At 67.2% G+C, this 55,804-nt stretch carries 52 protein-coding genes and 2 pseudogenes (1 of these 54 running past the window's edge); 15 read left to right on the top strand and 39 right to left on the bottom strand.

The window, feature by feature from the left end; translation table 11 throughout:
* The 4 genes from RCF34_RS00530 to RCF34_RS00515 all read left to right on the top strand — a co-directional run.
* Positions 1–1,309, top strand: the 3' portion of a protein-coding gene (locus RCF34_RS00530; RefSeq protein ID WP_308706395.1) for an NAD-dependent succinate-semialdehyde dehydrogenase. 155 nt of this gene lie to the left of the window's left edge; 1,309 of the gene's 1,464 nt are visible here — the last part of the coding sequence; its start codon lies off the left edge, out of view; the stop codon is at positions 1,307–1,309.
* Positions 1,310–1,452: 143 nt separating this feature from the next.
* The gene (gene gabT, locus RCF34_RS00525; RefSeq protein WP_308706394.1) at positions 1,453–2,742 is read left to right on the top strand and encodes a 4-aminobutyrate--2-oxoglutarate transaminase; all 1,290 of its coding nucleotides are present in this window, start codon (positions 1,453–1,455) and stop codon (positions 2,740–2,742) included.
* Between the two features lie 55 nt (positions 2,743–2,797).
* Positions 2,798–3,487, top strand: a complete 690-nt coding sequence (locus RCF34_RS00520; RefSeq protein ID WP_308706393.1) for a hypothetical protein — start codon at positions 2,798–2,800, stop codon at positions 3,485–3,487.
* A gap of 29 nt (positions 3,488–3,516) precedes the next feature.
* Positions 3,517–4,008 carry an Lrp/AsnC family transcriptional regulator gene (locus RCF34_RS00515; RefSeq protein WP_007161776.1) on the top strand — a complete coding sequence of 164 codons (492 nt, stop codon included), beginning with the start codon at positions 3,517–3,519 and terminating at the stop codon, positions 4,006–4,008.
* Between the two features lie 52 nt (positions 4,009–4,060).
* On the opposite strand, the gene RCF34_RS00510 is transcribed toward RCF34_RS00515, so the two are convergent.
* A complete protein-coding gene (locus tag RCF34_RS00510) occupies positions 4,061–4,774 on the bottom strand; it encodes a cupin domain-containing protein (protein ID WP_308706392.1) in 714 nt (237 codons plus the stop codon).
* Between the two features lie 230 nt (positions 4,775–5,004).
* On the opposite strand from RCF34_RS00510, the gene RCF34_RS00505 reads away from it, so the two are divergent.
* Entirely contained in the window at positions 5,005–5,931 is a 927-nt protein-coding gene (locus RCF34_RS00505) for a glyoxylate/hydroxypyruvate reductase A (protein WP_308706391.1), read from the top strand.
* Between the two features lie 15 nt (positions 5,932–5,946).
* Here RCF34_RS00505 and argE read toward each other — a convergent pair whose 3' ends face one another.
* The 11 genes from argE to RCF34_RS00450 all read right to left on the bottom strand — a co-directional run bounded on the left by argE (position 5,947) and on the right by RCF34_RS00450 (position 19,475).
* Entirely contained in the window at positions 5,947–7,098 is a 1,152-nt protein-coding gene (gene argE, locus RCF34_RS00500) for an acetylornithine deacetylase (protein WP_308706390.1), read from the bottom strand.
* Positions 7,095–8,252 carry an FAD-binding oxidoreductase gene (locus tag RCF34_RS00495; protein WP_308706389.1) on the bottom strand — a complete coding sequence of 386 codons (1,158 nt, stop codon included), beginning with the start codon at positions 8,250–8,252 and terminating at the stop codon, positions 7,095–7,097. Before RCF34_RS00495 ends, argE begins: the two co-directional genes overlap by 4 nt.
* On the bottom strand, positions 8,249–9,664 hold the full coding sequence (locus tag RCF34_RS00490; RefSeq protein ID WP_308706388.1) for an FAD/NAD(P)-binding oxidoreductase: 1,416 nt from the start codon (positions 9,662–9,664) through the stop codon (positions 8,249–8,251). Before RCF34_RS00490 ends, RCF34_RS00495 begins: the two co-directional genes overlap by 4 nt.
* Positions 9,649–9,954 carry a (2Fe-2S)-binding protein gene (locus tag RCF34_RS00485; protein ID WP_308706387.1) on the bottom strand — a complete coding sequence of 102 codons (306 nt, stop codon included), beginning with the start codon at positions 9,952–9,954 and terminating at the stop codon, positions 9,649–9,651. The genes RCF34_RS00490 and RCF34_RS00485 overlap by 16 nt, the downstream gene beginning before the upstream one ends.
* Entirely contained in the window at positions 9,951–11,795 is a 1,845-nt protein-coding gene (locus RCF34_RS00480; protein WP_308706386.1) for an ABC transporter ATP-binding protein, read from the bottom strand. The genes RCF34_RS00485 and RCF34_RS00480 overlap by 4 nt, the downstream gene beginning before the upstream one ends.
* A 1-nt stretch (position 11,796) precedes the next feature.
* A complete protein-coding gene (locus tag RCF34_RS00475) occupies positions 11,797–12,699 on the bottom strand; it encodes an ABC transporter permease (protein WP_308706385.1) in 903 nt (300 codons plus the stop codon).
* Entirely contained in the window at positions 12,696–13,652 is a 957-nt protein-coding gene (locus tag RCF34_RS00470) for an ABC transporter permease (protein WP_308706384.1), read from the bottom strand. Before RCF34_RS00470 ends, RCF34_RS00475 begins: the two co-directional genes overlap by 4 nt.
* Before the next feature lie 71 nt (positions 13,653–13,723).
* Positions 13,724–15,361 carry an ABC transporter substrate-binding protein gene (locus RCF34_RS00465; protein WP_308706383.1) on the bottom strand — a complete coding sequence of 546 codons (1,638 nt, stop codon included), beginning with the start codon at positions 15,359–15,361 and terminating at the stop codon, positions 13,724–13,726.
* A gap of 442 nt (positions 15,362–15,803) precedes the next feature.
* On the bottom strand, positions 15,804–17,096 hold the full coding sequence (locus RCF34_RS00460; RefSeq protein WP_308706382.1) for an FAD-binding oxidoreductase: 1,293 nt from the start codon (positions 17,094–17,096) through the stop codon (positions 15,804–15,806).
* 27 nt (positions 17,097–17,123) lie between these two features.
* Positions 17,124–17,795: a haloacid dehalogenase type II gene (locus RCF34_RS00455; RefSeq protein ID WP_308706381.1), complete on the bottom strand. Its 672-nt coding sequence runs from the start codon at positions 17,793–17,795 to the stop codon at positions 17,124–17,126.
* Positions 17,796–17,999: 204 nt separating this feature from the next.
* Positions 18,000–19,475, bottom strand: a complete 1,476-nt coding sequence (locus RCF34_RS00450; protein WP_308706380.1) for an aldehyde dehydrogenase family protein — start codon at positions 19,473–19,475, stop codon at positions 18,000–18,002.
* Positions 19,476–19,659: 184 nt separating this feature from the next.
* Here RCF34_RS00450 and RCF34_RS00445 point away from each other — a divergent pair, with 184 nt between their 5' ends.
* Positions 19,660–20,502 carry a GNAT family N-acetyltransferase gene (locus RCF34_RS00445; protein ID WP_308706379.1) on the top strand — a complete coding sequence of 281 codons (843 nt, stop codon included), beginning with the start codon at positions 19,660–19,662 and terminating at the stop codon, positions 20,500–20,502.
* 21 nt (positions 20,503–20,523) lie between these two features.
* Here the strand turns inward: RCF34_RS00445 and RCF34_RS00440 are convergent, their stop codons facing one another.
* The 8 genes from RCF34_RS00440 to RCF34_RS00405 all read right to left on the bottom strand — a co-directional run bounded on the left by RCF34_RS00440 (position 20,524) and on the right by RCF34_RS00405 (position 27,710).
* Positions 20,524–21,303, bottom strand: a complete 780-nt coding sequence (locus tag RCF34_RS00440) for an ABC transporter permease (RefSeq protein ID WP_308706378.1) — start codon at positions 21,301–21,303, stop codon at positions 20,524–20,526.
* The gene (locus RCF34_RS00435; protein ID WP_308706377.1) at positions 21,300–22,121 is read right to left on the bottom strand and encodes an ABC transporter ATP-binding protein; all 822 of its coding nucleotides are present in this window, start codon (positions 22,119–22,121) and stop codon (positions 21,300–21,302) included. Before RCF34_RS00435 ends, RCF34_RS00440 begins: the two co-directional genes overlap by 4 nt.
* Positions 22,121–23,158 carry an ABC transporter substrate-binding protein gene (locus RCF34_RS00430; protein WP_308706376.1) on the bottom strand — a complete coding sequence of 346 codons (1,038 nt, stop codon included), beginning with the start codon at positions 23,156–23,158 and terminating at the stop codon, positions 22,121–22,123. The genes RCF34_RS00435 and RCF34_RS00430 overlap by 1 nt, the downstream gene beginning before the upstream one ends.
* 145 nt (positions 23,159–23,303) lie before the next feature.
* Complete coding sequence (locus tag RCF34_RS00425; protein WP_308707497.1) at positions 23,304–24,041, bottom strand: ABC transporter permease; 738 nt, start codon at positions 24,039–24,041, stop codon at positions 23,304–23,306.
* A gap of 20 nt (positions 24,042–24,061) precedes the next feature.
* The gene (locus tag RCF34_RS00420) at positions 24,062–25,261 is read right to left on the bottom strand and encodes an ABC transporter substrate-binding protein (RefSeq protein ID WP_308706375.1); all 1,200 of its coding nucleotides are present in this window, start codon (positions 25,259–25,261) and stop codon (positions 24,062–24,064) included.
* Positions 25,227–26,057 (bottom strand): ABC transporter ATP-binding protein, encoded by an 831-nt coding sequence (locus RCF34_RS00415; RefSeq protein ID WP_308706374.1) that lies wholly within the window; start codon positions 26,055–26,057, stop codon positions 25,227–25,229. Before RCF34_RS00415 ends, RCF34_RS00420 begins: the two co-directional genes overlap by 35 nt.
* Positions 26,054–27,157, bottom strand: a complete 1,104-nt coding sequence (locus tag RCF34_RS00410; protein ID WP_308706373.1) for an acyl-CoA dehydrogenase family protein — start codon at positions 27,155–27,157, stop codon at positions 26,054–26,056. Before RCF34_RS00410 ends, RCF34_RS00415 begins: the two co-directional genes overlap by 4 nt.
* A complete protein-coding gene (locus tag RCF34_RS00405) occupies positions 27,150–27,710 on the bottom strand; it encodes a carboxymuconolactone decarboxylase family protein (RefSeq protein WP_308706372.1) in 561 nt (186 codons plus the stop codon). Before RCF34_RS00405 ends, RCF34_RS00410 begins: the two co-directional genes overlap by 8 nt.
* A gap of 109 nt (positions 27,711–27,819) precedes the next feature.
* On the opposite strand from RCF34_RS00405, the gene RCF34_RS00400 reads away from it, so the two are divergent.
* Positions 27,820–28,734 (top strand): AraC family transcriptional regulator, encoded by a 915-nt coding sequence (locus RCF34_RS00400; RefSeq protein WP_308706371.1) that lies wholly within the window; start codon positions 27,820–27,822, stop codon positions 28,732–28,734.
* Positions 28,735–28,767: 33 nt separating this feature from the next.
* Here RCF34_RS00400 and RCF34_RS00395 read toward each other — a convergent pair whose 3' ends face one another.
* The 3 genes and pseudogenes from RCF34_RS00395 to RCF34_RS00385 form a co-directional block, all read right to left on the bottom strand.
* Positions 28,768–29,175: a hypothetical protein gene (locus RCF34_RS00395; RefSeq protein WP_308706370.1), complete on the bottom strand. Its 408-nt coding sequence runs from the start codon at positions 29,173–29,175 to the stop codon at positions 28,768–28,770.
* 66 nt (positions 29,176–29,241) lie between these two features.
* Positions 29,242–30,575, bottom strand: a pseudogene (locus RCF34_RS00390) (dicarboxylate/amino acid:cation symporter).
* 109 nt (positions 30,576–30,684) lie between these two features.
* Positions 30,685–31,743 (bottom strand): tartrate dehydrogenase, encoded by a 1,059-nt coding sequence (locus RCF34_RS00385; RefSeq protein ID WP_308706369.1) that lies wholly within the window; start codon positions 31,741–31,743, stop codon positions 30,685–30,687.
* 123 nt (positions 31,744–31,866) lie between these two features.
* Here RCF34_RS00385 and RCF34_RS00380 point away from each other — a divergent pair, with 123 nt between their 5' ends.
* A complete protein-coding gene (locus tag RCF34_RS00380; protein WP_308707496.1) occupies positions 31,867–32,790 on the top strand; it encodes a LysR family transcriptional regulator in 924 nt (307 codons plus the stop codon).
* A gap of 6 nt (positions 32,791–32,796) precedes the next feature.
* On the opposite strand, the gene RCF34_RS00375 is transcribed toward RCF34_RS00380, so the two are convergent.
* The 6 genes from RCF34_RS00375 to hmgA form a co-directional block, all read right to left on the bottom strand.
* Complete coding sequence (locus RCF34_RS00375) at positions 32,797–33,933, bottom strand: glycerate kinase (protein WP_308706368.1); 1,137 nt, start codon at positions 33,931–33,933, stop codon at positions 32,797–32,799.
* Positions 33,934–34,016: 83 nt separating this feature from the next.
* Complete coding sequence (locus RCF34_RS00370) at positions 34,017–35,111, bottom strand: sugar diacid recognition domain-containing protein (RefSeq protein WP_308706367.1); 1,095 nt, start codon at positions 35,109–35,111, stop codon at positions 34,017–34,019.
* Between the two features lie 93 nt (positions 35,112–35,204).
* Positions 35,205–36,284 carry a 4-hydroxyphenylpyruvate dioxygenase gene (gene hppD, locus RCF34_RS00365; RefSeq protein ID WP_308706366.1) on the bottom strand — a complete coding sequence of 360 codons (1,080 nt, stop codon included), beginning with the start codon at positions 36,282–36,284 and terminating at the stop codon, positions 35,205–35,207.
* Between the two features lie 137 nt (positions 36,285–36,421).
* Positions 36,422–37,060 carry a maleylacetoacetate isomerase gene (maiA, locus tag RCF34_RS00360; protein WP_308706365.1) on the bottom strand — a complete coding sequence of 213 codons (639 nt, stop codon included), beginning with the start codon at positions 37,058–37,060 and terminating at the stop codon, positions 36,422–36,424.
* Positions 37,061–37,184: 124 nt separating this feature from the next.
* Positions 37,185–38,483, bottom strand: coding sequence for a fumarylacetoacetase (gene fahA, locus RCF34_RS00355; RefSeq protein WP_308706364.1), 1,299 nt, complete (start codon positions 38,481–38,483; stop codon positions 37,185–37,187).
* Positions 38,480–39,772, bottom strand: a complete 1,293-nt coding sequence (hmgA, locus tag RCF34_RS00350) for a homogentisate 1,2-dioxygenase (protein WP_308706363.1) — start codon at positions 39,770–39,772, stop codon at positions 38,480–38,482. Before hmgA ends, fahA begins: the two co-directional genes overlap by 4 nt.
* Before the next feature lie 129 nt (positions 39,773–39,901).
* Here hmgA and RCF34_RS00345 point away from each other — a divergent pair, with 129 nt between their 5' ends.
* Both RCF34_RS00345 and RCF34_RS00340 read left to right on the top strand, forming a co-directional pair.
* Positions 39,902–40,675 (top strand): IclR family transcriptional regulator, encoded by a 774-nt coding sequence (locus RCF34_RS00345; RefSeq protein ID WP_308706362.1) that lies wholly within the window; start codon positions 39,902–39,904, stop codon positions 40,673–40,675.
* 267 nt (positions 40,676–40,942) lie between these two features.
* On the top strand, positions 40,943–41,881 hold the full coding sequence (locus tag RCF34_RS00340) for a GGDEF domain-containing protein (RefSeq protein ID WP_308706361.1): 939 nt from the start codon (positions 40,943–40,945) through the stop codon (positions 41,879–41,881).
* 13 nt (positions 41,882–41,894) lie between these two features.
* Here the strand turns inward: RCF34_RS00340 and RCF34_RS22885 are convergent, their stop codons facing one another.
* Positions 41,895–42,671, bottom strand: coding sequence for a methyl-accepting chemotaxis protein (locus tag RCF34_RS22885; protein WP_374941151.1), 777 nt, complete (start codon positions 42,669–42,671; stop codon positions 41,895–41,897).
* Positions 42,672–42,749: 78 nt separating this feature from the next.
* A pseudogene (locus RCF34_RS22880) lies at positions 42,750–43,565 on the bottom strand (MCP four helix bundle domain-containing protein); the annotation flags it as partial.
* 163 nt (positions 43,566–43,728) lie between these two features.
* On the opposite strand from RCF34_RS22880, the gene RCF34_RS00330 reads away from it, so the two are divergent.
* A complete protein-coding gene (locus RCF34_RS00330; protein ID WP_308706359.1) occupies positions 43,729–44,919 on the top strand; it encodes an MFS transporter in 1,191 nt (396 codons plus the stop codon).
* On the opposite strand, the gene RCF34_RS00325 is transcribed toward RCF34_RS00330, so the two are convergent.
* Together RCF34_RS00325 and RCF34_RS00320 are read right to left on the bottom strand one after the other, a co-directional pair.
* The gene (locus RCF34_RS00325) at positions 44,916–45,182 is read right to left on the bottom strand and encodes a hypothetical protein (RefSeq protein ID WP_308706358.1); all 267 of its coding nucleotides are present in this window, start codon (positions 45,180–45,182) and stop codon (positions 44,916–44,918) included. The genes RCF34_RS00330 and RCF34_RS00325 overlap by 4 nt on opposite strands.
* Before the next feature lie 50 nt (positions 45,183–45,232).
* A complete protein-coding gene (locus RCF34_RS00320; RefSeq protein ID WP_308706357.1) occupies positions 45,233–45,685 on the bottom strand; it encodes a MarR family transcriptional regulator in 453 nt (150 codons plus the stop codon).
* 179 nt (positions 45,686–45,864) lie between these two features.
* Between RCF34_RS00320 and RCF34_RS00315 the strand changes: the two genes are divergently transcribed.
* The gene (locus tag RCF34_RS00315) at positions 45,865–47,097 is read left to right on the top strand and encodes an MFS transporter (RefSeq protein WP_308706356.1); all 1,233 of its coding nucleotides are present in this window, start codon (positions 45,865–45,867) and stop codon (positions 47,095–47,097) included.
* Positions 47,098–47,186: 89 nt separating this feature from the next.
* Positions 47,187–47,843 (top strand): ion channel, encoded by a 657-nt coding sequence (locus tag RCF34_RS00310; protein ID WP_308706355.1) that lies wholly within the window; start codon positions 47,187–47,189, stop codon positions 47,841–47,843.
* Here the strand turns inward: RCF34_RS00310 and solA are convergent.
* The gene (gene solA, locus RCF34_RS00305) at positions 47,840–49,009 is read right to left on the bottom strand and encodes an N-methyl-L-tryptophan oxidase (RefSeq protein ID WP_308706354.1); all 1,170 of its coding nucleotides are present in this window, start codon (positions 49,007–49,009) and stop codon (positions 47,840–47,842) included. The genes RCF34_RS00310 and solA overlap by 4 nt on opposite strands.
* A 134-nt stretch (positions 49,010–49,143) precedes the next feature.
* Entirely contained in the window at positions 49,144–50,142 is a 999-nt protein-coding gene (locus RCF34_RS00300) for a fatty acid desaturase (RefSeq protein ID WP_308706353.1), read from the bottom strand.
* A 629-nt stretch (positions 50,143–50,771) separates the two neighbouring features.
* Here RCF34_RS00300 and RCF34_RS00295 point away from each other — a divergent pair.
* Together RCF34_RS00295 and RCF34_RS00290 are read left to right on the top strand one after the other, a co-directional pair.
* The gene (locus RCF34_RS00295; RefSeq protein ID WP_308706352.1) at positions 50,772–51,995 is read left to right on the top strand and encodes an acyl-CoA dehydrogenase family protein; all 1,224 of its coding nucleotides are present in this window, start codon (positions 50,772–50,774) and stop codon (positions 51,993–51,995) included.
* Between the two features lie 102 nt (positions 51,996–52,097).
* The gene (locus tag RCF34_RS00290; protein WP_308706351.1) at positions 52,098–52,232 is read left to right on the top strand and encodes a hypothetical protein; all 135 of its coding nucleotides are present in this window, start codon (positions 52,098–52,100) and stop codon (positions 52,230–52,232) included.
* Positions 52,233–52,277: 45 nt separating this feature from the next.
* Here RCF34_RS00290 and tauD read toward each other — a convergent pair whose 3' ends face one another.
* From tauD to tauA, 4 genes are all read right to left on the bottom strand, one after another.
* On the bottom strand, positions 52,278–53,129 hold the full coding sequence (tauD, locus tag RCF34_RS00285) for a taurine dioxygenase (protein WP_308706350.1): 852 nt from the start codon (positions 53,127–53,129) through the stop codon (positions 52,278–52,280).
* A gap of 10 nt (positions 53,130–53,139) precedes the next feature.
* Positions 53,140–53,955 (bottom strand): taurine ABC transporter permease TauC, encoded by an 816-nt coding sequence (gene tauC, locus RCF34_RS00280; RefSeq protein ID WP_308706349.1) that lies wholly within the window; start codon positions 53,953–53,955, stop codon positions 53,140–53,142.
* Entirely contained in the window at positions 53,945–54,733 is a 789-nt protein-coding gene (locus RCF34_RS00275; protein ID WP_308706348.1) for an ATP-binding cassette domain-containing protein, read from the bottom strand. The genes tauC and RCF34_RS00275 overlap by 11 nt, the downstream gene beginning before the upstream one ends.
* Before the next feature lie 63 nt (positions 54,734–54,796).
* Positions 54,797–55,783 carry a taurine ABC transporter substrate-binding protein gene (gene tauA, locus RCF34_RS00270; RefSeq protein WP_308706347.1) on the bottom strand — a complete coding sequence of 329 codons (987 nt, stop codon included), beginning with the start codon at positions 55,781–55,783 and terminating at the stop codon, positions 54,797–54,799.
* Positions 55,784–55,804: the final 21 nt, after the last annotated feature.

Genomic DNA, 55,804 nt, shown 5'->3' with positions numbered 1-55,804 from the left:
GGAAACCGCCCGAGCCATCGCTGCGGCGGAGTCGGCCTGGCCGGCCTGGCGCGAGCGTCCGGCAGCCGAGCGCGCGGCCCTGCTGGAGCGCTGGCACGCGCTGATTCTGGAGCATCAGGAAGACCTGGCCCTGCTGATGACCCTGGAACAGGGCAAGCCGCTGGCCGAGGCCCGTGGCGAGATCGCCTATGGCGCCAGCTTCGTCAAATGGTTCGCCGAGGAAGCCCGGCGCAGCTTTGGCGACATCCTGCCCGCCCCCGCCCGGGATCGCCGGGTGCTGGTACTGCGGCAACCGGTAGGGGTCGCGGCCGCCATCACCCCCTGGAATTTCCCCAACGCCATGATCACCCGCAAGGCCGCGCCGGCGCTCGCCGCCGGCTGCCCGGTGGTGATCAAGCCCTCGGATCTCACCCCGCTGTCCGCCCTGGCGCTGGCCGAACTGGCCGATCGCGCCGGCTTTCCGCCCGGGGTCTTCAACGTACTCACCGGGATGCCCGCCGGCATCGGCGGCGAGCTGACCGGCAATCCGGCGGTGCGCAAGCTGTCGTTCACCGGCTCCACGCGCATCGGTCAGCTGCTGCTGGCGCAGTGCGCGGCCACGGTGAAGCGCACCAGCATGGAACTGGGCGGCAACGCGCCCTTCATCGTCTTCGACGACGCCGACCTGGACCTGGCCGTCGCCGGGGTGCTGCAGAGCAAATTCCGCAACGCCGGCCAGACCTGCGTTTGTGCCAACCGCATCCTGGTGCAGGACGGCATCCACGACCGTTTCGCCGAGCGGCTGGCCGCCGAGGTGGCCAGGTTCAAGGTGGGCAATGGCCTGGAGACCGGCGTGACCCTCGGCCCCCTGATCAATCGCCTGGCGGTCGACAAGGTGGCGCGCCATGTCGACGACGCCCTGACCCAGGGCGCCAAGGCACTGTTCGGCGGCTTGCCCAGCGGCCGCAACCAGTTCGTCGCGCCCACGGTGCTCACCGGTGCCACGGCGGACATGCTGCTGGCCCGCGAGGAGACCTTCGGTCCGGTGGCGCCGCTGTTCCGCTTCCGCGACGAAGCCGAGGCGCTGGCGTTGGCCAATGCCACGCCCTATGGGCTGGGGGCCTACTACTACACCCAGGACCTGCGCCGCGCCTGGCGCGTCGGCGAGCAGCTGGAATTCGGCATGGTGGCCCTCAACACGGGCACCCTGTCGATGGAGGTCGCGCCCTTTGGCGGCGTGAAGCAATCCGGCCTGGGCCGCGAAGGCTCGCACCTGGGGCTGGACGAGTACCTCGAGGTCAAGGCCTGGCACCTCGGCGGGCTCGACTGAAACCCATAGGCGGCAGGCAACCGAAAATGCCGCCGCCCCTGACCAAAACAGCCGATCACGATGCCCGGGCCGGCAACTTCAGCGTTACCGACCCCGCGGCCTGCGTAGGCTGGAACTCTCGCCCCTGCCTGGAGTATCGCTGCATGAATTCCGCTGCCAAAGCCACCGACCGCCTGCTGGGTCTTCGCGAACAAGGCGTGCCCCGCGGCATCATCACCGCCCATCCCGTCGTGGTGGCCCGCGCCCAGGGCAGCGAAGTCTGGGACGTGGACGGTCGCCGCTACCTCGATTTCGTCGGCGGCATCGGCGTGCTCAACGTCGGTCACAACCACCCACGGGTGGTGGAGGCCGTACGCCGCCAGGTCGGCGAGATCTCCCACGCCAGCTTCCAGGTGATGGCCTACGAGCCCTACCTGGAGCTGGCCAGCCGTCTCAACACCCTCATCGGCGGCGGTGAAGCCTACAAGACGCTACTGCTGACCTCCGGTGCCGAAGCCGTGGAAAATGCCATCAAGATCGCCCGCGCTCACACCAAACGGCCCGGGGTGGTCGCCTTTCGCGGCGGCTTCCATGGCCGCACCCTGCTCGGCGTGACCCTCACCGGCTTCGCCCAGCCCTACAAGCAGAACTTCGGCCCCTTCCCCGGTGACATCTACCACGCGCCCTACCCCGACGCCTTCCGCGGCGTGGATACCCAGCAGGCCCTGGCCGGCTTGCGCGACGTCTTCGCCACCCAGATCGCACCCGACCAGGTGGCCGCCATTCTGATCGAACCGGTGCAGGGCGACGGCGGCTTCCGCCCGGCGCCGGTGGAATTCCTCCAGGCGCTGCGCGCCCTCTGCGACCAGCACGGCATCGCGCTGATCGCCGACGAGATCCAGACCGGCTTCGGCCGGACCGGCAGCCTCTTCGCCTTCCAGCAGACCGGCGTCCAGCCCGATCTGGTGACGGTGGCCAAGAGCCTGGCCGGCGGCCTGCCGCTCTCCGGGGTGGTCGGTCGCGCCGCCATCATGGACGCGCCCCTGCCCGGCGGCCTCGGCGGCACCTATGGCGGCAACGCCCTGGCCTGCGCCGCGGCCCTGGCGGTGCTGGACGTGTTCGCGGAGGAGGACCTAGTCGCCCGTGGCGTCGCCCTCGGCGAGCAGCTGCGCAGCGGTCTGCTCGAGCTGCAGCGGCGGCATCCACGCATCGGCGAGGTGCGCGGCCGCGGCTTCATGCTGGCGGTGGAAATGGTCGGCGCCGATGGCTACAGTCCGGACGCCGTCCTCGCCCAGCAGGTCATCGACGGCGCCCGCCAGGCGGGCCTGCTGGTGATCAAGTGCGGTGTCGAACGCAATGTCATCCGCTTCCTGGCGCCCCTGGTGACCACCGAGGCACAACTGGCCGAAGCCTTGCACATGTTCGGCCAGGCCCTCGCCCAGGCAGGTGCCTGAGGTCGAACGTAACGCCGCCCGGCCCCGCTGTGGCGGCGCCAAGGGGAAACCGACCATGAGAATCACGCGTTACCAGGCCCTAGGCTTTTCCTGCTACGGCACCCTCGTCGACCGCGAAGGGGGCATCCTCGAAGCCCTGCGCCCCCTTGTGGCGCAGGCGGGGCTGAGCACCCATCCCGACTGGCTGCTCGGCAGCTATCACCGCCTCGCCCGCGAGCTACGCCGGGCCGCGCCCAACGCCAGCCAGACCAGTCTGCACCTGCGTATCCACCAGCGTCTGGCGCAGGAGTTGCAGCAGGAAGCCGATCTGGATGCCAGCGTGGCCTTTGGAAACGCCACGACGTGCTGGCCGGTGTTCGAGGATGCGCCGGGCGCGCTGCAGTACCTGAGCAAGTTCTATCGATTGGTGTTGCTGGCCTCGCCCGATGACGGCGACGCCGCGGCGGTCACGGCACGCTTGCCCGAGGTGTTCGCCGCCGTGATCCCCAACCGCGGCGGCGATCTGCGCCTGGCGCTGGACAACACCTTGGAAGAACTGGGCCTGGCGCGCGGGGATCTGCTGCCGGTAAGAGGCAGCGAACCGGACGACCCCTGGAACCCCCTGGTGGATTTTCCGCTGTGTACCTTGCGCCGTGATCGCTCGCGGCCCTGGAACCTTTCGCGGCAGGCCCTGGATGGCACGCGGTGCGAGTACGCGAGTCTCGCCGACCTGGTGCATGCGCATCAGACCGCCCTGCGTGCCTAGCCTGCCGTTCACGACTGCGAGGAACGACGATGGACGCCGCAACAAAACTGGACCGCATCGACATCAACATCCTGGTGCAGCTGCAGAAGGATGGCCGGATGACCAATGTCAGCCTGGCCGAAGCCGTGGGCCTCTCACCCAGTCCCTGCCTGCAGCGGGTCAAGCGCCTGGAGGCGGCCGGCTACATCAGTGGCTACGAGGCGCACGTCAACCTCGCCAAGATCGCCAACTCGGTGACGGTGTTCACCGAGGTCACCCTTTCCGACCACAAGCGCGCCGACTTCGTGAAGTTCGAGTCCTTCATCCGTGGTGTCGACGAGATCCTCGAATGCCACCTCATCAGCGGCGGCTACGACTACCTGCTGCGCTTCATGTGCAGCAGCATCGGCCACTACCAGGAACTGATGGAATCCATCCTCGACCGCAACGTCGGCATCGAGAAGTACTTCAGCTACATCGTCATCAAGTCGCCGGTGGTCAAGAACGCCCTGCCGCTGCGCAGCCTGATCAAGGCGGGTTGACCACCCTCGCCTCTACGCTCCGCCAGCGCCTGGCTGCCGGAGCGCCCTCTTCTCAGCGCAAGATGCAATACAGCTTGCGCACCCGCTCCTGGCTGTCCCAGGCCATGGGCGTTTCCGCGGGCACCAGCACCGCCTCGCCCGCGTTGACCGTGCAGGACGCTTCACCCTCGACCGCGAGGGTCACGGCGCCGGCATAGAGCAGCATCAGCTCGCAATGGGGATTGCTCACCGCCTTGCGCCTGTAGCCCGTGCAATCCCACATGCCGATCCGCAGGGCGCCGCCGCCGCTTTCGAACAGGTCGCAGCCGGTGGCCGTGGGCTCAGGACTGAGCAAGACGCTGGCCGCCGGCGGCGGCGAGGGTTCGCGCGAGGCCGAGGGATCCAGCAGCACGGGTGCCTGGGGCATGGGGCCTTCGCTGGCCCGGCCGGGAAAGGCCATGAACAGGCGCCGCAGCTCGCCGCTGTGACGCCAGCGGCAACTCAGGCCACGCGGCAGGATGAAAGCATCGCCAGCCTTGAGCTGCAGGGCGCCACCCGCCCACTCCAGCTGCACCTCGCCCACTTCGAGAATGCTCACTTCCACCCAGGGAAAGTCATCCAGCTGGCAATCGGCGGAATGGGCGACGGCGCTGCCCATCACATAGCCCAGGCGGCTATCGTGCAGGTGCGGTTCGCGGCCGGCGGCCAGGGGATCATCGTGCAGGGGCTGGAGCGCCCGGGGCAGCTGGCGGTCACCGGGTGGCTGGCAGTAGTGCAGCAAGGGCATGGCGGATCCTCACGTCGAGAGGCGCGGCAGGTGCGCCGCGGACCAGGCCAGTATCGACCGCCAGGGCGCCTGGGTTATCGCGTTTGCGCCCCAGGCCGGCACAGAAGCTGCCGTTTTCCGCTTATGCGGCGCAGTTTCCACCGCACCGCCGATCATGGTGATGACGTGCGGGGTTTCGGGACAAACTACCGCCCCGATACGCCATCCTTGAGCTTTGCCGGAGACCTCCCATGACGCTGCTCTACAAGGCCGATCCCGAACGTGGCCAGGCCTGGCGACACCTGTTCCAGGAACGCGCGCCCGATATCGCCTTTCGCCAATGGCCGGACGTGGGCGATCCCGAAGAGATCCGCTACCTGGCTTGCTGGCAGCCGCCGGAGGACCTCGCCAGCCGTTTTCCCAATCTGGACGTGCTGTTCGCCACCTCGGCCGGGATCGATCAGTTCGACCTGAGCCTGCTGCCTGCCCACTTGCCTGTGGTGCGCATGCTCGATCCCGGTATCGTCGCGGGCATGGTGGAGTACGCGACGCTCATGGTCCTGGCCCTGCATCGCCAGCTGCCGCGCTACCTCGACCAACAAGGCGCGGGGCGCTGGCAGGAACATGCCCTGGTGACGGCGGAGAACAGACGCGTGGGGGTGCTTGGTCTCGGCCAGATCGGCCAGGCAGTGCTGGAGCGACTGAAGAGCTTTGGCTTCGCGCTGTCGGGCTGGTCGCGATCCCCCCGTGAACTGCCAGGGGTGCGCTGTCATGCCGGCCCCGATCAGCTGCCGGCGTTTCTCGCCGACTGCGAAATTCTCATCTGCTTGCTGCCGCTGACCCGGGAGACGCGTGGAATTCTCGATGGCGAACTGTTCGCCGCCCTACCTCGTGGTGCCAGCCTGATCAACCTGGGGCGTGGCGCCCAGCTGGTGGAGGCCGATCTGCTGGCGGCCTTGGACAGCGGTCGGTTGAGCCAGGCGATACTGGATGTGGTGGAACCCGAACCGCCCGCGGCCGACCATCCCTTCTGGCACCATCCGCGCATCTGGCTGACGCCCCACGTGGGCGCCATGACGGTGCCGGAAACGGCGTTCACCGTGCTGCTGGAGAATATCCGGCGCCATCAGCGCGGTGAGCCTATGCGGGGTCTGGTGGATCGCCAGCGGGGCTACTGAACAGACCGGGTGGCCTCAACCCAGGGCCACTCGCAACCGTCCCAGCAAGGCGTCACAGGCGGCGAGCTGGCTCAGCTCGACATACTCGTCCGGCTTGTGCGCCTGCTCGATGCTGCCGGGGCCGCAGACTACCACCGGGGTGTCCAGCCGACTGGCGAAGAGGCCGCCTTCGGTGCCGAAGGCCACCTTGAGCTGAGCGGTGCCCGGCTCGACCAGCGTCTGCAGGAAGCGCACGGCTTCGATGCTGGGGTGCGTATCCAGGCCCGGATAGGCGTTGACCGTCTCGATCTCGATGGCGGCCTTGGCTGAGGTTGGCCGTGCCTCCCTGACCAGGCTGTCCGCCGTCTCCTGCAGCGCGGCGACCAGGCTGGCGGGATCGTCCGCCGGCAGGTGTCGGATCTCGAAGTCCAGGGTGCAGAGGTTGGGCACGATGTTGAGTGCCTTGCCACCCTCGATCCGCCCGACATGCAGGGTGGTATAGGGAAGATCGTAGGCTGCGTCGTGCGCGCCCTCTTCCGCCAGGCGCCGCTGGCTGGCGCGCAGGGCGCCGACCAGGTCGCTGGCCAGGTGGATGGCGTTGACGTGCAGCGGCGCCAACGAGGAATGACCTTCCTGGGCATGGCAGTGGGCGCGTAACGCGGCCTTGCCTTTGTGACCGAGAGCGACCTGCAGGTCCGTGGGTTCGCCGACGATGCAAAGGAAGGGGCGCACCGGAGCCAGCTCCAGTACGTCCAGCAGACGGCGGACCCCGACGCAGCCGATCTCTTCGTCGTGGGACAAGGCCAGTTGCAACGGGCGTTTGAGCGGCGCCCCCCGGGCGGCGGCCAGCAAGGCCACCACCGCGCAGGCGACGAAGCCCTTCATGTCGCAGGCGCCGCGGCCATAGATCCGGCCGTCCTTGAGGGTCCCGTCGAACGGCGGCAGGGTCCAGGCCTGGCCGGCCACGGGCACCACGTCGGTATGCCCGGAGAGCAGCACGCCGGGCACGTCGCTCGGGCCGACGCTGGCGAAGAGATTGGCCTTGCGTCCGCTCTCGTCGAGCACCCGTCGGCAGGCGACGCCGGCGGCTTCCAGCAGACCCTGCACATGCTGGATCAGCGCCAGGTTGGAGTCGGCGGAGACGGTGGGAAAGCCGATCAGGGTGCGCAGCAGGTCCTGGCTGTTCATCCGGCGAGGCTCTCGCTGCGGGGCTGCGCGAAGCGGCCGATGGCGAAGGCCGCCAGCGGCGTCTCGGTACGGCCAGTGGCGATGAGTTCGGCCATGGTGTCACCCACGCCCGGACCGAGCTGGAAGCCGGCGCCGCAGAAGCCGAAGGCGTAGTAGAGGCCGTCCACCTGGCTGCTCGGCCCCATGATCGGCAGGTCGTCGGCGATATAGCCCTCCACCCCACTCCAGGTACGGATCACATTGACCCGGCCCAGGGCCGGCGCCAGGCGCCGCAGCTGGGTGAGCTGATTGAGCAGGCCGTTGGGCTCGGCGCGGGCCAGACGGGTGGCCAGGTCCGGTCGGGTGCGGAAGCAGCCGCCGAAGATCACGTTGCCGCGCGGGATCTGGCGGAAGTAGATGGTTTCGCTCACCAGCGGCGAAGAGACGCCTACCGCCTCCTTGAAGGCATAGGGCAAGGGCTCGGTGACGCCCATCTGCGGTCCGTGGGTCTCGATCGGCACCGGCTCGCCGAACTGGCTCGACAGCCGACTGCCCCAGGCTCCGGCGGTGATCAGCAGCCGCGGCGCCTGATAGCGACGGCCGTCGGCGGCCTGCACCAGGAAGTCGCCATCCGGCTTGATAACCTGGGTGATCTCCACCCCTTCCTGCAGGCTGACGCCCTCGCGTACCGCGGCGCGGGCAAAGGCCGGGGCGGCCAGGCGCGGATTGGCGTGGCCATCGTGGGGCGCGTAGGAGCCGGCCACCACCTCGGGGCCCAGGTAGGGAAACTTCTCGTGCAGGGCCGCACCTTCGAGCACCTGCAGGTCCAGGGCGGCGGTCTCCGGCGCCCGAGCGTACTCGTGCAGCATGGCGATGCGGCCGGGATCGTAGACCACCCGCAGATGGCCGCCGGGGATGAATTCCAGGTCATCACCGATCAACTCGGGCAGGCGACCCCAGAGGCCGCGGGAACGGTTGGACAGCGCCACCTGGGTCAGGTAGCGGCCCTGGCGGCGGACGTTACCGAAATTGGTGCCGCTGGCGAAGCGCCCGACCTGGTCGCGCTCCAGCAGGAGCACCGACAGGCCACGGCGGCGCAGGAAGAAGGCGCTCGCGCTGCCCATGATGCCGGCGCCGACGACGATGACGTCCGCGCGGTTGGCGGTCTGGTTCATGACGAAAGCTCCTCTTCGCTGGTGACGATGCCCAGCGGCAATGGGCGGACCGGTGCCTGGCCGCGCAGGCGGCCGACGGCCTCCGCCGGCACCCCGGATTCGGCGGCGACGATCTCGGCGCCGGCCTGGGCGCAATAGCGACCCTGGCAGCGACCCATGCCGACCCGGCTGAAGGCCTTGGCCCGGTTGGCTTCCTGGGCGCCCTTCTCGCGCACCACGGCGCGCAGTTCGCCGGCGGTGATGCCTTCGCAGCGGCAGACCACCGCGGTGTCCGGCAGGCTGGCCATCTGTTTCGCGGGCCAGGGAAAGGCCTCGGCCAGGCCCAGGCGGAAGCGCTCCTGGACCGTCAGCGCCTCGCGGCAGCGCTCGGCGAGGCCATTGGGCGGTGTGCGGCCGAGATCGGCCAGGACCGCGCAGGCGGCCAGTTGCCCGGCCAGCTCGGCCCCGTCGGCGCCCCGTACCCGGGCACCATCGCCCGCGGCATAGACCCCTGGCGTGGAGGTGCGACCGTCGGCATCCAGTTGCAGCACCCACTGGCCGGTCGCCCGCTCGAATTCGAAGGCGCAGCGGGCCAGGTCGCCCAGCTGGGTTTCCGGTCGCAGGTGATACCCCAGGCCCACGGCGTCGCCCGCCACCTCCTGACGCAGGCCACGCGCATCGGCGAAGGCCGCGCCGCGCACGCCCTGCTCGGCATCGCCGAGGATCTCCAGTGGGGTAACGCCAAAGTGCAACGGCACCCCGGCGTGCTTGAGCGAGGCCATGAGTTGCACGCCCTTCCAGGCCACGCCCGGGCGGGCCAGCAGCTTGGGCGTGGCCTGGGCGCGCAGGCGCAGCGGCGCGGTGTCGAGCACCGCCGCCACCGTGGCGCCGGCCTGCTGGTATTGGGCGGCGACCAGGTAGAGCAAGGGGCCGCTGCCAAGAAAGATCACTCGCCGGCCAATGGACACCGCCTGCGCCTTGAGGGCGATCTGGGCGCCGCCCAGGGTATAGGTGCCGGCCAGATTCCAGCCCGATACCGGCAGCAGGCGGTCGCTCGCGCCGGTGCAGAGCACCAGGGCATCGAACTCCAGGGTGCGCTGGCGGTTGCCCTGCACCGTGTAGAGGGTGCGCTCGTGCAGGTGCCAGGCCAGGGTGTCGGGGCGGTAGTCGAGGCGCCCGCGCAGGCCGTCGAAGGTGCGGTGCAGGCTTTCGGCCTTGCTTGCCTCGCTGCCATAGAGGGTGGCATAGGGACGCTGGAAACCCTCGGGCTGGCGGCGATAGATCTGGCCGCCGTCGCGGCGATTCTCATCGATCACCACCGGGGTGATGCCGGCAGCCAGCAGGGTTTCCGCGCAGCGCACGCCCGCCGGACCAGCCCCGACGATGACCACCCGTGGCGCGTTCGCGCTCGCTTTCGCTAGGCCCGATTCCATACCGCCTCCGGTTGCGTGGTGAGGATCTGCAAGCCTTCGCGGACCTCGGTGCCGCAGGCGCGCAGGCGTTCGCCCGCGGTGGTCCAGACCCAGCAATCCTGGCAGGCGCCCATCAGGCAGAAGCCGGCGCGACGCTCGTCGCCGAATTCGGAACGGCGCAACGCCGGGCCGTTGGCGAGCAAGGCGACCATCAGTGTGTCGCCGGCCAGCGCCGTGACCGGTAGGCCGTCGACACTGAGGCTGACCTGCGGCCGGCCGGTCTCGCCGAGTCGCTGGAAGCGGGAAGTCATGCGCGAACTCCTTGGGTGTGCAGCACGGCACCGCCCTGCAGGCGCTGCAGGGTCTCGCCGTCATGATGACAGAGGATGCGGTTGCCCCCGGCCAGGGTCTGGGGCCTCGGCGGCACGCGGTCGCAACGGCCTTCGAGACGCACCGGGCAGCGTTGCAGGAAGCTGCAGAGCCGACCGCTGGCGGGCGGTGACGAGACCAGAGGGACCGCCGTGCGGATGGGTTGCTCCTCCAGCCAGCCCTGGCGCAGCGCCGGCACCGAGGCGGTGAGCAATTCGGTGTAGGGATGGAGCGTCGGATGCTGCAGCGTGGTCGGGGTGCCCAGCTCCACCGGCTGGCCGGCATAGAGCACCAGCACCTCGTCGCAGAGGCTGCGCACCGTGGAGATGTCGTGGCTGATGAACAGATAGGCCAGCCCCAGTTCGCGACGCAATTCGGCGAGCAGATCGAGGATGGCGGCGCCGACCACGGTATCCAGTGCCGAGGTGACTTCGTCGCAGAGGATCAGCGCGGGTTCTGCGGCCAGCGCCCGGGCCAGGTTGACCCGCTGCTTCTGGCCACCGGACAGCTCCCCCGGACGGCGGCTGGCGAGGCTGGCCGGCAGCTGCACCCGGTCGAGCAATTCGCGGACCTTGCGCTGGCGGGTGGCCTTGTCGAAGGCGTGATAGGTCTCCAGCGGGCGCATGAGGATGCGTTCCACGCTGTGGGCCGGATTGAGCGCCGTGTCGGCATTCTGGTAGACCAGCTGCACCCGGCGGAACTGTTCGCGGGTGCGGCCTTCCAGACCCGGCGGCAGCAGTTCGCCACCCAGGCGCACGCTGCCCTGGGCCGGCGGCAGCAGGCCGGCGATCACCCGCGCCAGGGTCGATTTGCCCGAGCCGGATTCGCCGATCACGCCCAGGGCCTGGCCGGCGCCGATGCGCAGGTCGATGCCCTCCAGCACCCGGTAGCGCGGCAGGCCGTCGGCGCCGATGGGGCCATAGCCGGCCACCAGATCCTTGACCTCCAGCACCGGCGCCGTGGTCTCCACGGTGGGCAGCCCACGTTCCGCCAGGGGCTCCGGCCGGGCCGCCGCCAGCAGGCTGCGGGTATAGGGATGGCGGGCATTGGCGAGCAGGCGCTCGGTGCGGCGATTCTCGTAGACCTCGCCGCCATTGAGTACCAGGATGCGATCGGCCATCTGGGCCACCACGGCCAGGTCGTGGGAGACGTAGATGGCGGTCACGCCCCGCTCGCGCACCACCTGCTTGAACACCCGCAGCACCTCGATCTGGGTGGTGACGTCCAACGCCGTGGTGGGTTCGTCGAGGATCACCAGGGTCGGATCGGTGATCAGCGCCATGGCCGCCATCAGCCGCTGCAACTGGCCACCCGAGACCTGGTGCGGATAGCGCTGGCCGATGTGTTCGGGATCCGGCAGCGCCAGCTCCTTGAACAGCTGCAGCGCCCGCGCCTCGGCGTCCCGGCGGGTCAGCACGCCATGGATCAGGGCGCTTTCGATGATCTGTTCCATCAGCCGCCGCGACGGATTGAAGGCCGCCGCCGCGCTCTGGGCGATGTAGGCCACGGTGCGGCCACGCAGGCGGCGCAGGCCACCGGCGTCCAGCTCCAGCACCTGGGTGTCGCCGACGCGGATGGAGCCGCCGGCCAGCCGGCAGCCTTCACGGGCATAGCCGAGCAGCGACAGGGCGATGGTGGTCTTGCCCGAGCCGGATTCACCGATCAGCGCCAGCACCTCGCCCTTGGCCAGGTTGAAGCCGATGTCCTTGACGATGGCGGTTTCGCTGCCGTCGTCGCCTTGGGCGACCACGCGCAGGTCCTTGACCTCTACCAGTAATTCCATCTCAGCGCCCTCCCCGGCGTCGCGCGCCGAAACGGTCGATGAGCAGGTTGACGCCCACGGTCAGGGTGCCGATGGCCAGGGCCGGCATCAGCACCGCCGGGGCGCCGTCGGCCAGACCGCCGATGTTTTCCCGGACCAGGGAGCCGAGGTCGGCATTCGGCGGTTGCACGCCGAGACCGAGAAAGCTCATGCCGCTGAGCAGCAGCACGATGTAGACGAATCTCAGGCCCAGGTCGGTGAGCAGCGGCAGGCGCATGTTGGGCAGCATCTCCCGCAGGGCGATGTACAGCCGGCCTTCGCCACGGGTGCGGGCGACCTGCACGTACTCCAGCTCGATGAGGTTCATCGCCAGGCTGCGGGCGATGCGGTAGCAGCCGGGGGCATAGCCCACCACCGCCATGACGATCAGCAACGGCACCGAGGAGCCGAAGGCCGAGACCATCACCAGCGCCAGCATCTTGCTCGGCAGCGAGATCAGCGCATCGATCAGCCGCGACAGCGGCTCGTCCACCCAGCGCCCGGACAGCGCCGCCAGCAGACCGAGGCCGGTGCCCAGCACGCAGGCCAGCACCGCCGCCACCAGCGCCAGACCCACGGTAAAGCGGGCGCCGTCGAGGATGCGGCTGAGCACGTCGCGGCCCAGGTAGTCGGTGCCCAGCAGGTGTGCTGGGCTATAGCTGGCCAGCACCGCGCTGTCGCCCAAAGCGCCCGGGTCATAGGGCGCCAGCCAGACGCCGAACAGGGCGATGAACAGCCAGAAGGCCACCAGGACGCCGCCGAGGATGGCGGTCAGCGACCAGCGGGCCGGTCGCCGGGTACGGGGGGGTGACAACTGGGCGTCGAGGGTCTTGCCATCCACCGGCAGGACGGACGCGGCACGTACGGGAGTCACGGGTCGGGTCATAGCGTTCTCAGCCTCGGATTGGACAGGATGGCGCAGAGATCCGCCAGGGTCATGAGGACCAGGTAGGCGCAGCAGAACAGCATGGCGCAGGCCTGGATCAGCGGCAGGTCGCGGCTGGCGACCCCGTCCACCATCAGCTGGGCGATGCCCGGGTAGTTGAAGATGGTCTCGACGATCACCACCCCACCCATCAGGTAGGAAAGACTCAGGGCGATGGAATTGGCGATCGGACCCACGGCATTGGGCAAGGCATGGCGCAGGACGGCGCGCACCGGGCCGACGCCCTTGAGCCGCGCCATTTCCACATAGGGACTCTGCAACTGCTCGACCAGGGCGGCACGGGTCATCCGCGCCATCTGCGCCACGATCACGCAGCACAGGGTGCCTACTGGCAGCGCATAGGCGCGCAGGAAGTCCAGGGGGCCGTCGATGTCATGGGCGAACGCCAGCGCCGAGGTCCACTGCAGATGCACGGCGAAGACCAGCACCGCCAGGGTCGCCACCAGGAATTCCGGCACCGCGACGATACCCAGGGTGAAGACGTTGAGGGCACGATCCAGCCGCCCCCCGGCGTTCATCGCCGAGACGATGCCCAGGCCCAGCGCCAGGGGTACCGACACCAGGGCGGTGACCCCGGCCAGCATCAGGGAGCCGCCGAGCCGATCGCCGATCATGGCGGAGATCGGCATCTGGTTGGCCAGCGACTGGCCGAGATCGCCGTGCAGAAGGCCGCTCAGCCAGTGGACGTAGCGCAGCAACGCGGGCTGGTCGAGACCCATCTGGGCGCGCAGCGCCGCGACCTGCTCGGGCAGCGCGAATTGGCCCAGCGCCTGCTGCGCGGCATCGCCCGGCAGCAGCGCGGAGACGAAGAACACCAGCAACGAGACGATGAGCAGGGTCAGTAACCCGCCCCCGAGACGTCTGGCGATGAGGGAAAAGACGGAAAGGTCCAAAGCCACCTCCTGCTTGAGCGTGGAGTGGCGAGCCGGTCGCTGCGGAGCGACTCGCCGTGAGGCACCGGGCGTCAGGCCTCCAGCCAGACGTGTTCGGCGAACATGTAACCCATGAAGCCGCCGATGGGGATGATCCCGTAGCCGCCGAGCTTGGGCGAATGGGCATCGATGGAACTGGTGAAGATCGGCAGGCCGATGCCGCAATGCTGGTGGATCAGCAGCTGCATGTCGGCGTACATCTGCTTGCGCTTGGCTAGATCGGTCTCGCCGCGGGAAGCCACCAGCAACTGGTCGAACTGTTCGTTCTTCCAGCCGGATTCGTTCCAGGGCGCATCGGACTTGAAGAACTGCGACAGCAGGATGTTGGCCGTGGGCCGGGCGTTGATGTTGCCGAAGCCCAGCGGGTCCTTCATCCAGTGGCTGTCCCAGTAACCGTCGGCACTGACTCGATTGACCATCAGGTTGAGCCCGGCCTGCCGCGCGGACTGCTGCAGCACCAGGGCCATCTCGTTGGCGTTGTCGGCGGCGGTGGAGGTCACCAGCGGCATCCGCGCGCCGGCGATCCCGGCCTTCTGGAAGAGGAACTTGGCCTTGTCCGGATCGTAGGGCCGCTGCGGCAGATCCGCCGCGTGATAGGGTGTGCCCGGCATGATCGGCTGGTCGTTGCCGATGGTGCCGTAGCCGAGGAAGACCGACTTGAGGATCTGCTCGCGATCGAACAGCAGCTTCATGCCCTCGACCACATTGGGATCGTTGAACGGCCGGTTGGGAATGCGCATGATCAGGTCGGTGTAGCCACCCGAGGTGTTGGCCACCACCTTGAGCTTGCCGCTCTGCTTGAGGCGGTCGGCGGAACGCGGATCCACCGACACGGTGAGCTGGACGTCGCCCGCCAGCAGCGCATTGACCCGCGAAGGCTCGTCGCCGATGCCGATCAGCTCGATCTCGTCCAGATAGGGCTTGCCGGACTTCCAGTAGTTTTCGTTGCGTACGCCCACGGTGCGCACGCCCGGCTTGAATTCCTTGACCTTGAAGGGGCCGGTGCCGTTGGCGGTGGAGAAATCCTTGGTGCCATCGGCGATGATCAGGAACGGCGAGATGGCCAGCACCGCGGGCAGTTCGGAGTTCGGCGACACCAGGCGGACACGCACCTCATCGGGTGCCACCGCGGTGACCTCGGCGAACTGATCGGCCAAGGCCTTGACCTTGGAACCCACCGCCGGGTCCTTGTGGCGTAGCAGCGAGTAGACGACGTCGGCGCTGTCGAAGGTCTTACCGTTGTGGAACTGCACACCCTGGCGCAGCTTGATCGTCCAGGTCAGGGCGTCCTGGGTGTCGAAACGGGTGGCCAGGGCCATCTGGGGTTCCAGATGGCTGTCGAAGACGGTCAGGCCGTTGTAGAAGAAATATTGCCGGGCATAGTCGCCAGAGAACGAGCCCTTGGCCGGATCGAGGGTATCGGCAGTGGACGAACCGGCTGCTGCGGCCCGCACCCGGCCGCCACGACGCGGGGTGCCGGTGACCGCATCTTCTGCGGCGAACGCCTGACCCTCACGAGCCAGCAGACTGCCCACCCCGGTCGCCAGCACCCCGGCGGCGCCCAGCAGGCGCAGCGCGTCGCGCCGCGACAGCCCCCGATGCAGGGCCTCGAAGGCCCGAACGCTTTCAGCAGCTCCTATCAAGGGACTTCCAGTCTTTTTCTCGGTCATGTCGGCTCGCTCAGTGGGGGCTCGGTCACCAGCCCGCACACCCCTCCCCGGGCGCACGGCGCTGTCCTCTTGGCCGCCTTGTCATGCGGCCTGGTTCATTACAGCACCGCCCCCTCGCCGATTACCGTCGAATTGCGCCTGCGGCGAGACAGAAAAGACCGTTTTGACCAAGCCGCTCAGCATTGTTTGCGGTGTGCGTCGCGACGGCGCATCGGCGCCCGCGATGCCCGCCTTTGGCGCGCTGGCGCGGCGTTTCGCTTGGGTTGGCGGAGCGCGGTGCGGGCCGCGACGAGAGGCTGGATGGCCACGAAACGCCCGCGGCGGCGGCAGGTTCTGCGCAGCCGCAACGGTCATGTCGCGGCACGGCCGTGCAGAAACGAAAAAACCGCCCGCGCACGCACTGCGCTTGGCAGGGGCTGGGCGGCGGTTGCTGGAGCGAAAGCTAGTGCAGGCGATCCTGGATCCGGTAATAGAGTCCCACCAGTGGCAGGAACCAGGGCTTGCCGAAGTGGCCGGGAATGGCGGGCCAGTCCAGCACCCGCCAGGGATTGGCCTGGCCGCGGCCTTCCAGCACCTCGGCCATCACCCGCCCCATGTGCACCGACATCTGCACGCCATGGCCGCTGTAGCCCATGGCGTAGAACAGGCCATCCTGCTCGCCGGCCCGGGGCAGGCGGTCGGCGGTCATGTCCACCAGGCCGCCCCAGCAATGGTCGATGGGCGTCTGGGCCAGGCTGGGAAACAGCTGGCCCAGGGCGTTGCGCAGCACGGCGCCACTCTTGGCGTCCTGGCGCGGATCGGACAGGGCGAAACGCGCCCGCCCGCCGAAGATCAGCCGGTGATCCGGTGTGGTGCGGAAATAGTTGCCGATGATGCGGCTGGTGACATAGGTGCGCCGATTGGGCAGCAGTTCGTCCAGCTGCGCCTTGGGCAAAGGCGCGGTGGCGATGATGAAGCTGCCCACCGAGGCGATGCGGCGGCGAAACCACTGGAAGGGGCCGACGCTGGCGTTGCCCGTGGCTACCAGCACCTGGCGGGCGCGCAGCTCGCCCTTGGCGCTGACCACCCGAAAGCTGCCATCGGGCAGACGTTGCAGATCGCTCACGGCTGCGCCTTCGTACACCTGGGCGCCACGCCGCACCGCCGCTTCCGCCAGTCCCACGCCGAAGCGCCCCATGTGCATTTGGGCACCGTTATGCTGCAGCAGACCCCCATGGAAATCATCGGACGCTACCTCGACCCGTACCTGGGTGGCACTGAGCAACTCGACCTGCGGGTCCACCTCCTGGCGGATCAGTTCGCAGGTGCGCGCGAGGTTGTCATAGTGCTGCGGCTTGGCCGCCAGCTTGAGCTTGCCGGCCTTGTGGAAGTCGCAGGCGATGCCCTCTTCGGCGATCACCGCCTCGACGCTGGCCACCGCGTCGGCATAGGCCTGGTAGAACGCCCGGGCCTTTTCCGCGCCCAGGCTGGCGTGCAGGGCCGCGTAGTCCTGGGCGACGCCGGTGTTGCAGTGTCCGCCGTTGCGTCCGGAGGCTTCGCCGATCACCCGTCCGGCCTCCAGCACCGCCACGCTGGCACCGCGCCGGCGCAGGGCCACCGCCGCCGAGAGCCCGGTGAAGCCGCCGCCGATGACGGCGACATCCACCTCCCCCGCCACCGGCCCGGGGGTGGACCCGGTAAAGCCCGGCGCGGTCGCGAGCCAGTAGGAATCGGACGATGCTGGGCCAAGACTCATGGGTGGGCGCTCCGGCGGCTCAGGGGGTTATTCGAGACCGACGACCGCGGCCAGGCCGCCGATGTCCTTGATCTCGGTGTTGCGGTAGAACGGCGTGCTCGGCTCATGGCCGCGATTCACGAACACCTTGTTCTTGATGTTCATGTAGTCGGCCGGAATGAGGTCGTAGCGAAAGCTCGACGACACGTGCAGCACGTCTTCCGGACCGCAGCCGAGGTTGTCCAGCATGTATTCGAAAGCCTGCAGACGCGGCTTGTAGGCCTGGCCCTGCTCGGCGGTGAAGACGCGGTGGAAGGGCACGCCCAGCTTGTCGACGTTGGCCATGATCTGCTCGTCGGCGGCGTTGGAATAGATCACCAGCGGGATCTTGTCGGCGATCTTGGCCAGGCCCGCGGTCACGTCCGGATGCGGCCCCCAGCTCGGCACCGCCTCGTAGTAGGCGTTGGCCTCGGCGTCGGTGAAGGAGATGCCCCAGCGCTTGCAGGTACGCTCCACCGCCGAATACAGCACCTCCGAATAGGGTTTCCAGGCGCCGAGCACCTCGTCGAAGCGATAGCCGTTGAAGTCCTTGCAGAACTGGTCCATCGCCTCGGCCGGAATGCGGTCGGCGAACATCTCGCGGGCCATGTCGGACATGCGGAAACGGGTCAGGGTGCCGTAGCAGTCGAAGGTGATGTACTTGGGCCGAAAGGCGGTCATGGCAAGGGTCCTTTGACGGGAAGACGTGAGTATGAGGCCGGGCCGCCGGTGGCGTCCCTGGCAAGCATTACAGCATCGGCGGGCCTGACAGTTGTCCGCTTTCAGGCGCCGCGGGAGACAGAAAAAACCGTTTTAGCGGTGAAGCCCAGCATTGTTTGCGGCTGCTCAGGCTTTGGCTGAAAAGTGCCTGCGCTCGGCCATGCCTCAGGAATGCCCCAGATCGATCAGCACGCTCTTGCTGCGTAGGGTCGCCTCATAGGCGGCGCGGCCCAGGTCCTTGCCGATGCCGGAACGCTTGTAGCCGCCGGTGGGGATGATCCAGTCGTGGCTGCGGCCATAGCGATTGACCCAGACGGTACCGGCTTCCAGCGCTCGCGTCAGGCGCAACGCCCGGCCGAGGTCGGCGGTGTGCACCCCGGCCGCCAGGCCATAGGTGGGGTGGTCGGCCAGAGCCAGGGCCTCGGCTTCATCGTCGAACACCTGCACGGTCAGCACGGGGCCGAAGATCTCTTCGCGAACCGCGGGATTATCGGCGTCGACCCCGGTGATCAGCGTGGGCTGATAGTAAGCACCGCCCAGGCCCTCCTCCAGGGCGCCACCGACCAGGATCTCCGCGCCGGCCCCCCGGCTGCGGGAGACGATGTCCTGGATGCGCTGGCCCTGGCGGTGGGAAATGATCGGCGCCAGTGTCGCCGCCGCCGACCAGGTCGGCCCCGGACGCAAGGCGGTGAAGGCCGCGCGGATGCCCTCCAGCATGGGCTCAAGGGCAGCACGCTGGACCAGCAGCCGCGAACCCGAGACGCACACCTGACCGGCATTGCCGGTGATGGCGGCGGCCACGCTGCGGGCGGTCCGCGCCAGATCCGGGGCGTCGGCGAACACCAGCTGCGGACTCTTGCCGCCCAGTTCCAGGGTCACCGGCTTGGGCCCGCTCTCGGCGCAGGCGGTCATGATGGCGGTGCCGGTCCCGGTGGAGCCGGTAAAGGTGACCTTGCCGATGCGCGGATGGCGGCACAGGGCGTCGCCGGTGGTCCGGCCATCGCCCTGGACCACGCTGAGGATGCCGGCCGGCAGGCCCGCCAGGCCCGCCAGCTCCGCCAGGCGCAGGATGGAGAACGGCGTCAGCTCCGACGGCTTGATCACCACCGCATTGCCGGCGGCGAGCGCCGGCGCCATCTTCCAGCCGGCCATGCTCAGCGGGAAATTCCAGGGGGCGATGGCGCCCACCACGCCATAGGGCTCGGTGATCTGCAGGCCCAGGTGGCTGGTGGCGGTGGCCGCCACCTCACCGCCGTGCTTGTCGGCGAATTCAGCGAAGAAGCGGATGCCCTCGGCGACATAGGGGATGTCCCAGGCCAGCACTTCGCGCAGCGGACGGGTCGAACCCACGGCTTCCAGCGGCCCGAGGATCTCGCCATCCGCCTCCACCAGATCGGCCCAGCGGCGCATCACCCGTGCCCGCTCGCGCGGCGGCCGGCTGGCCCAGTCGCTGGCCTTCCAGGCGCGCCAGGTGCCCTCCACCACCTCGTCCACCAGGTCCGCCGAGGCGCATGGCAACCCGCTCTGGAAACCGCCATCGGAAGGCCGGAACACCTCCAGTTCGGCCCGGGCGTCGCAAGGGCGACCTCCGAGGAAATGGGCACAACGAACCGCAATTGCTCTGGGGTCGAACGAGGCCATGGCGCGCTCCGCTAGGGCTGTGGGCTTGGCCTCCATGCTAGGCGCGCGGGCCGTCATCTTTTGCCGAACTGGCAGGGGCCTTCGGTGCCTCGCGGTGGCGCGTCCACCCACCGGCAACCGAATCTGCCGTCGCGGCTTGCTAGGCTGACGCCTGAATCAGCCAGACCCGAACCGGAGCCCTGCCGTGTCCCAAGCGATCCTGAGACCCCTGCGCGAAACCGACCTCGCCACCGCCCACCGCCTGTCACAGGCCCTGCACTGGCCCCATCGCCTGGAGGACTGGCAGTGCCTGTTCCACACTGGCGAAGGCCTGGTGCTGGAAGATGACCAGGGCGTGTTCGGCACCGGGTTCTGCGTGCCCCAGGGCGACTACGCCACCATCGGCCTGGTGATCGTCGCCGACAGCCACCAGGGCCAGGGCCATGGCCGCCGCCTCATGGATGGCCTGCTGCAACTGGCCGGCAACCGCACGCCGTTGCTGGTCGCCACCCTGCGTGGCGCCCCGCTCTACCGTAGCCAGGGCTTCGACTCCTACGAGCGCATCTACCAGCACCAGGTGGCGAGTCTGCCGGCCATGGCTGAACGTCATCCGCTGGAAGACCACGTCCATGAGTTGACCTTGGCAGCGACGCCCCGGCTGGAAAGCCTTGGCCAGGCTGCCACCGGCCTGGACCGCAGCGCGCTGCTGCAGGAGCTCCTGCCCCAGGCCGAACGCATCGTCGGCCTGGAGCTGGAAGGCCAGTTGCGCGGCTTCGCCCTGCTGCGCCCCTATGGCCGTGGCCTGTCGGTCGGCCCGGTCATCGCCGAATCCACCGACCAGGCCAAGGCCCTGACCCTCGCCCTGCTGCGCCACGCCGAAGGGCGCTACGTGAGATTCGACGTCACCGCGCGCAGCGGTCTCAATCCCTGGCTCGGCGAGCTGGGCATCCCCCAGGTCGACGAGGTCGAGCAGATGGCCAGGGGCGAGGCGCCGATATCCCGCGACGGCCTGGATCAGTTCGCGCTGCTGACCCAGGCGCTGGGTTGATCCGCGCCAATCGAGCCGGGCTCAAGCACGCGCCGACAAACCACGCCGCCAGCGCAACAGCCGCGCCTCCAGCAGGGCCAGCAGCGCATTGAGCGCCAGGCCCACCACCGCCAACATCAGAATGCCGGCGTACATGCTGGGGATCTGAAACACCTCCTGGGAGTTGAGGGTGAGAAAGCCCAGCCCCGAGTGGGCGCCGATCATCTCGGCGGCCACCAGCGCGGTGATGGAATAGGCGCCGGCCAGGCGGATGCCGGTGAAGATCGACGGCGCCGCCGCCGGCAGCACCACCTTCAGGAAAAGGAAGCGCCGGTTGGCCCCCATGGACAGCGCCGAATTCACCAGCAGCGCATCCACCTGCTTCACGCCGCTGGTGGTGCTCAGCAGGATCGGCCAAAAGGACGCCCAGAAGATGATGGCGATCTTCGAGGCCTCGCCGATGCCCAGGAACAGGATGAACACCGGGAACAACGCCAGGGCGCTGGTCTGGCGGAACAGTTGCAGCAACGGATCGAGCAGTCGCTCCAGGCGGATGAACCAGCCCATCGACAGGCCCAGGAGCACCCCTGCGCCTATGGCCAGCAGCAGTCCGGCCAGCGAGCGCAGCAGACTCGCACCGAGGTGCCGTGCCAGGCTGCCATCGCGCGCCAGGTCGAGGATGCTCTGCAGCACCACCGAGGGCGGACTCAGGTAGCCGGGATTGACCAGGCCCAGCCGCGGCAAGGCTTCCCAGAGCGCGAGGAACAGCAGGATGCCGAGGCTGCCGTCGAGTAGCCGGCGGGAACGGCGTATCAGCTTCATGCGCCTACCCCCTGGCGCCGCGATGACGCTGACGGCACGGGTGCAGGCACTCCGCGCAGGGCTTCCCAGGCCTGCTGGCGCAAGGCCGCGAAGGCCGGGGTATTGCGCACCTCGGCCGCCCGCGGGCGCGGCAGGTCGACGTCGAGCAGCCGGTGGACCCGCCCCGGCCGGGGCGTCATCACCGCGACCCGGTCGGCGAGGAAGATCGCCTCGTCGAGACTGTGGGTGATGAAGACGATGGTCTTGCGTTGCCCGTCCCAGATACGCAGTAGCTCGTCCTGCAGATGCTCGCGGGTCTGGGCGTCCAGCGCGGCGAAGGGCTCGTCCATCAACAGCACGTCCGGCCCATAGGCCAGGGCGCGGGCGATGGCCACCCGCTGGCGCATGCCGCCGGAGAGTTCGTGGGGATAGCGTGCGCCCTGCCCCTCCAGACCTACCAGCGCCAGATACTCCCGTGCCGTCGCGAGCCGCTCGCGGCGCCCCACCCCGCGAATCTCCAGGCCGATGGCGACGTTGTCCAGCACCGAGCGCCACGGCAGCAGCGCATAGCCCTGGAATACCACGCCCTGGTACGGATTGATGCCTTGCAACGGTCGGCCGTCGATGGTCAGCTCACCCGCGCTCTTCTGCGCCAGACCGGCGAGAATGTTGAGGAAGGTGGACTTACCGCAGCCGGAAGGACCCAGCACCGCCAGGAATTCGCCCTGGCGCACGTCCAGGTCGAAGTCCTGCAACACCGGTACCCGTTCCTGGGCACCGCTTTCGCTACGGCCGTCATAGGCCAGCGCCAGGCCCCGGGCGACGATCTTGGCGCTCATCAGACGGTACCCCGGGCGAAGGGATTGAAGGCATTGGTGTAGACGTCCTTGACCTGTACCGCACCAGGCTTGAGCTTGCCTTCGTGTTCGAGGATGTCGATGTAGTACTGGATCGGCGGCTCGGTGATGACCAGATCGTCGACATAGGCGAAGCGCTCCACCAGCTCCAGCTTCATGCCCAGGCGCTCGGCGGTGATCTTGCGGGCGTCGTCGGGGTGCTCGTTGACCCAGTTGGCCGCCTTGGCCAGCGCCTGGACCACGTCCCGCGCAGCCTCGGGATGGTCGCGCAGGAAGCGGCCATGGGCGCTGTAGGGCGCCATGCCACCCAGCCCCTCGTCCAGGTCGAAATCGCTCCACAGCTTGCGCAGGGCGGGATTGTGCTCGGCGCTGCCGGAGGTGGGCGGATGGATGATCGCCAGATCGATGTTGCCGGTAGCGAGCGTCTGTTCGGCCTGGACGTCCGGGACCACCACCCATTTGATGCGATCGACGTCCACGCCCTGCTGGCGCAGGTATTTCTTGGTGACGAACTCGGCGCAGGCGCCGAAGCTGTTGAAGCCCACCGTCTTGCCCTCGAGGTCCTTGGGCATGCGAATACCCGAATCGGCACGCACGAAGTACTTCATGTGCGGCGCTTCCTGCAGCGTCTTGCCCCCGGCGGCCACCACCTTGAGATCGAGGCCGCTGGCGATGGCGGAGATCACCAGCGGCACCATGCGGGTGCCCAGGTCCAGTTCACCGGTGCCGACCAGCGGGATGATCTGCGGCGCGGCGACCTTGCCGACGTACTGGGGACGTGCCCGGGTAACCTCGAAGTAGCCCAGGGCGTCGGCGACGTAGACCAGATCGAAGGTGGGGTTATCGGGGTAGCGGAAAGGGACCACCTGATCCGAGCGCTGGCCGATCACGGCCGGTGCGACGGCCTGGGTAGCGGGTTTGTCGTCGCAGCCGAACAAGCTGGTACCCAAGGCACCCAGGGCGGTTACGGTGGTTAGCTGTCGAATGAAGCGGCGTCGGCTGAGTGGCTCGAGGTCCATTGGGGCTCCTGTCCTGGTTGGCAGCTTGTACGAACGGCTAGGCATGCTGCCCCAGGGTGGAGGACGACTCCAAAGACCTAGATTCTTTATGAATAGATCGAAGGGTTAGACGCCATAATCTTTCACGCTAACCATATTCTCCCCGCTATCGCCCGGGTAGGAAGCGCTGGTGCAGCTGGCGCGCCAGTACGTCCAGGGTGAAGCCCAGCAGGCCGATCAGCAGCACCAGGGCCATCAACTCGCCATAGGCCAGGCGGTCGCGGGTGTCGAGGATGTAGTAACCGAGGCCGGCGCTGACGCCGAGCATCTCGCAGGGCACCAGAACGATCCAGAGGATGCCGATGGCCAGGCGCACGCCGGTCAGTACCTGGCCCAGCACGCCGGGCAGGATCACCCGCCGCAGGACTTCCCAGCGGGTGGCGCTCAGGCTGTGGGCCAGCTGCAACCAGCGCGGATCCAGGCCGCGCACGCCGGCGGCGGTATTGAGCAGTATCGGCCAGACCGCGGCGAAGGCCAGCAGGAAGTAGATGGGCCTGTCCCCTACCCCCATGACCATCACCGCCAGGGGCATCCAGGACAACGGCGAGATCATCCGCAGAAACTGAAAGGCCGGGGTGGTGGCGGTTTCCAGGATGCGCCAGGCACCCACCAGCAAGCCCAGGGGCACGCCCACCAGGGCGGCCAGGCCCAGGCCGATCACCACCCGTTCGAGGCTGACCAGGATGTGCGGCCACAGCTCGCCGCTAGCCAGCAGCTGCCAGAGGCTGACGAAGGTGGCGCCGGGACCGAAGCGGCGAACCAGGCTGCCCGGCGCCGCGAGCCCCCGCACTGCCGCCCACCAGAGCACGACCAGCACCACCAGGCCAGCACTGCCGAGCACCATCCGTTCGAGGCGTTGCTTTTTCACACGTGGATCTCCTCCTGGCGGGCGAAGCCTTCGGCTAGACCGAAGGTACCCATGCCGCCCGCCGCAGCGATGGCCTGGCGGACGAAGCGGTCGTCGACCAGATCGGCGGCGGCGTGCGCGGGATCCAGGGTGGCGAGAAACCCGGCGTCACCCTGGATCAGGGTGCTCTTGAGACGCGTCACCAATTCGCGGGTGTAGCTGGGGAAGGGATAGGGCTGGAAGTCGATGCGTGCCTCGGGCCAGTCGGCGTGGCGGATGGCGCCATCGCCCAGATAGCGACCGCGCGCCGCGGCGTCGGGCACCAGCACCTGTTCGAGTAGGCCGCGCGGATGCGGGGTATAGCGACCGCTGCCTTCGCGGGACAGCAGTGCGGCGGCTTCGGCGCGGTTCTCCCGGGTCCAGGCCTGGGCCTTGACGATGGCGTTGACCACCCGTTGCGACCATTCCGGCCGCTCATTGAGGTCCCGTTCGTGCATGAACACGACGCAGCAGGCGTGATTGCGCCAGATGTCACCGGTAAAGCGCTGGATCCGCCCGATCTGCTGGCTTTCGGCCAGGGCATTGAAGGGTTCGGCGACGATGTAGCCGGCGATGCGGCGGCTGGCCAGCGCGGGCGGCATGTCCGCAGGGGGCAGTACCAGCAGGTTGACCTCATCGCCGGCGAGGCTCGCATCGGCCGCTCGACTGACCGCTTTGAGCCCGTGCTGGCGCAGCAATGCCTGCAGCACCACGTTATGGATGGAGTACCAGAAGGGAATCGCCACATTACGCCCACCGAGCTGGCGTACCTCCTGGATATCCGGCGCCACGGTCAGGCCCGAGCCGTCGACGTGGTTCCAGGCCACCACCTTGGCTGGCACCTGGCTGCCGTAGCGCGCCCAGACGGTCATCGGCGACAGCAGGTGGATGACGTTCACCTGGCCGGCGAGGAAGGCTTCGACCACCTGCGCCCAGCTGCGCAGCATCACCGGCTTTTCCGCCCGGACCCCCTCGGCGTCGAACAGCCCCCGGGCGTGGGCCACCAGCAAGGGGGCGGCATCGGTGATGGGCAGATAGCCGATCCGCACCGGTGCATCGGGTTCGGCTGCGGCACGCGCCTCCAGGCTGCGCAACAAGGGAAAGGCACCGGCGGCGCTGAACAGCGCGGCCAGCTTGAGGAACTCACGGCGCGAGGGACGGGGATCGTGCAGGCACATGGGCAGGCTCCGCTGCAGAGAGTGAAGGTTGGGGTCGGCTCGCCCGCCGTAGGGTTTGCAGGATCTCGATGCGCAGGGCGCCGAGAGCCGCGATGGCCTCGGTGCGCGGCTGCGCCAGCTCGATACGCCACTCGCCGATGATCCGCGCTGGGTGGTCGCCCAGTAGCAGAACCCGGTCGGACACCAGCAGCGCCTCGTCGATATCGTGGGTGATGAGTACCGCGGCACTGCCCTGCTGCGCCACCAGGCGCAACAACAGTTGCTGCATGTCGCCACGGGTGACCTCGTCAAGGGCACCGAAGGGCTCGTCCAGCAGCAACACCCTGGGTTGGCGCGCCAGGCAGCGTGCCAGGGCTGTCCGTTGGGCCATGCCACCGGACAGCTCGGCCGGATAGCGCGCCTGAGCGCCTTCCAGGCTTACCGCCGCGATGGCGTCTTCTACCCGCTGGCGTGCTTGCTGCGCGGCCAGGCGCGGCTGACGGCGAAACTCCAGGCCGAAGGCGACGTTGTCGCGCAGCGTCAGCCACGGCAGCAGGCACGGGTCCTGGAAGGCCACCGCCACCTGGGGATGCGGGCGCAATAGCGGCTCGCCCAGTAGCCGCACCTCGCCTTCAGCCGCCGGCTGCAAGCCGGCCAAGGCGCGCAGCACGCTGGATTTGCCGACGCCCGAGGGACCAAGCAGGCTGATCACCTCACCCGCTGCCACGTCCAGGACGAAATCCCTGAGCACCGGTTGCCAGCTACCCGCTTGCGGATAGCCCACCGTCAGGCCGCGGGCACTGAGCACGGCGGTCATGCGTCACCTGTTCGCGCCGCATGGCGGGCCAGTTCCCCGCGCAATTGAGTGAGGCTGGGAGTGACGATGGGGACGAAGGCGACTTCGCGCCAGCGCCGCGCGAAGGCATCGCCGCGCTCACGCAGGTAGGCACCGCCCCCACGCGCCTGGAGTTCCAGCTGCACCGCCGCCGCGGCCTGCTCGGCGAGGCCGATGCGCAGCCGGAACAGCTCGACTGGCCGTTCGATGAAACGCTCGTCGTCCAGCCCCTGCAGCAACCGCCCCTCGAGTTCCCGCTGTCGATCCTCCAGCGGTTCGAGTGCGTCCTGCAGGGTACGGTGGCCCTCGCCCTGTACCTGCCGGGCTTCAGCCAGGCTGCGCCGTGCCAGGCCGATGGCCAGGCCACACTGCAGGCCCAGGAAGGCCGGACGGACCCGGGGCAGGTAGACACTCGCCTCTTCGTGCAACAGCCAGTCTTCGCTGAGCGCTACCCCGGACAGGTCCAGGGCAGCGGTATTGCTCGATTGCAACCCCATCAACTGCAGATCGACAGAACGCTGCAATCCGCCAACCCCACTGGGCAAGGCCGCGACGAAGGGCCGCTGCTCCCCTTTTCGCGCCACGGCACCAGCCACCACGAACCCCGTCTTGCGCAGGTTGGTCACCCAGGGCATGCGGCCATCGAGCCGCCAACCGCTGCCCTGGCGGCGGGCCTCGATCTGCAGTTCTTCCAGACCGGAAAGGAATTTCATGGCATTGGAAAGCCCGGTGGCACCCGCCAGCTCGCCGCTGAGCAAAGCGGGCAGCAGACGCTCCCGCAGTGCGGTGTTGGGGCTCTGCAGCAGGTATTCGATGAAGGCTCGCTGGCCCCAGCAGACGAAGGCGGCGGTCAGTGAGTGTTCGGCCAGACCGGCGATGCCCGCCACGGCCTGCCCCAGGCTGCCGCCCTGGCCGCCTTGCTCACAGGCGACGCCCAGACCGAAGCAGCCCCCCTCGGCCAGCCGTGGCAGCAGGCCCTCGGGGTCGAGGATGCCTTGGTCGAGGGCGTCGGCATGTGCCTGCAGCCAGTCCACCAGGGCAGCGCCGACCGGGGTCGCCCAACGCAGCGCGGACTCAGCCATGGGCCGGCTCCCAGCGATAGGCCGCGAGTTCAGGATTCAGCGGGGTCTGCGCCAGGACGTTGGCGAAGTTGCACAGGGTCGCCAGGCTGACCCCGAGCACCACTTCCAACGCCTGGGCCTGACTATAGCCGGCCGCGCTGAGCAACTGCAGTTCGGCATCCGTCACCGCGCCGCGGCGGGCGATCACCGCGCGGGCGAAGGCGGCCAAGGCTTCCAGGCGTGGCTCGGGCAAGGTAGCGCCACTGCGCAGGGCGGCAATGGTCGCCCCCTCCAGCTTGGCCTTATGGGTGGCGACGGCAGTATGCCCGGCCACGCAGAAGTCACAGCCATGGGTCGTGGCCGCCACCAGTTGCACCACCTCGCGCTCGGCCAGGCTCAGGCTGGTCTTGGCGTTGAGGCCGGAGACCGTGACATAGGTCTCCAACGCCGCTGGCGCATTGGCGAGCACACCCAGCAGATTGGGCAGGAAGCCGGACGCCTGGCGGGCAGTCTCAAGGAACGGCCGCGCCGCCTCGGGAGCGGTTTCGGGAGTGAGGATCGGCAAACGGGACATGGCTTCGGCTCCTGAAGAGGCAGAGGGAATGCCGACAAGTGTCTTGGTAATAAGAAGGGGATTCCATATTCTAAAGTCGCCATTTGTTGCTCGAGAGTCCGACCCTTAGATGAGTTTTTCCAGTGCTTCGACCGAATGGTTATTGGACAACCTCGAATGCGACGCCAGCCTCTTCCATGCCGGCCGCTACTGCGGCGGCTGGCAGGCGTCCACCCACGGCCAGGCCCGCGCGAGCTTCCATCTGGTGGTCGAAGGTCAGTGCTGGCTGCATCTGAGCAACGAGCCGGTACAGCCGCTGGCGAACGGGGATGCGATCTTCCTGCTGCACGATCTACCCTTCCGGCTGGCCAGCAGCGCCTACCTGGCCGAGGCTGGCGAGCTGCCCCGCGGCACCATGGGCGCCCTGAACGAGCGCGTCGGCGAAGGGACTGGATTGGTCTGTGGCTTCTTCGATTTCGCCGGCAGCCTGTCGCGCCTCATCGTCAGTGCCCTGCCCGCGATCATCGTCCTGCGCGCCGGGGACGAGAATGCCCAGGCCGCACGGACGCTCTTTCAACTGATCCGGGAAGAAGCCAGCGCCCCACGCAGTTCGGCCGCCTTGCTAGCGCGCCTGGGCCAACTGCTGTTCCTCTATGTGCTGCGCGACCAGTTGAACCACCCCGAACGCGGCCATGGCGGACTGGTGGCCCTGGCACGTCACGCTCGGTTCGGTCCCCTGCTGGAACAACTGATCGCCACTCCCGAACGCTCCTGGTCGCTGGTGGACATGGCCGCTGTCACCGGCCTGTCGCGTTCGGCCTTCTGCAAGAAATTCCAGGAAATCGGCGGTCAATCGCCCGGCCAGGTCCTGCTGGCCCTGCGCATGCGCCGCGCCTGCCTGGAGCTGGACGCTGGCCAGCGGGTGGAGGCCGTGGCCGAGCGGGTCGGCTATCACTCCGTGGCCGCCTTCGTGCGCGCGTTCGCCAAGGAGCACGGTCTGCCACCCGGTGCCTATCGACGCCGCGAGCGGGCCGCGTGCGAGTGACGGGCGCCCCTCAAGCGGAGTGGAGCCTTCCTGCTAACGCCACTCGCACCCCGCCACGCGGTTGCAACTGGTGCGGGCGTGGTCACCCCGGGAGGTGGAGAAGCGACTGATGACGTTCCAGCCCAGCTGCCGGGTGCGGCCCAGCCAAAGGTTGCCGTCGCTGGTCAGGCCACTGAAGAACTGCAGTCGTCCCAGCCGGGTGCTGGTCTGGGCCCAGGAGCGGCCCGATACCGCATCGTAGCCACGCATCAGGGTGTCGTTGCCCTGCACCGCCACCCCGTACCAACCACCCTGCCCGTCCTCGCAGCGCAGCACGAAGGCACTGCGCACGCAGGTGTTGGCCGGCTTGAGACTAGGTATGGCCGCCTGGGCGAAACACAGCGGCAGCAACAGCGCGGCGGACAGCAGGCCGGTACGCAGGATGGCAATGGGGGTCATCATGGCGATCGATCGGGAGCGGGATGCCCAGCATGAGGCAAAGCCCGCTGCCCTGCCAAGTCGACCGCCCTAGAGCACCTTGCCTCCCAGCGCCGGCAGGCCCGGCTCGACCGCGGGCGTACGCGCCTGTACCTCGGGCTCCGGCGCAGGCAGCGGCTTGCCATCCAGCGCCGCCTTGAGCCGATTCATGTCCAGCGCCCCGACCCAGCGGGCGATGGCCAGGGTCGCTACGCCATTGCCGATGGTATTGGTGATCGCCCGCGCCTCCGACATGAAGCGGTCCACTCCCAGCAGCAGCACCATGCCCGCCACGGGGATGGTGCCGAGGCTCGCGAGGGTCGCCGCCAGGGTGATGAAGCCCGAGCCGGCGACACCGGCCGAGCCCTTGGAGGTGAGCATCAGCACGGCCATGATGATGAGCTGATCGGTCAGGCTCAGCGGCGTATTGGTGGCCTGGGCGATGAAGGTGGCCGCAGCGGTGTAGTAGATGGCCTGGCCGTCCGGATTGAAGGTCAGCCCCGAGGGAATGACCATGCCGGCCACCGGCTTGGAGCAACCGGCATTCTCCATCTTGCGGATCATCTGCGGCAGCACCGACTCGGACGAGCTGGTACCCAGCACGGTGAACAGCTCTTCCTTGAGGTACTTGAGCAGCTTCCACAGGCTGAAGCCGGCGACACGACAGATCGGCCCCAGCACCAGGGCGACGAACAGGATGCAGGTGAGATAGAAACAGGCCATCAGCTTGCCCAGGGAGAACAGCGAGCCGAAGCCGTACTTGCCGATGGTGAAGGCGATGGCGCCGAAGGCCCCCAGCGGTGCCAAGCGCATCACGATATTGACGATGCCGAACATGCCGTGCATCAGGCTGTCGAGGGTCCGGACGATCGGCTCGCCCTTGTCGCCACAGCGCGCCAGGGCCACCCGAGCAGGATGAAGAACAACAGGATCTGCAGGATGTTGCCCTTGGCGAAGGCGTCCCCGAGGGTGTTGGGGATGATCTGCAGCATGAAGGCGATGAAGGACTCGTGCTTGGCCGCCTCGGTGTAGCTGGCGATGGCGGAGCTGTCGAGGGTCGCCGGATCGATGTTCATGCCGGCGCCGGGCTTGAAGGTATCGACCACCACCAGGCCAACGACCAGCGCCAGGGTGGATACCACCTCGAAGTAGATGAAGGCACGTATGCCTACCCGACCCAGCTCCTTCATGTCGTTCATCTTGGCGATGCCGGTGACCACGGTGAGAAAGATGACCGGTGCCAGCAGCATCTTGATCAGCTTGATGAAGGCATCGCCGATGGGTTTGAGCGAGGTAGCGAAATCGGGATGGAAGACGCCGAGCAATGCACCGGCGATGACCGCGATGACGACCTGGACGTAGAGTTTTCCGAGTAGGCGCTTCATGGGAGGTCCACTGTTGTTCTTGTAATGGAGGCGACCCGTGCGAGCGGGCCCCGATGGAAGTGCGGGCGCTGGCCACCCGCGCCGCCTGGCCGCGGGTGGCGCCGCCGGTCTAGCGGGCGATCAGTTCGAGCACGGCGTCGGTGACCTGGCGCGTGGTGGCCGTGCCGCCCAGGTCCGGGGTGTGCAGACCGCTGGCGGTGACCGCTTCGATGGCGCGCATCAGGTGGGCGCTGGCTCCGCGCTCGCCGAGGTGATCGAGCATCAGCGCGGCGGTCCAGAAGGTCGCGATGGGATTGGCCACGCCCTTGCCGGTGATGTCGAAGGCCGAGCCGTGGATGGGCTCGAACATCGAGGGGAAACTACGGTCGGGATTGAGGTTGGCGGTGGGCGCGATGCCCAGGCTGCCGGAAAGCGCCGCGGCCAGGTCCGAAAGGATGTCGGCGTGCAGGTTGGTAGCGACGATCACGTCGAGGTTGCCCGGCTTGAGCACCATGGTCGTGGTCACAGCGTCCACCAGCTCGCGGGTGGTACGCACGTCCGGGTAATCCTTGGCCACCTCGGCGAACACCTCGTCCCACAGCACCATACCGTGCCGCTGGGCGTTGGACTTGGTCACCAGGGTCAGGTGCCTGGCCGGGCGGCTGCGGGCCAGTTCGAAGGCGAACCTATGGATGCGCTCGACGCCGACGCGGGTGAAGGTGGAGACCTCGGTGGCGACCTCGATGGGCAGCCCCTGGTGGACCCGCCCGCCACTGCCGGAATATTCGCCTTCGGAGTTCTCCCGCACGATCACCCAGTCGATGGCCTGGCCATTGGTCAGCGGGCTTTTCACCCCTGGCAACACCCGCGCCGGCCGGACATTGGCGTACTGGTCGAAACCCTGGCAGATCGGCAGGCGCAGCCCCCAGAGGGAGATGTGGTCCGGCACCTTCTGGCTACCCACCGCGCCGAAGAAGATGGCATCGGCCCGCTTGATTTCTTCCAATCCACCTTCGGGTATGTAGTGACCGTGCTCCAGGTAGTACGCCGAGTCCCAGGGATAGTGGCTGACGTCGAAGGCGAAACCGCCCAGGCGCTTGGCCAGGCCGGCGAGGACCTCGAGGCCGGCGGTGATGACTTCGACCCCGATACCGTCTCCGGGAATGGCTGCGATCTTGTAGTTCTTCATGGCTGGGCCCTGTGTTCTTGTCGTTGGGTGGGACGCCGACTGGCAGCGTTGGGCCGAGTATAGGTAGTGAAATCTGAGCTAGGATTCACCTCAAATCATCACTTAAGTGAATTGAGGTTAACAATAAGTCGCCCTCAGGACCTCAGCTTCTTCCACCTGCTGGCCCAGCAAGGCAACCTCGCCGCCACGGCGCGCGAACTTGGCATCACCCCGCCGGCGGTGAGCAAACGGCTGGCGGCCCTGGAACAGCGCCTGGGGGTACGGCTGGTCAATCGCACTACCCGTTCACTGGGGCTGACGCCCGAGGGCGAGCTGTATTTCCGCCATGCCGGACGCATCCTCGGTGACATCGAGGCAGTGGAAGACATGGTCGCCAGTCGCCGCGGCCAGCCCAAGGGCCTGCTGCGGGTGAACGCCTCCCTGGGCTTCGGTCGCCGCTACATAGGCCCGGCGCTGGCGGCCTTCATCGATCGCTATCCGGAGGTGGAGACCCAGTTGCTGCTCAGCGACCACCCCATGGAGCTGGCTGCCCATGGCCTGGATCTGGGCATCCGCTTCGGCGTGGCGCCCGATGCCGGCTATCACGCCCGGCGCATCGCCAGCAATCGCCGGCTCCTATGCGCTTCGCCGCTCTACCTGGAGCGCCACGGCACGCCGCGACGGCTGCAGGACCTGGCCACGCACAACTGCATTTTCCTGCGGCAGAACGACAGCATCCATGGCGTCTGGGGATTTCTGGAAGGTTCGCGTACCCGCAGCGTCAAGGTGCGCAGCAACCTGAGCTGCAACGATGGTGAGGTGGCGTTGAACTGGGCCCTGGAGGGCCGCGGCATCCTGCTTCGGGCGGAGTGGGATATCGCCCGCTACGTGCGCAGTGGGCGGCTACGTCGGGTGCTGGAAGACGCCCGGCCGCCCTCGGCGGACGTCTATGCGGTCTATTCCGAACACCATCACCTGTCGGCCAAGGTGCGGCATTTCATCGACTTCCTGGTGGAACGTTTCCAGCGCATCGACCACCTCGAAGATCCCGCTGGCGAAACGGACTGACCCGGCTCAGCCTCTCGCCGCCTGCCACAGCCGACCGATATCGCGCGCGGTCCGCTCCAGCAGCACCTCGGCCTGGGCCAGGGCGTCTTCCAGGCTGAGCGGTCCCGGCACCAGGCTGAAGGCCGCGGCGAGCCCCTGCTCGTAGAGGGCATCGTAACCCTCGCCCAGGGCGCCGGCCACGGCCACGACCGGCACGCCGTGACGCCTGGCCAGACGCAGGACGCCCGCCGGGGTCTTGCCTCTGAGGGTCTGGCCATCCAGCCGCCCTTCCCCGGTCAGCGCCAGGTCGGCGCCCATCAGCGCTTGCTCCAGGCCTACCAGCTCCGCCACCACCTCGATGCCAGGGCGAAAGTTCGCCTGGAGAAAGGCCAGTGCAGCGAAACCCACGCCCCCGGCGGCGCCGGCACCGGGTTGCTCGCGGACATCGCGGCCCAGGGTCGCGGCGGTAACGGTGGCGAAATGCGCCAGCGCCGCGTCGAGCTGGCGGACCTGCTCGGGCGAAGCGCCCTTTTGCGGCCCGAAGATGTGGCTGGCGCCCTGGGGACCGCAGAGCGGATTGTCGACATCGGCGGCGATAACGACCTCCACCTCCGCCAGCCTTGGGTGCAACTCCGACACGTCGAGGCTGGCCAGCGCGGTCAGGGCCGCACCGCCCGGCGCCAGCGCCTCGCCATGCTCATCCAGCAGCCGTACACCCAGCGCCTGCAACAGGCCTGCCCCACCGTCGTTGGTGGCGCTGCCGCCGATGGCCAGCACCAGGCGCTCGGCGCCGGCGGCCAGCGCGGCGTGCAAGAGCTCGCCGGTCCCACGGGAGGTCGCGACCCGCACATCGCGGCGCGCCTTGGGCACCAACTCCAGACCACTGGCGCTGGCCATCTCGACGAAGGCGGTACGTTGCTCGGCCAGCCAGCCCCAGCGGGCGGTCACGGGCTCGCCGAGGGGACCGGTCACCCGCGCCTCGCGTACCTCGCCACCGGTCGCCGCCAGCAGGGCGTCCAGGGTGCCCTCACCGCCGTCGCCCAGCGGGCACTCGATGAGTTCGGCGTCTGGCAGGGCCTGGCGCAGGCCACCGGCCAGGGCGCGGGCGACACCGGCAGCGGACAGGCTTTCCTTGAAGGAATCAGGGGCGATGACGATCTTCATGGGGGGATTCTCCGTTGTCATGCGCCGAGTGTTTCCCGGTTCGGCCGGCGCCACAACAGGACAAACGCCCAGCATAGTCCAGATCAGGACTGTGAGATCGCCCAGTCCCGATCCAATAGCAGCAAGGCGCAATACAGCTCGGCAGCCTCGGCGAAACGCCGCGGATCCCGTCCAGTAAGCGCCTGGATCCGCTCCAGGCGGTGACGCAGGCCGTTGCGATGCAGCCCCAGCGCCGCAGCGCAGGCCTGGGGGCTGGCGTCCTCGGTGAACCAGCTGCGCAGCGTCGCCAGCAACTGGCCATCCCGATCGGCCCGGCGCAGGCGCTGCAGCGGCTCCAGCAGCCAGGTACCGTGCGAGTGCTCGACCTGCTCCTGTAGCCACGTCGGCAAGGCCAGGTCGTCCAAGGCTACCCGGACAAGGTCGGGTCGCAGTCGCCTGGCCACCGCCAGCAGAGCCAATGCCCGCTGGGTCGTCTCGGCCAGCCCCGTCCAGGATCGCGGCTCGGGGATCCAGGCACTGCGCTGCAGCGACCAGCCCTGTCCCGGCAGTTCCTCCAGCGGCGCCTCAGGCGCCTCCGCGCCAGGTCGATACCAGAGCCATTGCCTCTCCTCCCGTGGCAGGCACCAACTATGTGTTACCCGCTGCTGGGCCCAGTCGCCAAAACCTGGCGCTGGCGCGGTGAATTCCAGCAGCAGAACGTCCCGTGGCAGCTCCGGCCGTAGGCCGAGCAGATTGGCATGGCGACCCAGTTCGGGCACCGCGCCCGGTGCCAGCAGCTGACGCAGCAAGGGTGCGGTCATGCCGCTGGTCACAGGCGGCTGCCCGGCTGCCTGCTCGATGAGCATTTCCGCGGTCAGGCGCAGGAGTTCGGCAGGCAGGCGCAATTGCTCGGGGTCCTCCCCGGACACGCCAAGGACCCCGACCAGCTCGCCCGCGCGATACAACGGCAGGTTGATACCGGCCTGGGCGCCGGCCAGCCGTGTGGCGGCGACGGCATCCAGCGCCACCGCGCGGCCTTCGGCGATGACCTGCCGTGCTCCGGCATGGTGGCTGAACAGGCGCGCCGGATCGCCCGAGCCGATGATCAGCCCGGACGCATCCATGACATTGACGTTACCGGGCAGGATACGCATGGCGCGTTCGACGATTTCCTGCGCCAGGGTCTGGCTCAGCTCCATGGTCACCTCCGAGGTTAGAGCGCGCCTTGCGACGCGCCGTCACCTTAGAGGCGTCGCCTGCCGCTGGGCAAGCCGCCATGAAACCAGCTGCCGTTACGCCGAGGTGCTCAGCACACCGCGGCGCACCTGGTCGCGTTCGATGGATTCGAACAGCGCCTTGAAGTTGCCCTCGCCGAAACCGGTGTCGCCCTTGCGCTGGATGAATTCGAAGAACACCGGCCCCAGCAGGGTCTGGGAGAAGATCTGCAGCAGCAGGCGGCGCTCGCCACCTTCGGAGGTACCGTCGAGCAGGATGCCGCGGGCTTTCAGTTCCTCCACCGGTTCGCCATGGTCGGGCACCCGCCCTTCGAGCATCTCGTAGTAGGTCTCCGGCGGCGCGGTCATGAAGCGCGTGCCATAGGCCTTGAGCCGATCCCAGGTCGCCACCAGGTCATCGGTGAGAAAGGCCACGTGCTGGATGCCCTCGCCGTTGAACTGCATGAGGAATTCCTCGATTTGCCCCGCGCCGCGGGAGGACTCCTCGTTGAGCGGGATGCGCACCAGGCCATCCGGCGCGGTCATGGCCTTGGAGGTCAGACCGGTGTACTCGCCCTTGATGTCGAAGTAGCGCAACTCGCGGAAGTTGAACAGCCGCTCGTAGAAGTCGGCCCAGTAGGCCATGCGCCCGCGATAGACGTTGTGGGTCAGGTGGTCGATGACCTTGAGACCGGCCCCCACCGGCTTGCGCTCGACACCTTCCAGGAAGACGAAATCGATGTCGTAGATGGAGCTGCCCTCCTCGTAGCGATCGATGAGGTACAGCGGCGCGCCACCGATGCCCCTGATCGCCGGCAGGCGCAATTCCATCGGCCCGGTGGGCATGTCCACCGCCTGGGCGCCCAGCTCCAGCGCCTTGGCATAGGCGTGGTGGGAGTCGCGGCAACGGAAGGCCATGCCGCAGACGGAAGGCCCATGCTCGGCGGCGAAATAGGCCGCATGGCCGGTCTTCTCGCGATTGACGATGGCGTTGATGTCGCCCTGGCGGAACAGCACCACGTCCTTGGACCTGTGGTTGGCGACGTGGCTGAAGCCGAGGCTTTCCAGCACGGGCTCGATGACGTTGGGCGTGGGCGAGGCGAATTCGATGAACTCGAAACCCATGAGGCCCATGGGATTTTCAAACAGATCGGCCATGAGTGGCTCCTTGACGGATAGCGTGACGGACGTTGTCGTTAACGCGGGCTAGCACCCCGTCAAGGGCGGCGCGCAGGAAATGCCGCGCACGCTGCGGGCGAGGAAATCGCCCAGGAGGAGCTGACAGCCAAGACGCTTCACGAGGCCACCTGTGCCGGGGTATCCGGCTGAACCTCGGGGCGCGCCTGCTGAAAGGCCGGATGCGCGGCGGCCAGGACCTCCACCCGCAGGAGGCGCGGATAGGGCGACAGGTCCACCTGGAAACGCCGCGCCGCATAGAGCTGGGGCAGCAGATAGACGTCCGCCAGCCCCACGTCGCCGAAACAGAAGCCACTGGACCCGATCTGCGCCTCCACCGCCGCCAGGCCCTCGCCGATCCAGTGCGAGATCCAGTCGAGGATGGCCGGCTCTTCCAGGCCCAGACCGCGCATGCGGTTGAGCACCGACACGTTGTGCAGCGGATGGACATCACAGGCGATCAGGGCGGCGACACCCCGATGACGGGCGCGCAGCAGCGGATCGGCCGGCAGCAAGGGCACCGCCGGATAGCGTTCTTCCAGGTATTCGAGGATGGCGGGAGACTGGATCAGCACCTCGCCGCTGTCGAGGCGCAGGCTGGGCAGTCGCCCCTGGGCATTGAGCGCGCGATAGGCCGACTGGCGCTGCTCGCCGGCCAGCAGATTGACCGGCACGGCATAGTAGTCCAACCCCTTCAGCGCCAACGCCAGGCGGACCCGATAGGCCGAGGTCGAACGGTAATAGGTGAAGAGGTCCATCGACACTGCCCCGCGATTGCCTGTCGGCTTCTTATTATGCGTAAGTTCATTACGTTAAAAGGAATCTGCGCCTGCCCAGGGGCCTTGTCAACGGCACTCAGGCCAGAGGCCAACCCGCACCGCCCTAGCCCGCCGCCAGCACCTGGCCGCGACATTCGCCGAAGCCGATCGTGGGCAGCCCAGCTCGCTGACAGCGCGCCCTGAGGATGACTTCATCACCGTCCTCCAGAAAGGTACGGGTCTCGCCACCTGGCAGCTGCAGCGGCTGCTTGCCGCCCTGGGTGAGTTCCAGCAGGCTGCCGCAGCTGTCGACATCCGGCCCGGACAGGGTGCCCGAACCGAAGACGTCGCCAGGCTGCAGGGCACAGCCATTGACGGTGTGATGGGCCACCATCTGCGCCACTGTCCAGTACATGTTCAGGGTATTGCTCAGGCCAATACGCTGAGCGGGCTGCGCCTGCTCCAGCATGCGCGGCGTGCGCAGCAGCACTTCGAGTTCGATGTCCAGCGCGCCCTGGGCCTGGTCGCGCTCGTCGTATAGATAGGCCAGGGGTTGGGGATCTCCGGCGGGCCGCGCCGGCTGCGCCTGCCGATAGGGTGCCAGGGCTTCCGCGGTCACTACCCAGGGCGACAGGGTGCTGGCGAAACTCTTCGACAGGAAGGGGCCCAGCGGCTGGTATTCCCAGGCCTGGATATCCCGCGCCGACCAGTCGTTGAGCAGGCAGAAACCGGCGATATGCTCCGCCGCGTCACCGATGGCGATGGACTCGCCCTGGGCGTTGCCCGGGCCGATCCAGATGCCCAGTTCCAGCTCGTAGTCCAGCCGGCGGCAAGGCCCGAACACGGGCGCCTCCTGCCCAGGCGGCAGCGTCTGGCCCTTGGGGCGCTTGAACGCCTCCCCGGAGACCCTGAGAGTCGAGGCACGGCCATGGTAGGCGATGGGTACGTGCTTGTAGTTGGGCAGCAGCGGATTGTCCGGCCGGAACAGCCGACCGATCTGGGTGGCATGGTGGATGCCGACATAGAAGTCGGTGTAGTCGCCGATCCGTGCGGGCAGGTGCATCCGGCAGGCGCGCTGGGGTGCCAGCAGGTGCTCGCCCAGCGCCTCGAGCTGCTCGCGTTGCGGATGATCGGCACGCAGCAACGCCTGCAGGGCCTGGCGCAAGGCGACCCGCGCCGGCCTGCCGGCAGCGAAGAAGGCATTGAGCGTTTCCTGGGTAGCCAGTTCGGCGGCCCGCTGGGCTTCGCCGCGAAACAGGCCGGCTTCGAGAGCGAAGCCCAGATCGAGGATGGCGTCACCCACGGCCACGCCCCCGCGGGGCGTCTCCTCCCCGCGACTGAACACACCCAGGGGCAGGTTGTGCAGCGAAAAATCCGGGTGGCCGTTGGCCGAGGCGACCCAGCTGTGCAATTCGTGGGTCATGCCGATTCTCCCGCGCCGGGCGCGACAAAGTTCTTGGCCAGGCCCGCCCAGCAGGCGTCGTAATCGGGCTGCAGCAGTGGCGAGGCCAGGGCGTGACGGGTCGGTCGCAGGACGCGCCCGGTTTCGAACATGAAGGCCATGGTGTTCTCGATCCTGTGTGGCCGCAGTTCGGCGGCGATGGCGTTCTGGGTGGAGACATGGTCCGGGCCGTGGGCGCTCATGCAGCCGTGGAGGGAGGCGCCTCCCGGCGCGAAGCCGTCGGCCTTGGCGTCGTAGGCGCCCTGGATCAGGCCCATGAATTCGTTCATCAGGTTGCGGTGAAACCAGGGCGGTCTGAAGGTGTTCTCCGCGACCATCCAGCGGGGCGGAAAGATCACGAAGTCGATGTTGGCCACCTCCTCGCTGGCGCCCGGGGCAGTCAGCACGGTGAAGATCGACGGATCCGGATGATCGAAACTCACCGTACCCAGGGTATTGAAGCGGCGCAGGTCGTACTTGTAGGGCACGTTGTTGCCATGCCAGGCGACCACGTCCAACGGCGAGTGATCCAGTTCGGTCTCCCAGAGTTCGCCGAGGAATTTCTGCACCAGCCGGGTGGGGGCCTCCAGATCCTCGAAGCGGGCCACGGGCGCCTGGAAATCCCGCGGATTGGCCAGACCGTTGCTGCCGATCGGACCCAGCTCGGGCAGCCGCAGAGAGCGCCCGTGGTTTTCGCAGACGTAACCCCGTACCGCTTCGCCCTCCACCACCTCGACGCGGAATTTCATGCCGCGTGGAATCACCGCGATCTCCAGCGGCTCGATGCGCAGCAGACCTAGCTCAGTGACCAGGTCCAGCCGCCCCCGCTCCGGCACGATCAGCAATTCTCCATCGGCGTCGTAGAAGACGCCGGTCATGCTGGCATTGGCGGCATAGCGATAGAGGCTGACGCCCTCGGCCTGGTCACCCGCGGCGGTGGCGACGATCCGCTCCAGCCCGGCGAGAAAATCGGTGGCGGCGGCCGGCGTCGGCAAGGGATTCCAGCGCAGGCGATTGGGCGTGGGCGCACCCAGCTCCGCGCCGGTCAGCTGAAGCGCGCAGCGCTGAAAGCGGCCGTGGGCAGCCGAAGGCCTGAGCCGATACAGCCAGGAGCGCCGAGCCTCGTGGCGCGGCACGGTAAAGGCCGTCCCGGAAAGTTGCTCGGCATAGAGGCCGAAGGGCGCCCTTTGCGGCGAATTCTGCCCGATCGGCAGGGCGCCCGGCAGGGCCTCGGCGCTGAAGTGATTGCCAAAGCCGGATTGGTAGGCCACTGGCGTTGTTGCTTGTTCTTGTCGGTTCAACGGGGCCACCCATTATGCGTAACAGGTTTACGCAAAAAGTAAATTGAACCCGGGAGAGCGTCAAGCTATAACGCTGCCTTTCCCCGTGTGATCGAACCGATGACGAACATCCCCGAAGCAGCCCCCCCACGGCGACAGAAGGTGCAGGCGGCCGAGGTCGGCACCGACATCCTCAAGGCCCTCGCCGAGCTGGCGCCGTCCACGTCCCTGTCGCGCCTGGCCAGCCACCTGGACATGCCCGCCAGCAAGGTGCACCGCTACCTGCAGGCACTGATCGCCAGCGGGTTCGCCGAGCAGGATCCACGGACCAATCACTACGGACTCGGCCAGGCCGCCCTCTTCGTTGGCCTGGCCGCCCTGGGTCGGCTGGATGTGTTGAAGCTGGCGGCGCCGGTGCTGGCCGACCTGCGCGACGAGGTCGGCGAGACCAGCTTTCTGGCGGTCTGGGGCAACAGGGGGCCGACCGTGGTGCTGGTGGAACAGGCGCTGCGCGCCGTCACCCTGGTGACCCAGGTCGGCTCGGTGCTGCCGCTGCTGAGCTCCTCCACGGGCCTGGTCTTCAATACCTTTTTGCCGGATGGCGAGACCGCTGCGTTGCGCGCGGAAGAACTGCACCGACCGGATGCACCCGCCGCGGCGGATCTGGCGGAAGGCGCACGCCAGTTGCGGGAAACCCTTGTCCAACCGGTGCATGGCCTGCTGATGGCGGGCGTCAATGCGCTGTCCGCGCCGCTGTTCGGCGCCGGTGGCCGGCTGGCCGGGGTGCTGACCCTGGTCGGTGCCGCGCCAGGTTTCCAAGCCGAGGTCGAAGGCACCGCCGCGAGCCGTCTGCACGCCGCCGCCCAGGCCATCAGCAGGCGGCTGGGCGGCTAGCGCGGACGAATCGGATCGCGTCGCTGCAGTCAGGAGCGCCGATGATCGCGGCAACGCTCCACTCGATCCTTACTACCGTCCATTCAGCTAAAGGATCACCCAGACTGGCCGTTTGCCATTAAGCTTACTATTAGCGCGTTTATCATTGGCGCACTGCCTTATGGTGATCTCTTCATGACTGCTCTTTCCTATCGTGATCGGAACCAGGCTCTCAACGACTCCCTGGGAAGATTCTGGCAAGTCGCCAAACCCGTGGTTCAGGCGGCCATGGCTATACATGTGGCGTTGCTGGCCATTTTCGTCCTGCTCGACCAGATCCTTATGGCTTGGATCAACGTGTTCAGCATCGCGGCCTACGTAGGCTGCCTGGCCGCCCTGCGTCAACGCCGTTACCGCATCGCCAGCCTGACCATGTGCTGCGAAATCGTCGCCCACGCCTGGATCGCCACCTGGCAACTTGGCTGGGATAGCAACTTCCACTACTACGTGCTGTGCATCCTGCCGATGGTCATCTACAACTACCGCACCGCGCCGATACGCCATCTGGTGCTGGTGCTGGGAATCCTGGTGACCCTGGCGGGCGGCTATCTACTGCACCCCGCCGCGACTCTCGCGCCCCTGGCGATGAAGCTGTTCGGCGTCCTCAACGTCATCAGCGCCCTGCTGCTGCTGCTCTACGGCACCGGCGCCTCCTTCCACCACAGCACCAAGATGCAGCTGGACCTGCTGCATTCCGCCAGCCACGACAGTCTCACCAATCTCTACAACCGCAGGCGGATTCTCGATCAAGCCGACCAGCACAGTGGCGTGACTGGCAGCCTCATCCTCTTCGACGTGGATCACTTCAAGCACATCAACGACCGCTTCGGCCACGATTGCGGCGATCTGGTGCTGCAGGGAATCGCCGACGTCATCCGCCGCGAGGTGCGCCATTCCGATCTGGCGGCGCGCTGGGGCGGCGAGGAATTCCTGGTGCTGCTGCCCCAGGCGCGGACCGAAGTGGCCTGGGGCGTGGCGGAACGCATCCGCCAGCGATTGACCGACGTCACCCAGTCCCTCGAACGCGGTCCCGCGCGGGTCACGGCGACCCTGGCGGTGTGCGAGATTCGCGATTGCGAGGCCTTCGCCAGCGCCCTGGAGCGCGCCGACCAGGCGCTCTACCGGGGCAAGCAGGAAGGCCGCGACCGGGTGATGCTGGCGGCCTGAGATCCCGCCCGCGCTAGACCACGAAGCGCTGCAGGGCGCCGTGCAGATCGGCCGCCAGGGCGGAAAGTTGCTGGCTGCTGGCACTGGTCTGCTGGGCGCCGGCGGCGGCCTGGGTCGCCGCGTCACGGATCAGCGTCAGGTTGCGATCGACCGCCGCCGTGGTAGCCGTCTGCTCTTCGGTGGCCCCGGCGATGGCATCGTTGCGCTGGCCGATGGCGATGATGGCCTGGGTGATGCCTTCCAGCACCTGCCAGGTCGCCTCGGCCTGGTCGCGGGTATGGGTGGCCTGGAGTCGACTCTGATCCAGGGCGCTCACCGTCTTCTCGCTGACCTGCTGCATGCCGTCGATCAGTCCTTCGATCTCGCGGGTGGAATCGCCAGTACGGCGGGCCAGGCTACGCACCTCGTCGGCCACCACGGCGAAGCCGCGTCCGGCGTCCCCGGCACGGGCCGCCTCGATCGCGGCGTTGAGCGCCAGCAGGTTGGTCTGCTCGGCGACGTTGCGGATGACATCGAGCATCTTGCTGATGCCCGTGGATTGCTCGGCCAGCTGGTCCGCCTGGTTGGCCGCCTCGTCCACGTTGCCCACCAGCTGGGTAATGGCGGCCAGCGTCTGCCGGACCTGCGCCTGCCCCTGCCTGGCCTGATCGACGCAGCGCTGCGATTCGGCGGAGGTGGAGGTCGCATGCTCGCACACCGCCTGGACCGCTTTATTGAGCTGGGTGACGGCAGTGGCCGCATGCTGGATATCGGTCGTCTGCTGCTCCAGATTGCGGCAGCTTTCATCCATCACGGCACTCACCTGCGTCGAGGCCGAGGCCAATTGCTCCGAGGCGTTGCCCGTATGGGCCAGCACCTCGCGCAGATTGCCCTGCATACGCTCCAGCGCCAACAGCAGCATGGCTGCCTCGTCGCGTCCCTGGGGCTGGATGTTCTGCCGCAGGTCGCCCGCGGCGATGCCGCCGGAGATGTCCAACGCTTGGCGCAATGGCTGCACCACGCTACGGGTCAGCCGCCAGGCCAGTAGCAGCAGCAGCAGAATGGCGCCGCCAATGACCGACCAGACGATGGCGCGTGCCTGGAGGAACTGGACGTTCGCCACCTCCTTGGCCTGGGCGGCGCCCTGCTTGTTCAATTCGCGCAGCAGTTGCACCTGCATGTCCATCAGATCGCCCTTGAGGCCGACCACGGTATCCAGCTGCATTCGCGCTGCCGGGATCTGCTGCTGCTCGATCAGGCGCACCTCTTCGCGAAGTCCCTCCACGAAAGGCAGGTAGGCTTCATGCAGGGCCTTGATGGAATCGCCTTCGGTCGCATCGGTGACGACCGGCGCATAGTCCCGGAACAGCTGATCGGTTTCGTTGACCAGTTGCTCCAGGGTGACCCGGCTCATGGCCACGGCGCCCGGATCCTCGGCATTGAGCAGGACCACCGAGGCCTGGTTGCGCAACTTGCCGAGGTTGATCGCCAGGGAATCGGCGATGGCGATACTGGGCAACCAGTCCTGCTCCATGCTCAGGGCCTGACGGCGCAGCTGCTGCATCTCCGACAGCGAAAAACTGCCCAATCCAGCGAGCAGCACGGCGGCGAAGGTAAAGGAGACCAGCATCCGCGGGCCAGTCTTGAGCGTTCTCAACCAGGAACGGCGGGACAGGCGGCGAAGGGGCGCGAGGATACGAAGCATGGAGGCGTCACTGCATGAAGACGGTCAGGCAGAGGAGCCTAGGCAAGCAAGATGTCGAGCTGATTACAAAATGCCATTGCCCAAGAAAAATCAGACGATTGCAGCGAAAGGTAACTGGGGCTAAGGTCCGCCCCTTCTGTTCGCCATCCTGCTCGACGCCGTCATGACTCCCCCTACCGCCAAGGCTTCGCCTCCACAGATCCTGCTGCTCGGAATCGCCCAGATCCTCGTCTGGGGCGGCTCCTTTTTCATTCTCGCGGTGCTGGCCGATCCGGTGGTACAGGAGACCGGCTGGTCCCGGCAATGGGTCTATGGCGGTCTCTCGCTCGGGGTCCTGGTCTCCGGCCTGCTCGCGCCGGCGTGTGGCCGCCTGATCGCCCGCCAGGGCGGCCGGACGCTGCTGTCGCTGAGCGGCGTGGGGGTGGCGGCCGGGCTGGTGCTGATGGCCAGCGCCCAGCATCTGCCGCTGTTCCTGCTCGCCTGGGTGGTGATGGGTATCGGGATGGCCGCGGGTCTGTACGATGCACTGTTCGCGACCCTGGGCACCTGCTACGGCACCCAGGCCCGCCCGGCGATCAGCGGCATCACCCTGGTCTCTGGCTTCTGCACCGCCATCACCTGGCCCGTTGCCGCCTTCCTGGTGAGTCATCTGGGCTGGCGCGGTGCCTGCCTGGTCTATGCGGCCGTCCTGTCGCTGACGATCTGGCCGCTGTATCGACGCGCCCTGCCCGCGCCGACCCTCTCCACCCTGGCACCGAGGCCCAACCAGGCGGCACCGGCAGTACCGGTGAATCGCGCCCTGTACGGCGTACTCACGGCCCTCTTCACCCTGGGCGCGGTGCTGATGACAGCCATCTCCGTCCAGTTGATCACCCTGCTGCAAGGGATTGGCTACAGCCTGGCCAGCGCCGTGGCCCTGAGCGCCTGCCTAGGGCCGAGTCAGGTCGCCTCGCGGATCATCGACCTGCTCAACCGCAATGGCCACCCGCTGTGGACGGCCCTGGCCTCGGTGGTCTGCACGGCCGCCGGCTTGCTGCTGGTTACCCTGGGGCCCGGTTTGGTCTGGGTGACGGTGGTGGGTCTGGTGATCTTCGGCGCGGGCAATGGCCTGAGGGCCATCATTCGCGGCGCCCTGCCGCTGGCACTCTGGAGTCCGGCGGAATATGCCACCGTCCTCGGGCGCATGGCCCGCCCCGCGTTATTCGGCCAGGCCGCCACGCCTCTGCTCTGCGGCTATGTCCTGGAACACCATGGCACCCAGGCGGTGCTGGGTCTGCTCTGCCTGCTGGCGCTGATCAACGTGGCACTGGTCGCCTGGTTGTTCAGGGCGATCCTCACCCGACGCGACGCCTAGTCGCAGGCGATTTCCAGGGGTACAAGGCGCAGCTTGATGCCAGTGCGGCGCAGGGTAAGGATATCGCCTTCGCGCTGCCCGACCTCGTCACCCAGGGTGCTACGCAGCGTTTTTTCGTCGAGCAGCCGCGCATAGGTCCGGGGATCTTCCCCCTGGCAGCTTTCGGCGATATGCAGTTCGCCCTGCAGCAGCTTGCCCGCAGTGCGCCCGCTGGTGAGATCCACGAGCAGGTAATCCTGGTCAGGCTGGTACTTGAAGGTCATGCGAATTCCCCGGCGACTGTAGCCATGGGAACCGCTCGTACCCGGTTGGTTCAGGAGGTCGGGTTGCCTTCCTCGTCCAGGCGACTGCGCAGCATGACCAGGGTCTCGCGCAGATCATCCAGGCCCGCATCGCCCAGAGCGCAGACCTGCCGCACCCGGCTGTTGACCCCATTGGCCTGATCGCGCAGCGTGCGACCCGCTGGTGTCAGTTCGATCGACAGGTTGCGCTCGTCTTCGGCACTGCGGCGGCGGGTGACCAGCCCGGCGGCTTCGAGGCGCTTGACCACGGGAGTCAGGGCACCGGAATCCTGCCGCAGCCGGTTGGACAATTCCTTGAGGGTGAGGCCGTCATGTTCCCAGAGCACCAGCATGATCAGGTACTGCGGGAAGGTCAGGCCCATGCTCTCCAGCAGGGGCTTGTAGAGTTGCGTCATCGCCAGCGAAGCCGAGTACAGGGAGAAGCAGAGTTGCTGGTCGAGGAGCAGTGGATCTTTGGCCGTCATGGGATCTGCCATTACAAAAAGCGTGAGAAGAGTGGAAGGTGCGATCTACCCCAAGCCAGGTCAATAGCCCGGATGGCGCGGGGTCGGTTGCCGGAAACATCCGGTAACTGGCACTGGATTCCGATACCACAGGATGCCACAGTGAGCGGCTGGACATAAATAATAAGGGTAATACCTGCATGGCCGTTTCCTCCGCCACGCCAGCCGTTCCTGGCGAAACCCCCACCGTCGCCCTGGCCGGCGCCTCCCCAATGGTGGCGGGAATCCTGGCCTCCTGTGCGCTGGCCCACCTGATCAACGATCTGATCCAGTCCGTCCTGCCTTCGATCTATCCGATGCTCAAGGACAGCTATGGTCTGACGTTTACCCAGATCGGCCTGATCACCCTGGCCTTCCAGATCACCGCCTCGCTCTTGCAACCCTGGATTGGCTTCCATACCGACCGCCATCCCAAACCCTACCTGCTACCGGCCGGCATGGTCTGTACCCTGATGGGCGTACTGCTGCTCGCCTTCGTCGGCAGCTTCCCCGCGATCCTGGCCGCCTCGGCGCTGATCGGCGTCGGCTCCTCGACCTTTCACCCGGAAACCTCACGGGTAGCCCGCCTGGCATCGGGCGGCCGCTTCGGCCTCGCGCAATCCACCTTCCAGGTCGGGGGCAATGCCGGTACTGCCATCGGCCCGTTGCTGGCCGCAGCCATCGTCATTCCCTATGGCCAGACCCATGTCGCCTGGTTCGCGCTCTTCGCGCTATTCGCCATTGGCGTGCAATACGGACTGTCACGCTGGTATCGCAATCACCTACGCAGCGCCAAGGGTCGCAAGACCGCCGCGGCCAGCCACGGACTATCGCGCGGCCAGGTGACCTTCGCATTGATCGTACTGGCACTGCTGGTGTTCTCCAAGTACATCTACATGGCCAGCATCACCAGCTACTTCACTTTCTATCTCATCGAGCGCTTCGGCCTTTCGGTGGCCAGCTCCCAGCTGCACCTCTTCCTCTTCCTGGGTGCGGTCGCGGCCGGAACCTTCTTCGGTGGCCCCATCGGCGATCGCATCGGCCGCAAGGCGGTCATCTGGTTCTCGATTCTGGGCGCGGCGCCCTTCACCCTCGCCCTGCCCTATGTCGATCTGTTCTGGACCAGTGTGCTCAGCGTCATCATCGGCTTCATCCTGGCCTCGGCCTTTTCGGCCATCGTGGTCTATGCCCAGGAACTGGTGCCGGGCAACGTGGGCATGATCGCCGGGATCTTCTTCGGCCTGATGTTCGGCGTGAGTGCCATCGCCGCCGCCGGACTGGGCAACCTCGCTGACCACCGTGGCATCGAATACGTCTACCAGCTGTGCTCCTACATGCCGCTGCTGGGCGTCATGACCATCCTGCTGCCCTCCACTCGCCGCAAGGCGGCCTGAGGTGCGGGCCACGGGAGCACAAGGCTCCCGTGGCGAAGCGCTTCGCCACCCGCTACGCTGGCCGCCCCCGAGCCTTTCGCCGAGTCGCGATGAAGAGTCCGCTGCACTACCTGATCCGTTACCCCTCCGCCAACTTGCTGTTCATCCAGTTGCTCGGTCTCCTGCTCTACCCCTTGGTGGAACAGGAAGAGCATGGGCGCGCCATCATCGGAGCCTTCGGCATCATCGTCCTCGCCACCGCCCTGCGTATGGTGCGACGAAGCCCGACCATCCAGTGGCTGGGGTTCATTCTCGCCGGCTGCATCCTGGTGCTCACGGTACTGGTGGAGTGGCAGGGCAATCGCCACCTGGTGGTATCCCTGGCCATCCTCGATGCGGTCTTCTACTTCTATGCTGCAGGCAGTCTCATCGCCTACATGATGGAGGACCAGCGGGCGACCACCGATGAACTCTTCGCCGTGGGTGCGACCTTCACCCTGCTGGCCTGGGCCTTCGCCCATGCCTACTCGGCCTGTCAGATCCTGCAGCCCAACAGCTTCACCGCCGCCAACGATCCTCTGGCCGCACGCACCTGGACCGAGCTGCTCTACGTCAGCTTCGCCATTCTCTCCGGCGTCGGCCTGAGCGATATCTACCCGATCAAGCCGATGGCGCGCTCGCTGGTCATGCTCGGTCAGTTCTCCGGTGTCATGTACATCGCCCTGGTGGTCACCCGGCTGGTCACCCTGACGGTGCGCAGCCGCTAGCCGAATCGCGCCAGGCTGAAGCTGCCGAGATCGATGTCGCTTTGCCCAGTGGTCACGCGCTGGGCGAGCGCCTCGCCTAGCGCGGCCGAATGCTTGAAGCCATGCCCCGAACAGGCACTGACCACGGTCACGCCTGGTAAGGCCGGATGCTCGTCGACGATGAAACCGAAGTCGGGCGTGACCGTGTAGGCGCAGACAGCGCTGCGCACGGCGCGAGTGGAAAGACCGTCAACCCACCGCCCCACTTGATCGCCAAACAGCCTGCTCGATTCTCCAGGGAGAAGTGATCTCTCAATATCTGTCGGGGTGGTATTATCGGAGTACTGTTCGGTGGCGACCTTCACGGCATTTTCGCCTGCCAAGGGTGGAAAGCCGTAGAAGAGATCGCTGTCGCCGCTGCCGTGGGCAAGGATGAAGCTCGGGGAATCCGCCGGAAACAGTTCGGGCCTGGCGACTTCGAACCAGTGCAGGGTCTGGCGGCAGACGCGCAGCAGGCGGTCGAAAGGTGCGCCCAGCAATTCAGCGCTCCACATGCCGGCGGCGACGATGACCCGCTTCGCCCACCAGCTGCCTTGCGCCGAATGCAGCCGTACGCCCTGCTCGTCCGTCTCCAGGCGCTCGATGACGGTATCGCCCTGGATCCAGGCGCCCCGTTCGCTTGCCCCCTCCAGCTGCGCCTGGATACAGGCTTCCGGATAGAGATAACCTCCGCCTGGCTCGAAATAGCCCAGGGCATCGTCTGCCACTCGAAATTGCGGAAAGCGCTGGCGAATGGCGGCCCCCTCCCAGGCTTCATGAGGTATCCCGTACTGGCGCGCCAGCTCTAGGGTGGCCCGAGTGAAATCCGGCCGACCATGATGGGAGGTTGCGGTTGCGGTGGCTGTCATGATCAGTACCCCGCATTGCTCGAACAGCCGGACACCCCGCTCCGCTTCCAGCTCACGCCAGAGTTGCTGCGAGCGCAGCGCCAAGGGTACATAGGCCGCGCCCTCGCCTACTGCCTGACGGGTAATGCGGGTTGCGCCATGACTGGAGCCCAGGTCGTGGGGCGGCGCATAGCGGTCTAGACCGGCGACCCTGACCCCACGTTTCGCCAGCTGGTAGAGCGTGGCCGCGCCCATGGCGCCCAGGCCGAGCACAATTACATCGAAGGTGGAGTCCTGCACGCCTATCTCCTTGGAGCGCTAAGGGAGCCGGCACTCTAGCAGAGCCACCAGAGCCGTCTCGCGCAACGCCCTTCCTTGTCGACAAGTTGGTTTGTGAGGTGGCGGCAGGAGCGCGCTGCAGTAAAGGGGTGGTATTACCAAGGAAGACAGGATACGCAGGGTCGCCTCCGATCCGCGGACGGGTGCGCTGAACGCTGCGTGGCGGGATGGAGCGGCGCATCCACGGCCCGCCAGGCGAAACGTCGACCCAGCTCGCGATAGCCGGAAAACACGAAATCACCGCTGCGCGCCTGATAGGCGCTACGCCTGGCGCGGTAGACCCGCGGAAGGAAATACCAGGGCAAGCCTGGCAGATCGTGGTGGACCAGGTGCAGGGTATTGTTGAGAAACAGCCAGCGGAGCGCCCCGCCACTCTCGTTGAGCACACATCTTTGCGCAGGATCCAGCGCCGGGCGGTGCTCGTAGAAGGATCTGATCAGCGCCAAGGCCAGCGCCGGCCAGGCTACCCCCAGCACATAGACCGCCAGGGGCATTCCAGAAAGCCAGTGGATCGCCAGGAGCAGGCCTGCACACAGTGTCAGGTGGATCAGCCAGACGCCCAGCACGTCCCGCTCTCCACGTTGGCAGCGCCGTACTTCGAGCTCCAGCATGCCGTGCAACGACAACACCGGTCCCACCAGGACACGCCCGAGCAAGGTCTTGTCCAGCCAGAGCAACGCACGTCCGGCCTGTCCTCTTCGCTCCCAGACCTCACCATCCACATAGCGGCTCTCGGGATCGAGGTCTGGGTCGGTAAGGTTCTCGCGCCGATGGTGCGCCAGATGGCTGTCGCGATAGAGCGGAAAGGGAAACCAGAGACCGAGGGGTGGATAGGCCAGCAGGGCATTTACCCGGGGCCATCGCGTGGGATGACCATGGATCAACTCGTGCTGCAGCGACTGATGCAGCACGACGACCAGGATCAGCGGTGGCAGGGTCCAGTAGCCAAGCAGCGGCCAGGCCAGGACGAGCATCAGCCAGCTCGCGTAGACACCCGCAACCAGCCCCCAGGTAGGCCACTCGCTTCGGGCGGTGGACGTATGCAGGAGTAATTTGACCAAGCGGCGATGCCGCGTATCGAGATAGACAGTCACCACAGGGCCCTGATAACCAGAAATCAAAGGCGACCCTAGGAAAAAACAATCGAGAAGTGAAATATCGTTAAGGCATTACTTCATGAACAAGATGTCATTCGGCGCTGCCACCCATTCAATAGCCCGATATTCAACGTCTTCCCTCTGTAATTCCTCAGCATCTACCCATCACTCAGACTGGCCATTAAAATCATGAACTTATAAATAATTCTCCATGCCAGGCCAACTGCTGCCGGAGCAACACTTCTAGCGAGCGATAATTCTAGACATATCCTTAGTACTTTTGAAAACTGGCCATTTGCTTTAAGCGCCTTCTAGACTTGAGCCAATTTTGCGCCCATCAAAGTCCGCCATGCTTTTATCCAACAAGATGTTCCGTACTGGTGAGCCTGCCCACCCTTCCCCGATCGAGTCCCGTGCAAGGCCAGCGGGCAAGCGTCGAGACGGGTTAACACCGTCTACCGGTACCGTCCCGTAGCTCAGGTATCGGTCGTGAAACGCTTCGGCCGCCGTCTGCTGGCGGCGATCGCCCTGGTCGGCCGCACCAGCGCAGCCCAGGCCGAGACGGCCCGTCCTGACCGCGCCCGTTTCGCATCTCTCCCGACACCACCAGAAGGATCTCCTTTCCCATGAGCATCATTTCCGCAGGCTGGGGCGCCGGCCCTTCCGCGCGCCACGCCGAACTCTCGGCCCGCTTTCAGCCGCTGTTCCACCGTATCCGCGCGGGTGCGATAGACCGCGAGGTGCAGCGGCGACTGCCGGTCGAGGAACTGGCCTGGCTCAAGGCCGCCGGTTTCACCGCCTTGCGGTTACCGATCGAGTACGGCGGCGCGGGCGTCACCCTGCCGGAACTGTTCGCCCTGCTCATCGAACTGGGCGAGGCGGATTCCAATCTGGTCCAGGCGCTGCGCGGCCACATGGGCTTTGTCGAAGGCTTGCTCAACAGCGATGATCAGGACCGCCGCAGCCGCTGGTTCGCCCGGATCGCCGCGGGTGAAACCCTGGGCCCGGCCTCCAGCGAGGTCGGCGATGCCCGGCGCGCCGAATTCAGTACCCGCGTGCGCCGGGCGGGTGACGCCCTGCTGCTCTCCGGCACCAAGTTCTATACCACGGGCTCGCTCTATGCGGACTGGATCGACGTAGGCGCCACCGACGACGCCGGCAATCGCGTCATGGTCACCGTCCGCCGCGATGCCCCCGGCGTCGAGGTGGCGGACGACTGGAATGGCTTCGGCCAGACCCTGACTGCCAGTGGCACGGCGACCTTCAGCAATGTGCGCATTGAGCCTGCGGACGTGGTGCCGGTGGGCGAGCGCTTCCGTTATTCGCCCGGCTTCTTCCAGGTCTTTCACCTCGCCAACCTGGCGGGCATGGGGCGCGCCATGAGCAGCGAGGTAGCGGCCGCAGTCGCCGTTCGTACCCGCACCTTCACCATCGGTAATGCCGACCGTGTCAGCCAGGATCCACAGGTGCTCGCCGTGGTAGGCCAGGTGCGCAGCGCCGCCTACTGCGCCGGGGTGATCGCCCTGAAGAATGCCGAGGCGCTGCAGCGCGTGCATGACCTCAGGCAGACGGACGACCAGGCCGCCGAGGATCGCGCGGTGGAACTGGCCGAACTGGAGGTCTGCCAGTCGCTCAATGTGGTCACGGACCTGATCATCGACGCGTCCGGACGCCTGTTCGACGCCCTGGGCGCCTCGGCCACGCTGAGACCCCAGGGACTGGATCGCTTCTGGCGCAATGCGCGTACCCTCGCCTCCCACAACCCGCGCATCTACAAGGATCGCATCGTCGGTGACTTCGCGGTCAACGGCACGCCGCCACCGCCGCAGTGGAAGATCGGCGTCGCCTAGGGGCCGAAGCGGCCAGAAATGCCGACGAGGGCCGCCCTGCCCCGCTGTTCGCCACCCCCGGCGATGCTTTAAGCTCGCCGGCTTTCCTCCTGGAGCGGCGTCATGGAAAGGTCGTGCAGCAATCGTCAGGCCATATGGAAGGCCATCAAGGATCCGCGCTTCATCCTCGTCGTCGTGGCGGCGGTGTGCATCGTGCTGTTCTTCGTCCTGGGGCTGGTCGACGTCCTGGGGGCCTGATCTCCCCGCTGAGACGCTGGCCCATCCCTGCCGCGGGATGGGTCATCACACCCTCTCGCCCGGCCCGTATGGACGGTCCCCCAGAATGGTCGCCCGGTGCATCACGCGCCGCTGCGGACGATAGTCGTCACAGGCATAGTGCTGAGTGATGCGGTTGTCCCAGAAGGCCAGATCGCCTGCCTGCCACTGCCAGCGCACCTGGAATTCCGGTCGGGCGGCGTGGGCGAACAACAGTTGCAGCAGCGCCTCGCTCTCCGCCTCTTCCAGCTCGGCGATCCGGGTAGTGAAGCCGGCGCTGACGAAAAGCCCTTTGCACCCGGTTTCCGGGTGCACCCTCACCACCGGATGGCGCACCGGCGGGTTGGCAGCGCGTGCCGCGTCGAAACGCTGCAAGCCTTCTGGCGTATGGCCGAAGCGTTCCAACGGAAAGGATTTGCTCAGGTCATGCCAGGCGCTGAGACCGTCGAGCAACTCGCGAAGGGGCGCGGACAACGCCGCATAGGCGGCGGAACTGCTCGCCCAGAGGGTATCGCCGCCATAGGGAGGCACCTGGCGCGCGCTGAGCAGCGACCCCAGTGGCGGCGTCTGGATGAAGGTCACGTCGGTATGCCAGAGCGCATTGTCGCGCAGGTCGTTCAACTCGGTATCCAGCACCAGGATTTCCTGCTGCTCGGGATGCCTGGGATAGATCGGATGGATGTGCAGATCGCCGAAATGGGCCGCCACGTCCCGTTGCTGGCGCGGCGTGAGCAACTGGTCACGCAGGAACAGCACCTGATGCTCCAGCAATCCTTGGTGCAGCTCGGCGTGGCTAGCCGCATCCAGGGGCTCGCGCAGATCCAGGCCATGGATGCGTGCACCGAGGGCTGGGCTCAGACGTTCGAAGGTGATGGTCATCGCTGCCCCCTTAGTTCCAGCCGGCGTAGCGCCGCTGCAGAGCGCGCAGGCCCAGTTCGATGGACAGGGCAATGCTGGCGATCAGCAGGATGCCCACCACGACCACATCGGTGGCCATGAACTGGGCGGCTGACTGCACCATGAAGCCCAGCCCCCGATTGGCGGCGATGAGTTCAGCGGCCACCAGGGTCGACCAGCCCACGCCCAAGGCGATACGCAGACCGGTGAGGATGTCCGGCAAGGCACTGGGAAGGATGACGTGACGCACCACCTGCCCTCGCGAGGCGCCCAGGCAACGCACGGCCTGGAGTCGAGCCTGATCGACCCGGCGCACCCCACCCACGGTGGCGATCAGCAAGGGCGCGAACAGCGCCAGATAGATCAGCAGTACCTTGGACAGCTCGCCGATGCCGAACCAGATCACCATCAGCGGCAGGTAGGCCAGCGGCGGAATCGGACGATAGAACTCCACCAGTGGATCCAGCGCGGCATTCAGCGTCGGGTTGAGGCCCATAGCGATCCCCAGGGGTACCGCGGTCAGCACGGCGGCTAGCAGCGCAGCCAGCACTCGCAGCAGGCTGGTGCCCAGGTGCTGCCAGAGACTGGCGTCCAGATAACCCTCGGCGAGCAACCCCTGCAAGGCGACCAGCAGTTGTTCGGGAGATGGGAGGAACAGGGTATCCACCCAACCCAGGTGGGTCGCGCTCCACCAGAGCGTCGCCACGCCAACCAGAGTACCCAGCGCTGCCACGCGGCGGCGGTCCAGGTGCAGCCGACGGCGTTCCCGGGTATCCCGGAGGGAGGTTGCCAGGGTGTCAGAGGACATGATCGGGAGACTCCTGTAGAAAGAGGTCGAGCAGCTCCTGGCGCAACTCGGCGAAGCGGGGATCGGCCTTGATCTCGCGGACGGGCTCCCCCGCCAGATAGCGGCGGGCGAAAGGCACCGGCAGGCGGCGAACGATCTGCGCGGGCGGCCCGTCCAGCACCAGGAGCTCGGTCGCCAGGAACAGCGCCTCGTCGACGCTATGGGTAATGAGGAACAGGCCCTTTCCCGTGCGTTTCCACACGTCCAGCAACAGCACCTGCATGCGTTCCCGGGTCAGGGCATCGAGGGCGCCGAAGGGCTCGTCCAGCAGGAGGAAATCCGGATCCACCGCCAGGGCACGGGCAAGACCCAGGCGTTGGCGCTGACCACCGGACAGCTCGCCGATGGCGTGCTCGGCATGGTGCGCCAACCCCACCAGTTCGAGCATCTCGCGGGCCCTGGCCTCGCGTTCCCGGCGACCCAGCCCACGCAAGCGCAGGCCCAGGGCGACGTTATCGAGCGCATCGAGCCAGGGCATCAGGGCATCGTCCTGGAACACCACGCCGCGTTCGCCGCCCGGCCCCTCAAGGGTCCGGCCATCGAGCTGCACGCGCCCTTCATCCAGGGATTGGAAACCGGCGAGCACGTTGAGCAGGCTGGATTTGCCACAGCCGGATGGACCGAGGGCGACCAGGGAGGCACCCTTCTCCACCGCGAGGTCGAGACGCTGCAGGATCGGTTGACGACGGCCACCGCGGACGAATCCGAGGCTGGCCTGTTCCAGGGTGAGTCGACTCATGACCGGCTCCTGTCGGAAAAAAGCTCCTCCGGAGAGGGGCGAATCGCGGCGTGAAAGGGATCGTCATTGGGCCTTGCGGACGTACTCGGCGCTGACATAGGGCGAGTAGTCGTCGAGCACCGTGGGAATACGCTTCTGTTCCTTGAGGAATTCGGCGGTGCGGGCGATGGCCTTGGCCGTGCCGCCACCGAGCAGATCCGGCCCGAGTTGCGCCTGGGCATCCGGATAACGCGAGCCGGCCAGTAATTCAGGGACGTCCGCGGCGTCCGCGCCAGTCAGCCGGGCGATCTTCCTGGCCTGCTCGGAGTGCGCATCCCACGCCTTGCCATGGGCCTGGTAGTCGGCGAAGGCCTGCAAGGTGACCTTGGCGTACTGGGCGATGATGTCGGGATGCTTTTCAGCGAAGTCCTTGCGCGCCACCCAGACCTCGAAGGTCGGCGTGCCCCACCTGCCCACCTGGGCCGCATCGGCGAGGACCTTGCCGTTCTTCTTGATCTCGCCCAGTGCGGGTGACCAGACGAAGGCGCCATCGATGTCACCGCGGCGCCAAGCGGCGGCGATCTCGGTGGGATTGAGGTTGACGATCTTGACCTTGGTCGGATCCACACCCCAGTGCTTGAGGGCTCCCAGCAGGCTGTAGTGCGACGTGGAGACGAAGGGTGTGGCGATGGTCTTGCCGACCAGTTGCTCGGGTGTGTCGATCCCGCTGCCATCGCGTACGACCAGGGCTTCGGCGGAATCGATCTGCGCGGAGACGATGAACGTCACCAGCGGCAGCTTGCGCGAGGTGGCCGCCGCCAGCGGGCTGGAACCGAGATTGCCGATCTGCAAATCACCCGACGCCAGCGCGGCGACGACCTCGGGACCGCTATTGAAACGACGCCAGTCGATCTTCTGGCCAATCGCCTGGTCGTAGCGGCCATCGGCCTGGGCGACCTTGGAGGGATCGACACCCGTCTGGTAGCCGACCACCAGCTCGGCAGCGGTCGCCTGTCCTGCGAGCGTGGCCAGGCCTACGGCCAGGGCCAGGGATTTGATGAGCGAATTCATGAGGCCTCCTTGTCGGCAGGC

Source organism: Pseudomonas sp. 102515, assembly GCF_031085165.1.
GTDB lineage: Bacteria > Pseudomonadota > Gammaproteobacteria > Pseudomonadales > Pseudomonadaceae > Chryseomonas.
Note: the sequence above shows the minus strand (reverse complement) of the source record. Positions and strands in the feature narration are given on the sequence as shown.

Excerpts from the sequence above, each read along its gene's own strand:
- RCF34_RS00395 (WP_308706370.1), bottom strand. The coding sequence starts at position 29,175 with ATGATGACCCCCATTGCCATCCTGCGTACCGGCCTGCTGTCCGCCGCG.
- RCF34_RS00450 (WP_308706380.1), bottom strand. The coding sequence starts at position 19,475 with ATGGCCTCGTTCGACCCCAGAGCAATTGCGGTTCGTTGTGCCCATTTC.
- argE (WP_308706390.1), bottom strand. The coding sequence starts at position 7,098 with ATGAACAGCCAGGACCTGCTGCGCACCCTGATCGGCTTTCCCACCGTC.
- RCF34_RS22885 (WP_374941151.1), bottom strand. The coding sequence starts at position 42,671 with ATGGATGAAAGCTGCCGCAATCTGGAGCAGCAGACGACCGATATCCAG.
- RCF34_RS00410 (WP_308706373.1), bottom strand. The coding sequence starts at position 27,157 with ATGGCTGAGTCCGCGCTGCGTTGGGCGACCCCGGTCGGCGCTGCCCTG.
- RCF34_RS00440 (WP_308706378.1), bottom strand. The coding sequence starts at position 21,303 with ATGAAGCTGATACGCCGTTCCCGCCGGCTACTCGACGGCAGCCTCGGC.
- RCF34_RS00480 (WP_308706386.1), bottom strand. The coding sequence starts at position 11,795 with ATGGAATTACTGGTAGAGGTCAAGGACCTGCGCGTGGTCGCCCAAGGC.
- RCF34_RS00385 (WP_308706369.1), bottom strand. The coding sequence starts at position 31,743 with ATGAAGAACTACAAGATCGCAGCCATTCCCGGAGACGGTATCGGGGTC.
- RCF34_RS00290 (WP_308706351.1), top strand. The coding sequence starts at position 52,098 with ATGGAAAGGTCGTGCAGCAATCGTCAGGCCATATGGAAGGCCATCAAG.
- RCF34_RS00310 (WP_308706355.1), top strand. The coding sequence starts at position 47,187 with ATGAAGAGTCCGCTGCACTACCTGATCCGTTACCCCTCCGCCAACTTG.
- RCF34_RS00340 (WP_308706361.1), top strand. The coding sequence starts at position 40,943 with ATGGCTATACATGTGGCGTTGCTGGCCATTTTCGTCCTGCTCGACCAG.
- RCF34_RS00430 (WP_308706376.1), bottom strand. The coding sequence starts at position 23,158 with ATGGACCTCGAGCCACTCAGCCGACGCCGCTTCATTCGACAGCTAACC.
- tauD (WP_308706350.1), bottom strand. The coding sequence starts at position 53,129 with ATGACCATCACCTTCGAACGTCTGAGCCCAGCCCTCGGTGCACGCATC.
- RCF34_RS00370 (WP_308706367.1), bottom strand. The coding sequence starts at position 35,111 with ATGGAGCTGAGCCAGACCCTGGCGCAGGAAATCGTCGAACGCGCCATG.
- RCF34_RS00435 (WP_308706377.1), bottom strand. The coding sequence starts at position 22,121 with ATGAGCGCCAAGATCGTCGCCCGGGGCCTGGCGCTGGCCTATGACGGC.
- gabT (WP_308706394.1), top strand. The coding sequence starts at position 1,453 with ATGAATTCCGCTGCCAAAGCCACCGACCGCCTGCTGGGTCTTCGCGAA.
- RCF34_RS00315 (WP_308706356.1), top strand. The coding sequence starts at position 45,865 with ATGGCCGTTTCCTCCGCCACGCCAGCCGTTCCTGGCGAAACCCCCACC.
- RCF34_RS00375 (WP_308706368.1), bottom strand. The coding sequence starts at position 33,933 with ATGAAGATCGTCATCGCCCCTGATTCCTTCAAGGAAAGCCTGTCCGCT.
- RCF34_RS00400 (WP_308706371.1), top strand. The coding sequence starts at position 27,820 with ATGAGTTTTTCCAGTGCTTCGACCGAATGGTTATTGGACAACCTCGAA.
- RCF34_RS00405 (WP_308706372.1), bottom strand. The coding sequence starts at position 27,710 with ATGTCCCGTTTGCCGATCCTCACTCCCGAAACCGCTCCCGAGGCGGCG.
- RCF34_RS00420 (WP_308706375.1), bottom strand. The coding sequence starts at position 25,261 with ATGTGCCTGCACGATCCCCGTCCCTCGCGCCGTGAGTTCCTCAAGCTG.
- maiA (WP_308706365.1), bottom strand. The coding sequence starts at position 37,060 with ATGGACCTCTTCACCTATTACCGTTCGACCTCGGCCTATCGGGTCCGC.
- RCF34_RS00455 (WP_308706381.1), bottom strand. The coding sequence starts at position 17,795 with ATGACCGCCTTTCGGCCCAAGTACATCACCTTCGACTGCTACGGCACC.
- RCF34_RS00295 (WP_308706352.1), top strand. The coding sequence starts at position 50,772 with ATGAGCATCATTTCCGCAGGCTGGGGCGCCGGCCCTTCCGCGCGCCAC.
- RCF34_RS00345 (WP_308706362.1), top strand. The coding sequence starts at position 39,902 with ATGACGAACATCCCCGAAGCAGCCCCCCCACGGCGACAGAAGGTGCAG.
- RCF34_RS00465 (WP_308706383.1), bottom strand. The coding sequence starts at position 15,361 with ATGACCGAGAAAAAGACTGGAAGTCCCTTGATAGGAGCTGCTGAAAGC.
- RCF34_RS00425 (WP_308707497.1), bottom strand. The coding sequence starts at position 24,041 with ATGGTGCTCGGCAGTGCTGGCCTGGTGGTGCTGGTCGTGCTCTGGTGG.
- RCF34_RS00325 (WP_308706358.1), bottom strand. The coding sequence starts at position 45,182 with ATGACCTTCAAGTACCAGCCTGACCAGGATTACCTGCTCGTGGATCTC.
- RCF34_RS00520 (WP_308706393.1), top strand. The coding sequence starts at position 2,798 with ATGAGAATCACGCGTTACCAGGCCCTAGGCTTTTCCTGCTACGGCACC.
- RCF34_RS00495 (WP_308706389.1), bottom strand. The coding sequence starts at position 8,252 with ATGAACCAGACCGCCAACCGCGCGGACGTCATCGTCGTCGGCGCCGGC.
- RCF34_RS00475 (WP_308706385.1), bottom strand. The coding sequence starts at position 12,699 with ATGACCCGACCCGTGACTCCCGTACGTGCCGCGTCCGTCCTGCCGGTG.
- fahA (WP_308706364.1), bottom strand. The coding sequence starts at position 38,483 with ATGACCCACGAATTGCACAGCTGGGTCGCCTCGGCCAACGGCCACCCG.
- RCF34_RS00485 (WP_308706387.1), bottom strand. The coding sequence starts at position 9,954 with ATGACTTCCCGCTTCCAGCGACTCGGCGAGACCGGCCGGCCGCAGGTC.
- RCF34_RS00490 (WP_308706388.1), bottom strand. The coding sequence starts at position 9,664 with ATGGAATCGGGCCTAGCGAAAGCGAGCGCGAACGCGCCACGGGTGGTC.
- RCF34_RS00320 (WP_308706357.1), bottom strand. The coding sequence starts at position 45,685 with ATGACGGCCAAAGATCCACTGCTCCTCGACCAGCAACTCTGCTTCTCC.
- RCF34_RS00275 (WP_308706348.1), bottom strand. The coding sequence starts at position 54,733 with ATGAGTCGACTCACCCTGGAACAGGCCAGCCTCGGATTCGTCCGCGGT.
- hppD (WP_308706366.1), bottom strand. The coding sequence starts at position 36,284 with ATGGCCGATCTGTTTGAAAATCCCATGGGCCTCATGGGTTTCGAGTTC.
- tauC (WP_308706349.1), bottom strand. The coding sequence starts at position 53,955 with ATGTCCTCTGACACCCTGGCAACCTCCCTCCGGGATACCCGGGAACGC.
- RCF34_RS00460 (WP_308706382.1), bottom strand. The coding sequence starts at position 17,096 with ATGAGTCTTGGCCCAGCATCGTCCGATTCCTACTGGCTCGCGACCGCG.
- RCF34_RS00330 (WP_308706359.1), top strand. The coding sequence starts at position 43,729 with ATGACTCCCCCTACCGCCAAGGCTTCGCCTCCACAGATCCTGCTGCTC.
- RCF34_RS00510 (WP_308706392.1), bottom strand. The coding sequence starts at position 4,774 with ATGCCCTTGCTGCACTACTGCCAGCCACCCGGTGACCGCCAGCTGCCC.
- RCF34_RS00515 (WP_007161776.1), top strand. The coding sequence starts at position 3,517 with ATGGACGCCGCAACAAAACTGGACCGCATCGACATCAACATCCTGGTG.
- RCF34_RS00505 (WP_308706391.1), top strand. The coding sequence starts at position 5,005 with ATGACGCTGCTCTACAAGGCCGATCCCGAACGTGGCCAGGCCTGGCGA.
- RCF34_RS00415 (WP_308706374.1), bottom strand. The coding sequence starts at position 26,057 with ATGACCGCCGTGCTCAGTGCCCGCGGCCTGACGGTGGGCTATCCGCAA.
- tauA (WP_308706347.1), bottom strand. The coding sequence starts at position 55,783 with ATGAATTCGCTCATCAAATCCCTGGCCCTGGCCGTAGGCCTGGCCACG.